This window comes from Coleofasciculus sp. F4-SAH-05, from assembly GCF_040222985.1.
GTDB lineage: Bacteria > Cyanobacteriota > Cyanobacteriia > Cyanobacteriales > Coleofasciculaceae > Coleofasciculus > Coleofasciculus chthonoplastes.
On the sequence record NZ_JAVKBY010000063.1, the window covers coordinates 1 to 57,671 of the forward strand.

51 protein-coding genes and 1 tRNA gene (1 of these 52 running past the window's edge) are annotated in these 57,671 nt (G+C 44.3%); 30 read left to right on the forward strand and 22 right to left on the reverse strand.

What is annotated here, in order from left to right; translation table 11 throughout:
- The coding region (locus RIG27_RS07515; protein ID WP_446343868.1) for a CHAT domain-containing protein at positions 1 to 2,459 on the forward strand (2,459 nt) is incomplete at its 5' end.
- Between the two features lie 77 nt (positions 2,460 to 2,536).
- On the opposite strand, the gene RIG27_RS07520 is transcribed toward RIG27_RS07515, so the two are convergent.
- Positions 2,537 to 4,996 (reverse strand): sensor histidine kinase, encoded by a 2,460-nt coding sequence (locus tag RIG27_RS07520; protein WP_446343870.1) that lies wholly within the window; start codon positions 4,994 to 4,996, stop codon positions 2,537 to 2,539.
- A gap of 271 nt (positions 4,997 to 5,267) precedes the next feature.
- Here RIG27_RS07520 and RIG27_RS07525 point away from each other — a divergent pair, with 271 nt between their 5' ends.
- The 4 genes from RIG27_RS07525 to RIG27_RS07540 all read left to right on the forward strand — a co-directional run bounded on the left by RIG27_RS07525 (position 5,268) and on the right by RIG27_RS07540 (position 13,770).
- Entirely contained in the window at positions 5,268 to 5,948 is a 681-nt protein-coding gene (locus tag RIG27_RS07525) for a response regulator transcription factor (RefSeq protein ID WP_446343872.1), read from the forward strand.
- 444 nt (positions 5,949 to 6,392) lie between these two features.
- The gene (locus RIG27_RS07530; protein ID WP_446343874.1) at positions 6,393 to 7,637 is read left to right on the forward strand and encodes a restriction endonuclease-related protein; all 1,245 of its coding nucleotides are present in this window, start codon (positions 6,393 to 6,395) and stop codon (positions 7,635 to 7,637) included.
- Positions 7,634 to 10,837: a pPIWI_RE_Z domain-containing protein gene (locus tag RIG27_RS07535; protein ID WP_446343876.1), complete on the forward strand. Its 3,204-nt coding sequence runs from the start codon at positions 7,634 to 7,636 to the stop codon at positions 10,835 to 10,837. The genes RIG27_RS07530 and RIG27_RS07535 overlap by 4 nt, the downstream gene beginning before the upstream one ends.
- Positions 10,838 to 10,863: 26 nt before the next feature.
- Positions 10,864 to 13,770 (forward strand): pPIWI_RE module domain-containing protein, encoded by a 2,907-nt coding sequence (locus RIG27_RS07540; RefSeq protein ID WP_446343878.1) that lies wholly within the window; start codon positions 10,864 to 10,866, stop codon positions 13,768 to 13,770.
- A 283-nt stretch (positions 13,771 to 14,053) separates the two neighbouring features.
- Here the strand turns inward: RIG27_RS07540 and RIG27_RS07545 are convergent, their stop codons facing one another.
- Both RIG27_RS07545 and RIG27_RS07550 read right to left on the reverse strand, forming a co-directional pair.
- Positions 14,054 to 14,305, reverse strand: a complete 252-nt coding sequence (locus RIG27_RS07545) for a hypothetical protein (protein WP_446342482.1) — start codon at positions 14,303 to 14,305, stop codon at positions 14,054 to 14,056.
- A gap of 158 nt (positions 14,306 to 14,463) precedes the next feature.
- Entirely contained in the window at positions 14,464 to 16,086 is a 1,623-nt protein-coding gene (locus tag RIG27_RS07550) for a TM0106 family RecB-like putative nuclease (protein WP_446343996.1), read from the reverse strand.
- 693 nt (positions 16,087 to 16,779) lie between these two features.
- Between RIG27_RS07550 and RIG27_RS07555 the strand changes: the two genes are divergently transcribed.
- Positions 16,780 to 17,355 carry a hypothetical protein gene (locus tag RIG27_RS07555; RefSeq protein WP_446343880.1) on the forward strand — a complete coding sequence of 192 codons (576 nt, stop codon included), beginning with the start codon at positions 16,780 to 16,782 and terminating at the stop codon, positions 17,353 to 17,355.
- A gap of 38 nt (positions 17,356 to 17,393) precedes the next feature.
- Here the strand turns inward: RIG27_RS07555 and RIG27_RS07560 are convergent, their stop codons facing one another.
- Entirely contained in the window at positions 17,394 to 18,101 is a 708-nt protein-coding gene (locus tag RIG27_RS07560) for a diacylglycerol/polyprenol kinase family protein (RefSeq protein ID WP_446343882.1), read from the reverse strand.
- Positions 18,102 to 18,148: 47 nt separating this feature from the next.
- Here RIG27_RS07560 and yidD point away from each other — a divergent pair, with 47 nt between their 5' ends.
- The 8 genes from yidD (at position 18,149) to RIG27_RS07600 (ending at position 25,201) form a co-directional block, all read left to right on the forward strand.
- The gene (gene yidD / locus RIG27_RS07565) at positions 18,149 to 18,484 is read left to right on the forward strand and encodes a membrane protein insertion efficiency factor YidD (protein WP_446343998.1); all 336 of its coding nucleotides are present in this window, start codon (positions 18,149 to 18,151) and stop codon (positions 18,482 to 18,484) included.
- 575 nt (positions 18,485 to 19,059) lie between these two features.
- Complete coding sequence (locus RIG27_RS07570; RefSeq protein ID WP_446343884.1) at positions 19,060 to 19,764, forward strand: M15 family metallopeptidase; 705 nt, start codon at positions 19,060 to 19,062, stop codon at positions 19,762 to 19,764.
- A gap of 140 nt (positions 19,765 to 19,904) precedes the next feature.
- A complete protein-coding gene (locus RIG27_RS07575) occupies positions 19,905 to 20,279 on the forward strand; it encodes a DUF3110 domain-containing protein (protein WP_446342474.1) in 375 nt (124 codons plus the stop codon).
- A complete protein-coding gene (gene murQ, locus RIG27_RS07580) occupies positions 20,279 to 21,193 on the forward strand; it encodes an N-acetylmuramic acid 6-phosphate etherase (RefSeq protein WP_446343886.1) in 915 nt (304 codons plus the stop codon). The genes RIG27_RS07575 and murQ overlap by 1 nt, the downstream gene beginning before the upstream one ends.
- A 90-nt stretch (positions 21,194 to 21,283) precedes the next feature.
- Positions 21,284 to 22,819 (forward strand): site-2 protease family protein, encoded by a 1,536-nt coding sequence (locus tag RIG27_RS07585; RefSeq protein WP_446343888.1) that lies wholly within the window; start codon positions 21,284 to 21,286, stop codon positions 22,817 to 22,819.
- 198 nt (positions 22,820 to 23,017) lie between these two features.
- Entirely contained in the window at positions 23,018 to 23,551 is a 534-nt protein-coding gene (locus RIG27_RS07590; protein ID WP_446343890.1) for a Uma2 family endonuclease, read from the forward strand.
- A gap of 694 nt (positions 23,552 to 24,245) precedes the next feature.
- Positions 24,246 to 24,614 carry a tetratricopeptide repeat protein gene (locus RIG27_RS07595; protein ID WP_446343892.1) on the forward strand — a complete coding sequence of 123 codons (369 nt, stop codon included), beginning with the start codon at positions 24,246 to 24,248 and terminating at the stop codon, positions 24,612 to 24,614.
- A 104-nt stretch (positions 24,615 to 24,718) separates the two neighbouring features.
- A complete protein-coding gene (locus tag RIG27_RS07600; RefSeq protein ID WP_446343894.1) occupies positions 24,719 to 25,201 on the forward strand; it encodes a hypothetical protein in 483 nt (160 codons plus the stop codon).
- A 258-nt stretch (positions 25,202 to 25,459) separates the two neighbouring features.
- On the opposite strand, the gene RIG27_RS07605 is transcribed toward RIG27_RS07600, so the two are convergent.
- Both RIG27_RS07605 and RIG27_RS07610 read right to left on the reverse strand, forming a co-directional pair.
- A complete protein-coding gene (locus RIG27_RS07605; protein ID WP_446343896.1) occupies positions 25,460 to 25,879 on the reverse strand; it encodes a type II toxin-antitoxin system VapC family toxin in 420 nt (139 codons plus the stop codon).
- On the reverse strand, positions 25,854 to 26,111 hold the full coding sequence (locus RIG27_RS07610) for a type II toxin-antitoxin system Phd/YefM family antitoxin (protein WP_446343898.1): 258 nt from the start codon (positions 26,109 to 26,111) through the stop codon (positions 25,854 to 25,856). The genes RIG27_RS07605 and RIG27_RS07610 overlap by 26 nt, the downstream gene beginning before the upstream one ends.
- A 349-nt stretch (positions 26,112 to 26,460) precedes the next feature.
- On the opposite strand from RIG27_RS07610, the gene RIG27_RS07615 reads away from it, so the two are divergent.
- Complete coding sequence (locus tag RIG27_RS07615; protein WP_446343900.1) at positions 26,461 to 26,928, forward strand: CYTH domain-containing protein; 468 nt, start codon at positions 26,461 to 26,463, stop codon at positions 26,926 to 26,928.
- Between the two features lie 119 nt (positions 26,929 to 27,047).
- Here the strand turns inward: RIG27_RS07615 and RIG27_RS07620 are convergent, their stop codons facing one another.
- Complete coding sequence (locus RIG27_RS07620; protein WP_446343902.1) at positions 27,048 to 27,935, reverse strand: alpha/beta fold hydrolase; 888 nt, start codon at positions 27,933 to 27,935, stop codon at positions 27,048 to 27,050.
- A gap of 462 nt (positions 27,936 to 28,397) precedes the next feature.
- Between RIG27_RS07620 and RIG27_RS07625 the strand changes: the two genes are divergently transcribed.
- Both RIG27_RS07625 and RIG27_RS07630 read left to right on the forward strand, forming a co-directional pair.
- On the forward strand, positions 28,398 to 31,238 hold the full coding sequence (locus RIG27_RS07625) for a GAF domain-containing sensor histidine kinase (protein ID WP_446343904.1): 2,841 nt from the start codon (positions 28,398 to 28,400) through the stop codon (positions 31,236 to 31,238).
- Complete coding sequence (locus RIG27_RS07630; protein WP_446343906.1) at positions 31,235 to 31,384, forward strand: hypothetical protein; 150 nt, start codon at positions 31,235 to 31,237, stop codon at positions 31,382 to 31,384. The genes RIG27_RS07625 and RIG27_RS07630 overlap by 4 nt, the downstream gene beginning before the upstream one ends.
- On the opposite strand, the gene RIG27_RS07635 is transcribed toward RIG27_RS07630, so the two are convergent.
- Positions 31,364 to 31,849, reverse strand: coding sequence for a sterol desaturase family protein (locus tag RIG27_RS07635; RefSeq protein WP_446342455.1), 486 nt, complete (start codon positions 31,847 to 31,849; stop codon positions 31,364 to 31,366). The genes RIG27_RS07630 and RIG27_RS07635 overlap by 21 nt on opposite strands.
- A 42-nt stretch (positions 31,850 to 31,891) precedes the next feature.
- Between RIG27_RS07635 and RIG27_RS07640 the strand changes: the two genes are divergently transcribed.
- Positions 31,892 to 32,041, forward strand: coding sequence for a hypothetical protein (locus RIG27_RS07640; protein ID WP_446343908.1), 150 nt, complete (start codon positions 31,892 to 31,894; stop codon positions 32,039 to 32,041).
- A gap of 107 nt (positions 32,042 to 32,148) precedes the next feature.
- Here RIG27_RS07640 and RIG27_RS07645 read toward each other — a convergent pair whose 3' ends face one another.
- A complete protein-coding gene (locus RIG27_RS07645; RefSeq protein ID WP_446343910.1) occupies positions 32,149 to 33,489 on the reverse strand; it encodes an aromatic ring-hydroxylating dioxygenase subunit alpha in 1,341 nt (446 codons plus the stop codon).
- Positions 33,490 to 33,651: 162 nt separating this feature from the next.
- The gene (locus RIG27_RS07650) at positions 33,652 to 34,122 is read right to left on the reverse strand and encodes a DUF4079 domain-containing protein (protein WP_446343912.1); all 471 of its coding nucleotides are present in this window, start codon (positions 34,120 to 34,122) and stop codon (positions 33,652 to 33,654) included.
- A 129-nt stretch (positions 34,123 to 34,251) separates the two neighbouring features.
- Between RIG27_RS07650 and RIG27_RS07655 the strand changes: the two genes are divergently transcribed.
- The 3 genes from RIG27_RS07655 to RIG27_RS07665 all read left to right on the forward strand — a co-directional run bounded on the left by RIG27_RS07655 (position 34,252) and on the right by RIG27_RS07665 (position 38,228).
- Entirely contained in the window at positions 34,252 to 35,721 is a 1,470-nt protein-coding gene (locus RIG27_RS07655; protein ID WP_446343914.1) for an ankyrin repeat domain-containing protein, read from the forward strand.
- A gap of 508 nt (positions 35,722 to 36,229) precedes the next feature.
- Positions 36,230 to 37,405 (forward strand): DNA cytosine methyltransferase, encoded by a 1,176-nt coding sequence (locus RIG27_RS07660; RefSeq protein WP_446343916.1) that lies wholly within the window; start codon positions 36,230 to 36,232, stop codon positions 37,403 to 37,405.
- Positions 37,406 to 37,949: 544 nt separating this feature from the next.
- A complete protein-coding gene (locus RIG27_RS07665) occupies positions 37,950 to 38,228 on the forward strand; it encodes a hypothetical protein (protein ID WP_446343918.1) in 279 nt (92 codons plus the stop codon).
- A gap of 639 nt (positions 38,229 to 38,867) precedes the next feature.
- Here RIG27_RS07665 and RIG27_RS07670 read toward each other — a convergent pair.
- From RIG27_RS07670 to RIG27_RS07685, 4 genes are all read right to left on the reverse strand, one after another.
- A complete protein-coding gene (locus tag RIG27_RS07670) occupies positions 38,868 to 40,490 on the reverse strand; it encodes a mucoidy inhibitor MuiA family protein (protein ID WP_446343920.1) in 1,623 nt (540 codons plus the stop codon).
- Between the two features lie 213 nt (positions 40,491 to 40,703).
- A complete protein-coding gene (locus RIG27_RS07675) occupies positions 40,704 to 41,609 on the reverse strand; it encodes a methylenetetrahydrofolate reductase (protein ID WP_446343922.1) in 906 nt (301 codons plus the stop codon).
- Between the two features lie 154 nt (positions 41,610 to 41,763).
- Complete coding sequence (trpS, locus tag RIG27_RS07680; protein ID WP_446342441.1) at positions 41,764 to 42,774, reverse strand: tryptophan--tRNA ligase; 1,011 nt, start codon at positions 42,772 to 42,774, stop codon at positions 41,764 to 41,766.
- A gap of 9 nt (positions 42,775 to 42,783) precedes the next feature.
- On the reverse strand, positions 42,784 to 43,062 hold the full coding sequence (locus tag RIG27_RS07685; protein WP_446343924.1) for a hypothetical protein: 279 nt from the start codon (positions 43,060 to 43,062) through the stop codon (positions 42,784 to 42,786).
- A gap of 56 nt (positions 43,063 to 43,118) precedes the next feature.
- On the opposite strand from RIG27_RS07685, the gene psb28 reads away from it, so the two are divergent.
- The 3 genes from psb28 (at position 43,119) to RIG27_RS07700 (ending at position 44,234) form a co-directional block, all read left to right on the forward strand.
- Complete coding sequence (gene psb28 / locus RIG27_RS07690) at positions 43,119 to 43,454, forward strand: photosystem II reaction center protein Psb28 (RefSeq protein ID WP_446342439.1); 336 nt, start codon at positions 43,119 to 43,121, stop codon at positions 43,452 to 43,454.
- Positions 43,455 to 43,578: 124 nt separating this feature from the next.
- Complete coding sequence (locus tag RIG27_RS07695; RefSeq protein WP_446342437.1) at positions 43,579 to 44,082, forward strand: MogA/MoaB family molybdenum cofactor biosynthesis protein; 504 nt, start codon at positions 43,579 to 43,581, stop codon at positions 44,080 to 44,082.
- Between the two features lie 79 nt (positions 44,083 to 44,161).
- Positions 44,162 to 44,234: transfer RNA gene (locus RIG27_RS07700), tRNA-Glu, on the forward strand.
- 156 nt (positions 44,235 to 44,390) lie between these two features.
- Here RIG27_RS07700 and RIG27_RS07705 read toward each other — a convergent pair.
- Positions 44,391 to 46,283: a protein kinase domain-containing protein gene (locus RIG27_RS07705; RefSeq protein WP_446343927.1), complete on the reverse strand. Its 1,893-nt coding sequence runs from the start codon at positions 46,281 to 46,283 to the stop codon at positions 44,391 to 44,393.
- Between the two features lie 306 nt (positions 46,284 to 46,589).
- Here RIG27_RS07705 and RIG27_RS07710 point away from each other — a divergent pair, with 306 nt between their 5' ends.
- A complete protein-coding gene (locus tag RIG27_RS07710; RefSeq protein WP_446343929.1) occupies positions 46,590 to 46,901 on the forward strand; it encodes a nucleotidyltransferase family protein in 312 nt (103 codons plus the stop codon).
- A gap of 41 nt (positions 46,902 to 46,942) precedes the next feature.
- Here RIG27_RS07710 and RIG27_RS07715 read toward each other — a convergent pair whose 3' ends face one another.
- From RIG27_RS07715 to RIG27_RS07745, 7 genes are all read right to left on the reverse strand, one after another.
- Entirely contained in the window at positions 46,943 to 51,280 is a 4,338-nt protein-coding gene (locus tag RIG27_RS07715) for an NACHT domain-containing protein (protein ID WP_446343931.1), read from the reverse strand.
- 45 nt (positions 51,281 to 51,325) lie between these two features.
- Complete coding sequence (locus RIG27_RS07720) at positions 51,326 to 51,640, reverse strand: hypothetical protein (protein ID WP_446343933.1); 315 nt, start codon at positions 51,638 to 51,640, stop codon at positions 51,326 to 51,328.
- A gap of 89 nt (positions 51,641 to 51,729) precedes the next feature.
- A complete protein-coding gene (locus RIG27_RS07725) occupies positions 51,730 to 51,954 on the reverse strand; it encodes a type II toxin-antitoxin system MqsA family antitoxin (RefSeq protein WP_446343935.1) in 225 nt (74 codons plus the stop codon).
- Between the two features lie 4 nt (positions 51,955 to 51,958).
- Entirely contained in the window at positions 51,959 to 52,252 is a 294-nt protein-coding gene (locus RIG27_RS07730) for a DUF4258 domain-containing protein (protein WP_446343937.1), read from the reverse strand.
- Positions 52,230 to 52,814 (reverse strand): Uma2 family endonuclease, encoded by a 585-nt coding sequence (locus tag RIG27_RS07735; protein WP_446343939.1) that lies wholly within the window; start codon positions 52,812 to 52,814, stop codon positions 52,230 to 52,232. The genes RIG27_RS07730 and RIG27_RS07735 overlap by 23 nt, the downstream gene beginning before the upstream one ends.
- Before the next feature lie 10 nt (positions 52,815 to 52,824).
- Positions 52,825 to 53,025 (reverse strand): PDDEXK nuclease domain-containing protein, encoded by a 201-nt coding sequence (locus RIG27_RS07740; RefSeq protein ID WP_446343941.1) that lies wholly within the window; start codon positions 53,023 to 53,025, stop codon positions 52,825 to 52,827.
- Positions 53,026 to 53,048: 23 nt separating this feature from the next.
- Positions 53,049 to 53,264, reverse strand: a complete 216-nt coding sequence (locus RIG27_RS07745) for a hypothetical protein (protein WP_446343943.1) — start codon at positions 53,262 to 53,264, stop codon at positions 53,049 to 53,051.
- 145 nt (positions 53,265 to 53,409) lie between these two features.
- Here RIG27_RS07745 and RIG27_RS07750 point away from each other — a divergent pair, with 145 nt between their 5' ends.
- From RIG27_RS07750 to RIG27_RS07770, 5 genes are all read left to right on the forward strand, one after another.
- Positions 53,410 to 53,748, forward strand: coding sequence for a hypothetical protein (locus RIG27_RS07750; protein ID WP_446343945.1), 339 nt, complete (start codon positions 53,410 to 53,412; stop codon positions 53,746 to 53,748).
- 56 nt (positions 53,749 to 53,804) lie between these two features.
- Positions 53,805 to 54,083: a hypothetical protein gene (locus RIG27_RS07755; protein ID WP_446343947.1), complete on the forward strand. Its 279-nt coding sequence runs from the start codon at positions 53,805 to 53,807 to the stop codon at positions 54,081 to 54,083.
- 49 nt (positions 54,084 to 54,132) lie between these two features.
- Positions 54,133 to 56,340, forward strand: coding sequence for a hypothetical protein (locus RIG27_RS07760; RefSeq protein ID WP_446343948.1), 2,208 nt, complete (start codon positions 54,133 to 54,135; stop codon positions 56,338 to 56,340).
- A gap of 258 nt (positions 56,341 to 56,598) precedes the next feature.
- Positions 56,599 to 57,588, forward strand: coding sequence for a hypothetical protein (locus RIG27_RS07765; protein WP_446342425.1), 990 nt, complete (start codon positions 56,599 to 56,601; stop codon positions 57,586 to 57,588).
- Between the two features lie 58 nt (positions 57,589 to 57,646).
- Positions 57,647 to 57,671: the 5' portion of a hypothetical protein gene (locus RIG27_RS07770; RefSeq protein ID WP_446342423.1), read on the forward strand. Its footprint extends 776 nt past the window's final position; 25 of the gene's 801 nt are visible here — the first part of the coding sequence; the start codon lies at positions 57,647 to 57,649; its stop codon lies beyond the right edge, outside the window.

Consider the following 57,671-nt stretch of genomic DNA (forward strand, 5'->3'; position numbering starts at 1 on the left):
GTGTAATCGCCACGGAGGAAGATATCATATTCAATAGCCAAACTGGTTCTATCGATACGAGTCAAGGAACACTCACAGCCACTCAGGGTGACGTAAACCTCAGCGCAAACGAGGGTGATATTACCACAGCGGATATTGAAGCAACTGAAGGAGTGGTGGATGTAACCGCCAATCAGGGAAGCGTAACGACAGCTAATGTAGAAGCTCTAACAGTCAACTTCCTGGCAAATAATGACATCAACACTGCCAGTGTCACCGCTACAGAGGAAGATATCACGTTCAATAGCCAAACAGGTTCTATTGATACCAGTAACGGCACACTTACTGCAACTCAAGGTGACGTAAACCTAACCGCTAGCCAGGGTAATATTACGACAGGGGAAATGGAAGGAGAAACCGTCAACCTCCAAGCCGATAACGAAATTGCCACGGCTAATGTCTCTTCAACCAATGGCGGAATTACCTTTACCAGTCAGTCAGGCTCGATACAAAGCGGTGATTTAACCGCCAAGGGAGAGACAGAAGAGGCAGAGAATACCATAACGCTGAGTGCACCAGATAGTATAACCACGGGTAATATCGATACCTCTTCAGAAACAAGTATAGGGGGTGCGATCGCACTCACCAGCCAAACCGGAGATATTACAACACAGAATTTAAACTCATCGGGTCCATTGGGTGGGGGTTCTATTGATGTTTCCACCCTGGGTCAAATTACACTTGCAGAGGTTAACTCCAGTTCTACTGGGGGTTTCGCGGGTTTAATCACGCTCAATAACGGTCAACCCGAATTCCTCAGAGAAGCTCCTGGCATTGATTTGACGTTTATCAATGCTCAAGGTTTGCCAAGAAACCCAGCAGCCATCTTATTAAGTCCAACAGAAACAGAAGGAATTGAAATTACGATTAACATCACCACGGATGGTTATTTGAGAGCAACAGGTACATTCGTTTCCCAAACTGGCTTACAAGCTAGTCTTGCCACCATTGGTGATCCGATTGTGATTCGACATGGTGGTGGTACCGCCTTTGATCCCTTTGAAGTTGGAAATGCGACCCAAAATGGCACAATAGGTGCAATTACAAACGGCAATGGATTTACCGGAACAATCTTACCAGTTCAATCTTTTACTCGTCCTGTTCGACAAGAAAACATTGAAATTATTTCTCGGATACCCTCTCAAAACAATCTGCCATTAACAAGTCTCTATCCTAACCTTTCATTGACTAGTCAAGTAGCTGATGCCGACTTAGAAATTTCCACACTTGACAGCGTTCTCACTGATGCATTTTCGGGATACTTAGGACCAAAACCCAGTGTTAACAATCCCGCTGATGCACCTAAAATCCTGGCGCAAATTGAGAAACAAACGGGGGTAAAACCAGCATTTATGTATGCCACATTTGTTGGCGGACGCCTGGAACTGAGAATGGTTTCAGCTCAGAATAAAAAGATTGTCAGCCTTCCTGATGTAACCCAAGAAACAATTGTACAAACGGCGACAAAATTACGCCGCGAAATCACTAATCCCATTAAACGGGGAACTACCAGTTATTTAGAACCCGCTCAACAACTCTATAAATGGTTAATCGCTCCCTTAGAAGCTGAGTTAGAGGCGCAAGGCATTCAAAATCTGGTGTTTATCATGGATAATGGTTTGCGTTCATTACCTGTAGCGGCTCTCCATGATGGTCAAAACTTTTTAGTAGAAAAATATAGTGTAGGATTAATGCCGAGTCTTAGCATTACTGATACAAGTTATAAAAATATTCAGAATGCCCCCGTTTTGGCTATGGGAGTTGCCAGCGTCAGTGATCTGGCGAAGGAGTTGAATCTGAATCCTCTACCTGCTGTCCCCCTGGAACTTGAAACCATTGAAAGTATTCGCGATGGAGAAACATTCCTGAATGAAAAAGTTACCCTAGAAACGCTCAAATCACAAAGCCAAGATGCCACAATTATACATTTAGCCACCCACGGTGAATTTAAATCAGGTCCTCTGGAAAATTCCTATATCCTATTATGGAATGATTTACTGCGTTTGAACCAACTGCGAGAATTAGGCTGGAATGAGCGTCGCACCCCAATTGAGTTGTTAATCCTATCAGCCTGTCGTACAGCCGTGGGTGACGAAAAAGCCGAGTTAGGGTTTGCCGGATTAGCGGTGCAAGCGGGTGCCAAGTCAGCACTGTCGAGTTTGTGGTACGTCAGTGATGAAGGCACTTCTGGATTGATGACGGAGTTCTATCGGAAGTTGCAAACCGCTCCGATTAAATCTGAAGCTTTACGACAAGCACAGTTAGCGATGCTCAAGGGTGAGGTGCGCTTAGAAGGCGGACAATTACGAGGAAGTGGACAACCTGTTCCTTTACCATCAACATTAGAAAGTCAAGGTGATCAGTCTCTCTCACATCCCTATTATTGGGCAGCATTTACTATGATTGGAAGTCCTTGGTAAGTATAGCGCTACGCGCCAGGGAATAGGCAATAGGCCAGAAAGCTCGCTACTAATACCCAATTTAAATGCATGACAGCTTATGTCGATGGCAAGGGTATCGTGATTGTCATCGTTGTACCGACTCCCACTTCACTATTGACCGAAATCGTACCCCCTTGTATATCTAGGCATTTCTTGACCACAGCTAATCCTAATCCGGTGCCGGGAATATTGCCAATATTCGTACCGCGATGAAATATACTAAACAATTTTTTTTGATCCTCTATAGGAATCCCAATCCCTGAATCTTTAATTTGAAACGTCGCTGTGGATTGACTACAGGTGACGATTAAATCTATTTGCCCCCCTGCCGGAGAATATTTAATCGCATTAGACAGTAAGTTGATTAAAACAGAACGTAATAACTTCTCATCTAAGCAAACAATAGTCAATTCATGTTGACTCAGTAAGTTAATCAAATAATCAGAGCCAGCATTTAATTGCATCTCTTCAACTAACTGGCGGCAAAAAATATCTAATTTTATCGGGTGAGTAGTAAACTCTAACTTACCAGTTTCTGCTCGGCTAATTGTTAAGATATCGCCCAATAGCTGCGTCATGGTTTTAGCGGTTTTCTCGATCCGATCAATGTTGCGAATAATTTTATTATTTAATTCTTCTGAATAGTAATATTTCAGTAATTGAACACTTGCTAAAATTGTACTCAATGGCGTGCGAAATTCATGAGATGCCATAGCAAAGAAATTAAGCTGGAGTTGTCTCAGTTCCTGCTCTTGTGCAAGTGCCAGACGGATTAATTCTGCTTGTTTGTGTTCGGTAATATCTTGGGCAGTACCGAGAATTTGTTGGGGTAAACCATCCGCTGTGCGAGTGAACACCATTTCGCGACTATACAGCCAACGCCATTCCCCGGATTTATGTTGGATGCGATAGTCTGTCTCAATAATTTCTCCTTCTTTGGCGGTAGCAAATCGTTGAATAGTAGTAATCAGTTTGACTTGATCATCGGGGTGAATTAGATTTTGCGGAAATGTCGGTGCCATGGCTTGAATTTCTTCCGGGGAGTAGCCGATAAATTGAGTAATTTGTTGATTGCTGTAAATATTTCGCTTTTCAACTAAGTCATAAAGATACAAAGCAGTTGGCATCGCATGAGCAATGCGTTGAATAAACCGTTCACTTTCCCGAAGTGCTTGTTCCCGAATCCGAATTTCAGTAATGTTGGTGGCGGCACAGGTAATACCAATAACGTCTTTGGCGTGGTTTCGTAACGGTTCTACAGTTAAATCGTAGTACCGAACGTTGCCATCTACGATAATCGATATTTCTTGACGCTCAGCGACTCCTGTGGTTAAGACGCGATGTTTAATCGGAATGAGCTTTTGGGCATTTTCTGGGGCAAACATTTCTGATTCTAGTTTACCGATGAGTAAGTCAGTATTAATCCGACTTGCCGGATTATAAACCCAGGTGTAGCGCAGATTTCTGTCTTGATTAAATACTGTGATAGGTGAGTTATTCAAGGCTACGCGAAATCGTTCTTCGCTAATTCTTAAGGCGGCTTCGACTTCTTGGCGTTCATGAATTTGCGTCTGGAGATCTGCGTTCGTCTGCATCAGTTCCGCCGTCCGTTCTTGAACTCGAATTTCTAGTTGATCACGGGCTTGACGCAGTTGATTTTCAATCGATTGGCGTTCAATTAATTCTGTCTGAAGCTGTTGATAGAGTTGGGCTTGGTGAATAGCAATGGTAACTTGTATGGCGAGTTGATAGAGTAAGTCAATCTCTAAAGAGTGCCATTGTCTGGGTTGAGAACAGTGATGGGCAATCAGCAGTCCCCAGAGCTTTTCTTGTTGTAGAATAGGTACGACGAGTTTAGATTTTACGCCTAAGTGCTGGAGGAATTCCACTAAGCAGGGTGTCACGTCATCGGTTTCTGGATTAACGACAGTGCGAATTCGTCCTTGACAGTACAATTGATGCATCTGTTCGGGAAATACTTCCGCCGGAAATGTTTGTCCTAGAATGGGAGAGATATCAGAAGAGACAGATTCTGCTACGGTACTTCCTGTACCATCAGACCAAATCCGATAGATTAACACTCGATCAACGCCTAGAAATTCTCGGACTTCGGTGACTGTGGTGTCGAGAATGGTTTCTAAATCCAGGGTTTGGCGGATACGTTGAGCGCTACTGAGGATCAGTTGTTCGCGTTGTGCTATATGTTCTGGGGTAGTCTGTGACTGTTGGCGATCGCAAATTCGTTCTATTTCTGCTTTCAATCGAGAATGCTGCTTCAGAAGCAAACCGCACAACACGATTAGTATGGCTAGGCTGCTACTATGCCCCAAAATCATACTCAATTGGGTTCTCTGCATCTGAGTGACTACAGCCGCTAACTGTTCCTGTGACTTGTCACTATAAAGTTCCATCAGTTGAGTCAGGTGGCTATAGGCAATAACGCTAGTACCTATAAAAATAAGTAATGCCAGACAAACACCTCCGATAATGCTTTTGACACCGATAGATTTTGGCATTTGAGTTCTCCTAAGAGATAACAACAGCTAGTGCATCGCAGCAGCAAATAAGCTGTTCAGCATTTAGATTAGGATACCTAAATTTTTTAAGGAAACAGAGAATTATTTACCTAAAACGGGAGTTAACAGCTCCCAGACGTTCCACCGGAACGTCTCTACACCCTCGGCTCCCTCGCTCCCCTTCATCGAATAATATCGTTTATTCTCTTGATGCCATTTATTTTGAGGCTACCTCATGATAAATTCATAAAAGGGAATAGTATGTTTATACGTGAGAATTATTCTAGTCGAAGATGATATCTACCTGGCTGAAGCGCTGGCTGAAGCGCTGGCTATACAACGGTATGCCGTTGATACCGTTTCCGATGGAGAGTCGGCTTGGATACAAGTGAATACCCTTGATTACGACCTCATTTTACTCGACATGATGCTGCCGAAGTTGGATGGGATTCATTTGTGCAAACGCTTGCGTTCCCAGGGTTATCAGATGCCAATATTGATGATCACGGCTCGCGATACCAGTACGGATAAAGTTATCGGTTTGGATGCAGGCGCCGATGACTATATGGTTAAACCTCTGGATATTCCGGAGTTACTGGCTCGAATTCGAGCGCTACTGCGACGAGGGCAAACAGTTTCACCCCCGATTTTAGAATGGGGACAATTGCGTTTAGATCCAGCTACCTATGAAGTCTGCTACGGCGATCAAACTTTACGCTTGACTCCCAAAGAATATAGTCTTTTAGAATTACTTATCCGCAATGGACGGCAAATCATGAGTCGGAGTGCCATTATTGAGCATGTTTGGTCACTAGAGAATCCTCCGAAAGAAGATACGATTAAGGTTCATATTAAAAGCCTGCGCTCCAAACTTCGAGCCGTAGGCGCTCCAGACGATGTAATTGAAACGGTACACGGTTTAGGTTATCGTCTAAAATCTCTTTCTGAATAACTGCAACTCAGTTGAATACACTTTACGCCCATATGACCCAGTATCATAAATGTTAGCTGTACTCTACCCAGTCGTAAGCCGCTATATCCAAACCGATTAGATCCCATAGTTACTTTACGCGATCGCGATAATTATTTCAATCCTTAGCCCTGTTGGAACTTACCAGTAAACCGCAATCAGACGACGTTGGGAAAAAAGAGCGATCGCGGTCACTATCCGTTCTAGGAGTCTTTTTCACAAATGTACCCATTCGCCAGAGGTTCAAAAAATGGCTCTATACCGCACCAACTAAGCATTCCGTTATTTTGTACAGGGGGAACCGTCGATTAATACCTGCAGCGCATTGCGATTTCGCTGCCCAAATTTAACAAAAATATCTATGCAAATCTAGAAATGCGGCTATAGTAGAGGAATCGAATTGAGGAAAAGCCCATTCCAGAGTTTGTGAGTCCAAAAGAAGCATCACAGCGCATAGGGGTTAGCGTGGATACCCTCAGGCGCTGGGAGGCGACAGGAAAGATTAAGGCAATGAGGACGCCAACAGGACACAGAAGGTACGACATGACGTCATTAGTTACGGGTAGCGAGGAAGTCAAAGAGCCTGATCGGGTGAATCCTCTCGGAGAGGGTACGCTCCAACAGATAGCTAAGGGTCTATGTGAGTATGAATACCAAATCCCCAAACGCCTCTCAGCATATCCGGCTGTCTTGCAATTAGGGGTAAACAGGCTGGCACTTGCTTGTTTAATAGCCCGAGTGCATCAACCGATACAAGGGGTTCCTGATTTTGTGTCCAGATGGGCGCAGCGCCCCTTAAAAGATTGGGATATAGAAATTGATTGCCCTGAAGAATGGCTCGATAAGCGACTGATAGAAGACCAAAAGCCGAGTGGGTTTTGTATTGAAACCGCAGGGGAATACTTCGATGAATGGGGGAATTTCCAAAAGAAAGTGATTAATGAGGTAATGACTAAAGCCGCACCAAACCCGGAACTCTATACTAGGTTTAGAAAGTATCTTATAGAAAATCCTGTAGTAACAAAGGGTCAACTTTATGTTGACAGCGCTGTAGATTTTAAGCTCGTGCCAGACCTTCTGATACATAGCTACGAAAAAGCGCCAGAATCTTATAAGTTAGGTGAAAAATTTTACGGCTGCGGTCATTGTGGCGGTCTCATGTATGTAACAAAAGATAATAAGTTGAAATGTGAGAACAAACATTGTGCTAAAGAAAAAAAGAATCCTGTCCCTTTAGCCGATCATCAGTCTGATGAAATCTTTTGGCTGAAGAAGGATTTACGATATTTTATTCATCGTCCAGGGAAAGCAGAACTGCGACTAGAAGGAAGATTGAAACAGTTAAACAGATTAGAAGTTAAGCTATATCCAGAACTCGACCAATATGACTTACATTTAGTTTTTCCAGATGGAACAGTCTGGGCAGTTGATGTAAAGTTTTGGGAATCGGCATATAACTTAGCCAAAAAAGTCAATCAGCCTATTCGTCAACTCAAGCATCAGCCTTACCATAAATCCTTTTTTGTCTTTCCTGATGAACTGGAAAGTTATGGTCAGGAGTACATCCAAGAATTCCGAGGTTACTGTCCCGTATCGGTCAAAAAATCTCAGGTAATGTTTGAAAGTTCATTTGTCAAGAAAGTTATTAAAAAACTAGGAAGTGAAAAATGAGAAATACGACGAAATGGTATGCACCTCTTAAGAACGATTTAGATAAAGAGTTATGTGAGATCGAGTTAGGACTTTACCTGTTGAGCCTCTTGCTTCCTGGCGCTACAGCGAATAGTCTTTGGGTGCTACTGACTGGTTATCCCATCTCGCATCCAGAATGCCAAAATTGGACGGAAAATCAGTATCGAATGTTGGCGATCGCTCGTCATCTCTTGCCACACTTCGATAGTCCATTTATCTGGAAAGAAGCCCTACAGCGTTATCGAGATTTTCCGTCAGATAGTCGTGGGTATGAAGTAGGGGAATCTTGGCAATATCGAAGGCGAACTAATATTACAGTTGCCAATCACCGATTCCAGATTTATAACGATACCTTAAATAAGTCAGTAGAGTTATCGCAAAGAAAGGCGCTGGCTTGGGCTAAAGCTGGAAATTATAAGTGCGAGGTAAAAGGGAAAAAGGAAACCGTTGCGATATCGCCTCTGATTGCTAATTTCCAACGTCCACAAAATCACAATATAGCTGGTGTGTCGTTGAGGAATCCACTGCAACTATCTTGGGCTGAACTTAGGGAAACAGCCGCATGGATGGATGAGCAAAGAAATAATAGGGGACTAAACTCAAAATGGGTAAGTCTTTTTAGTAAAATCCAACTACAAGTATTTAACGATACCCAAGAATTAGTTGATGCTGAGACTTTAACCATCAATATAATCCAGCATTTAGTCGGGATGGTGTCATCCGGCAAGTCCAACTTGATGAAAGTTTTGGCAGTCTGTGCGTGGCGTAAGAAATTGCACGTTACTCTAGTTGTAGCGGATGTGCTACAAATTTTTGAGTTGACTAAAATGTTTGCCGAAGTGGGAATTACTGACGTGGCTCCTATCTTGGGGAATTCCAACAAAGCCAGCCACTTAAATAGATTACATAAAGCCGTTTACAACTCTAATCCAAATGAAGCGTTTAACCAAGACCATCCGGCGTTCCAGTGGCTGAGTAATACTTGCCTATTGACCCCTTCAGTTAAGCCGGAGATGGAAATACCGTTTGAAATTGGTATGCAGCCATGTTTGAACTTGGAACCTATAGAGACAAGCAACGAAGACGAATCAAAACCATTATCTAAGCACAAAGCTTGTCCAGCTTACGGTGTATGTCCCTCTCATAAAAAAGACTGCGATCTAGTTAATGCTTCTATCTGGATTGCCACACCAGGAAGCTTAATTTATAGCAGGGTTCCACGAGTAATAAACCGAGAGAGTATCCTGTATTTTGAATTGGTTTGTAGGCGCAGTGATTTGGTCATTGTGGATGAAGTTGACCAACACCAAGCCTATCTGGATAAAGCATTTAGCCCTGATAAGACATTGTGCAGACCTGCTAGAGATGCTTGGTTGAACAAGCTCCACGATTATGTTGAAGACAAATTAAAGCAGAAAAAGTCAAGACTGCTTGAGAATGATATTGTCTCAGATTGGTGGGACGCTTGCCGTATAGCTAACGGCACAGCCGATAAAATCTACCACCTATTGAGCAATGAAAATGACTTAGCTAAATGGCGAGACTCTAAGCATTATTTCACGGACTGGCTATTGTTGCGAGAGGTGTCTACGTTACTAACAAGGACAGACCCGGATAATGTAGAACAATCTCAACAATGCGATGCCTTAATGAAGGGTACGTTTGAGCGATATATCGAAAATTTAGACGACGAGCGTAATCCCTTGTTTACCTTGGCTAAAAAAGACAAAAAACGTGCAGCTATTCGGACATGGGTTGAGCAAACTACAACGGTTCCCTTGTCTTCGGAAAAAATCAATGAAATTTCCGTCAAACTAGAGTTTGCCTTGCTAGTCTGTGTTCTGCAAAGTAAGCTCTCCTTTATGATGATCAAATGGCGACAGGTGCAAGGAATCCTAAATCTGGATACATCAGATTCAATGTGGTTTGATGCTCCCCCACCAGATTTTAATGCGGTTATTCCAGCAATGCCAATGGGAAATCAACTGGCATTTCAGTACCACAAATCCTACAGAGACTCATTAGGTAGCTTACAGTTTTTTCGCTGCACGGGTGTTGGACGTTGGTTGTTACTGCATTTTGATGAATTATTCAAAGCCGATAATATTGCCAGTCCCCACCTATTGTTGATGTCGGGAACAAGTTGGGCGGGAAAATCACCTGCCTATCATGTTGATGTACCTGTTTATGGAGTGCTTGTACCAGATACATCAAAGGAAATGGTCATAACTTCAACGTTTTTACCCTTCTTCGATAAGCATCAAAACGCTATCTCTGTGTCGGGAGCAGGAGATAATAAGCGTCGTAACCTAGAACAAATTGTTACTAAGTTAGTAGAAGAAGACTATCTAACTGACAAACTCAAAGCCTTGAACGGGAGAAAAATATCATTAATGGTTAACAGCTATGAACAAGTTAGGTGGGTTTATGAATGCTTAAAAAATTTAGAATGGGAACATAAGATCGTAGCTCTTTCTCCGGATGATGAAGACTCGGAGAATTGGAACGACAACCCGGAGAATTATAAGTTGTTGCAACGGGGGCGTTCGCCAGATTTTACTACAAGACCTGAACCAATTCTGATCAGTCCAATTAAAGCATTTGAGCGAGGGCATAATATTGTCTATGAGAATGGAATTGCGGTAATTGGAGCGGCTTACTTTCTAGTTTTACCTCACCCTGTTCCTGACGATTTATCTTATGCCATTTACTCCATCAACCGTTGGGCAATTGACAATCATAAAACAGCTACAGGGGAAACCTTGAGGGGATTAGGCGATAATTTTCGTGATACGGCGTATCATCAATGGCTTCACCTGCTGCACCTCTCACTCAAATTAAGGACGCTACCTGTAGACGATCGCGAGGCTGTGCAGTGGGATATTCTTGTTTCTCTTTGGCAAGTAATAGGGCGTCTAATTCGTGGTAATGCCAATGCACAAGTTTTTTGGTGCGACGCTAAATTTGGGATAAATACGGCTAGAAACCAAGATGGAAAAGAAGATATTGCTGCTACCAGTGTCCTTGTCGGGATTGTAAATTTACTGCGTCCTTATTTTGAAAATGACCCACAAATTCCTCTACGCGATCGCTTGGTCGTGCAATCTCTCTATCGCCCTTTTTATTGTGCGATCGCTAAAACTAGAAAGCTTTCTGGTTTACCCCCAGTCAATCTCTAATTACTTATACTGATAGGTTATTACTCATGGTCTACCCAAAAATCCGTTTATGTGCTTTCCGCTTAAAATCTGACTTGCCACCTCAAGAGTTTTTTGGATTAAAGTTTCCCGATGATGCCAAGCAACAAATAAGACGACTTACTGCCAAGCGGGATAATAAAGCGATTGAACAAGCCAGCCTTCCCGTGAAGTCTCTCAATAGAGCATTAAGACTAGCTCCTGGTTTAATTTACATTGGCAAACTGTCGCCGAAACCAGGGGAGTTTTGGTTATACAGTCCTCACCAACTCCCCAAAAAACCTTTGTCAGCTATTTTGTCTTATTGGATAGATACAGAATTTCCCGAAGAACCAAGTAATAAAAGGAAAGTTGGCATAACTGCTCAAGAACGACAATTGGCGATGAGTTATCTGTCTGCCGAAAAATTGGTTTGGGAAAGGAGAGAGGTATCCTATACAAAGCAGTTTACAACTTATCCAAATGGAACGGCTAAACTCTCTGGCAGTGATTTTATTTTGTTGCCTCACATCCTAGCGAAAGAACTAACCAAACCCGGACTAAAGTTTGAAGTGGATGGCGAAAAACTTCAGTTTTACCGAACGATACCATCAAGTGGGCAAGGAGCAGAGTTAATATCTTGGCAGCCGTTAAATTACACAGAAGACGGACAAACTTACTATTACTCAATAGTTTTAACAGTGAGGATGGTGCAGGAACCTGATTTGCATTATCCCCGATTAGATGTTAAGCCAAGCATTAGGCGCTGGCTCAGTGTAAACGATTCTAAATTGTCAAAAAATCACGGTAGTAACGCCTGCATTCGCGCCCAACTGAATTGGGGACAAGCACTAAATCCTGAGCAGTGGACAGACTATTTCCTCTCTTGCCGGATGGTATTAAAGAAAGGTGTAGCCGATTGGGATGAAAACCTAGCTATATTGTTGAAAAAATTAGACATTCTTTCAGTGACTCCGCAACAACTATTAGCTAATCCATCAGACGCTTTAAGCGGTAATCCTAACATTGGCATTGCCTATAAAGAAGGGATGAAACCCAAGCATAAAGTAGCGAAAGGATTACCTACAACTAATACTCACGAACTCTTAAGACAAATAGCTGATGTCTTAAAGGACTGTTGGCAACCGATAGATTGTCAACGGGAAAAATATCAGACAGACAAGCAGTCAAGTCAGTTCTTTGACTTGAAAAAGCCAAAAAAAAGTTTTGATGAGCCTATTATTAGAAAAAAAGCCGAAAGCGAAAAGCAATTTGCCGTCCGAAAAAAAAGACTGTTACGTAAACATGAAACCGAACTGAATAAATGTACCAAGAAAAAAAGAGAATCTGAATCAGATTACCAATTGCGCTGCCAAGAACTCTTAAAAAAACAGGAGTCAGAGCGTCTTAGCTGGAAACCAGAACCAGAAGAGACGCAAGCAGATTTTAAGGTGCGGCTTGAGCAGTTTTATCAAGAACGTCGTGGTGAACAAGCAACATTGCGGCGTGCAATTCGTTCATCCATTGGCGAACATTTAACCATTTGGATTTGGTACATCAACGAAGAAAATCTGGTAGAACGCCTCAAAGCCATACAGTATTGCTTAGGGTTGCCAAATGCAGAACCCGGAAGTAGGGACACGATATTATCGTGCCCCTACTCGTTCCCGGAAGGTTTAACAGTGACTATCTGTGTGGATGAAGTGGCTGGTTTAGCCCAACGCTTAGATTTATCTCCTGAATTTAAACCGAAGAGTACAGAGCGAGAAAAAGCGATAAATAAGCGAAGGGGTGAAGTCGCGGATCTTGTGCAGCATAGTCAATCAAAACTACGGGGTAAAGTGGGGGTTTGGTTTGAACTTTATGATAAAAAACATTGGAAGTTTGTCGAAAGAAATAACGAAGGTAAAGAAAATGAAACTAAATATAAGTTAGCCCCTTGGGGAGACCCAAAACGTGCTATTCGTCTCGGTTTTGCAGATCAGGGACTTGTCAGCCAGTTTATTACTCCCAAACCAAAAAGTTATTGTCAAAAAGCTATCTGTAGCTTGATCGACCTATTGCGCTCTCTAGGAGTGCGGATGGCTCCATCTGACATAACACTTCCCCATGTAGACCCAGATACCCCTATCAATGAAGTAGGGCTATGGTTGGTCAATCGAACGTCCGAAACTAGCGCTGATGCCAAACCCAAAACAATTCCCGTCATTGTCAAAATGTCTTCTCGGACGGCTGAAATCACTGCTATTTTTCCCGGTTTAGAATCGTGGATACCCTATGATGAAGCCTTGACCCGCATAAATAAGGAGGGAAAAGGCTTTACCAATGATGTTAAAAGTAAAGCTAAAATTAGAACATTTATTCAGCAGACTCTCAACAAAAAAGAGTTAAGAGGCAAGCCGACATTACTTTACTGTTTAGCTCAGAATATCCGTCAGCAATGGACGTGGCTACAGGATAGACAAATTTCCGTCGAGGGATTATCGTTTGCCGAGCGAGACCAACCTGTTTTTGAGAAATTTCCTGGACTGCGGGTTATCCGATTACGCTCTGGGGATGAAACATCAGAGTGGTTTGGTATGGATGGGAAATCTGGATTTATTACTGGTCTATTCAGGAATTTAGACAATGACCGTGTATTTTTTAGTCTTGGTAATAAATCTTCAACAATGAGTAGCATACCCAACAATTTATCAAGGATAGAGCAACCCGAAAAACCTTGGGTACACCCTTCTCTGGTTGAGATTACCATAGGTTACTATCAAGACGATGACAAGGACAACTTACTCGACTTAGCCGCGATCGCTCACGAATCCCGTCATGGAGTTTTGCAATACGAAGACTTCTTAGAAGTGCCTAGAGTTCTTCATTACGCTAAACAGATGGCTGATTATGTCCTCATGCTAGATGACGATTACGAGCTATCTGATGACTAGCGCTGTACCCTAGCACGTCCCATGGAAACACAGGAGCGAAAACCCTGTAGAGACGTTGCATGCAACGTCTCTACAATCTGGATATAACAGGGTTATGTATGCCGAATTGAGTATAGTACATTTGCACTGGGGGGAAGTTCCGATCAAAATACCCCAGCGGTGAAGCTGGGGCATTCATTCATTCATTCATTCATTCATTTATTAACTTTTTTCTGTTATAGATTGGGGGAGTAGACTATCTGGCTGAATGAATGATAGTCTGGAGTAGACCTCAACAAACAAGTCATCGTCTTTTAGTAGGAGAGAGAGTAACCAATTCAGCGGCTGTTTTCCGGAAAGGATATAACCGTTCGATGCCCAAAAGCGACAGAACAATCAAAACCTGAATAACCCACGGTGCCATAGCAAACCCAAAGATTAAGCAAAATATGGCGCTACCTATAGCTAAAACTCGGGAAACTTCGTGAGAGGCACGTAAAGACAGCCAGAGACTTGCAATGGCGCTGAGCAAAAGAATCAGGAAGATAGGAAGCATAGCGATCACCTCTTAAAAGTTCCTAGAGGGCTTCCATCCGATTCAACGACTGCGAAACCCTCAATGTTATCTACGCTAACATTGATTGATTAGAGAAAATTGTAATATTAATAACCAGTTCAGTTTTTTTCAGAAATCTTTGCATAACTTCGTATTCTTCAGGCAGAGGTGGAAGCATTTGCCTGCAAAAATCCGCATAACCAGTCCTTCAAGTGATAAGTAGCACGGCAATCATCTTCATTGTAGCGTTGAATAATCTCCAGTACCGTGCGATCGCCTGTTGTCAGCCACTGTTCATAGAGACAAACGCATTGAGAACCTGTTACCGCCGCATCGCGCCACTCAAAGCCTAACCACCGAGCTAAATGTTTGAGTGAATAGCTTTCCACGGGTAGGGTAACAGTACTCATAACTTGTTGATGAACATCGACAAAGCGTGACAGTAAGGGCTGTAGGTGGGTGAAGGGGGTTTTGTAAAGTTTAGCTAAGCGCTTGACGGTTTCGACTTCATAATCAGAAAAATGAAAGATGGGAGCATCGGGGTAGAGCCACACCAACTCTAAAAATTGCTGCCAGATGAAGCCTTCGTCGTCGGGATGTTCTGCCAAGAAGGGATGAAATGTCTCGGTATTGGTGGAGCGATCAATCACCAAGATACCTAGTAAATAGTCCAGGTTTAAGTCGGGTTGAGCCTCGATATCAAAGAAGAGTTCGACAGAGGCTTGGGGTAATCGATCCATATATCTCATGGAAGGCTGAAACTCTGAGTAAGAATTAACTCCAGCACCATTTGCATTGTTATCCGATTCTGTCAACCTGTCAAATGGTGGAGTCTCCCTAGCTGGATCAACTCTTTGACGCAGAATCACCCGATTGTGCTGAATCGATTGAGCCTGTTGCACTAAATTTAATCCCACTTCGCTGCCAAACTCAGATGCCAAGGTGCTAATCTCAGCTTGGGCAAGGGATTCTACCGTCGTTATCCCTAACTCCTGTAAACTCTGGTAGCGCTTTGGCGTAACACCGGGTATCAAAGAAATATGCTTTTGAGATTGCGCGATCGCATAACAGCTACTATGCCAATGGCAAAGCCCGCATTTTTGCCGTGAGATAAAGACTTCCGGCGCTTGAGGTTGTTGCAGAGTTTGAGTACAGTCTGCCAACTCCGCCTGCATCAGGGGTAGCCATTTATCCAGAGTCACCGAGTAGGCATTTTGACGACGTAAAATTAACCAAGCCTGACTGGGCAAACTTCCCTGTATTTCAGCCAAAAGATGGGCATGAAACGCGGCGATGATTTGATAATCTGCCTTAGCCCGCCTGCCGAATTTAATCGAGACGGGAACATACATCCAATCCCCAAAAATCGAGTATCCTGGCTGTTTAATCAATAAATCAGCAGAACCTAGCAGCGTGACTCCCTCAACCGTTTGCCGGAGCAAAACTCCCTTAGCAATACAATCGACGCCTTGCTGCATCAACTCCCACGTCGCCTGCGCTCCCGCTTGCCAATCATCTCGCCCATAGTTAGGGGTTTGTATCGGTGTTAGGTTTGCTCCAGTCGGTAATAAGGATAGGAGTGGACTTTCTCCGGCAGAACCATAGCTTCCCTCGTATTCTGCGCTTTTGAGGATAGCTTGCCGATGCGCCGAACTATCTTGGCGCAGTTTCAGTAGAAAATCTTGGGGCGGATCTTTTTGACTCGGATCACCATAATAATCGAGAAACGCTCGACGCCGACAGCGTTTGTAATAGAGGAGCAATTCATCCGTCAGCAGCATAGCTTCATTGGGGATGGGGGATTGGTGATTGCTCATATTCGCGAAGCGCCAAGCACGCTCCGTCATTTTTCGTAGCACAGGGAACAAGGACTTTAAATTCATAATTCAAAACTCATAACTTAAAACTCGGTTAGGGTGGGTTGTGAATAAACGTTATCATTAATAGCTTGTGCGAAAATTCATAAACCAGCCCCTACACAATTAAAACTCAACATGAATTGCGGGAATCCCCGTCCTCCACGCGCCATCACGGGGAGGGATAGCGGGGCAACGTAGGTACGGAGTCGCTAGTGCAGCGTGGCAGAAATACAAGAGCCGCTCATCTTAGGTTAGAATGGAAGGATGAATCCAAAAAACTGGATGACCCAATCAAATCTTACCTTGCAACAACTGAGCTATGCCTGACCCCTGTCCCCTCCCCGGATACGGCTGGTCATTAACTGAGGGATCAGACCCCTTCCCTTTCCCCCTCCCCGAACCTCTCCCTAGCCCTCTCCTACAAGGAGAGGGCAGCGGAATATATTTTTTTATTTGGAGGGGCTTAGATGCTCCCCCTTCCGTGCAAAAAAAGCGAAGCATCCGCTGTCTTCCCCCCTCTTGTAGCAGCAGGGGGGAACGAGGGGGGTAGGGAAGGGGGCTGGGGGTTTAGGTTTTTCGACTGTCCTCAAAACTTAAAACTTTTTTCCACACAGGATGCAACTTTTCGCAGTTATTATTAATGGTCACTGGCAACCCGGAATCGGTGATCCTACGTTTATGGGCTGGTTTACAGTCGTGGCGTATTTTATCACAGCGTTATTGTGCCTGATCAATGCCTTACCTCATCCGCTCGTCTTCCCTCTACAGCGAGTGAGTCAAATTCGTTGGCTATGGGGATTATTCGCCATTCTTTTATTATTGCTGGGTATTAATAAGCAATTAGATCTACAGTCTTTGGTGACTGTAGTCGGCAAGGAATTAGCGCTATCTCAGGGTTGGTATCAGCAGCGTCGGATGGTTCAGACGCAATTTATTGTAGGAATTGTGGTTGCTGCGTTAGTTTTAGTTTCGGTAATTGGACGCGCCATTTATGCTGAACGGCGAACCTATCGGTTAGCGCTTTTAGGTTTAATTTTCCTTTCTTGTTTTATTGTCATTCGCGCCTCATCCTTTCATCATATTGATGCCTTGATCGGTTGGCAAGTGGTCGGATTGAGGATGAACTGGATATTAGAAATAGGGGGTATCGCTTGTATCGCTATTGCCGCAATCAGGACTATTTTCAAGTGAATGTCACTGACTTAAACCCGCCCCTACACACTCAAAACTCAGACGAAGAGAAATAGTTGATGAAGGTAAAACGCTAAAGCAGCACTGGCGACAGGTACGGTAAGATTATCCATGCCCCACTTCGAGAACATTTCTAAACCGGTAGCCCCTAACGCCACAGCGATAGGGAGTAACCACGTTTGCCAAATATTACCCTGAACCCCAAGTAGAATTAAACAACTGACCCCATAGCTGATGAGAGTCATTGTCAAAGAACCTTCCCAGCTTTTTGTCATCCCCCAGATTTGGTACTTATGCTGCCCAAATCGCTGACCAATTAATCCCGCTAGTCCATCTCCCCAAGTCATGACTAAAATGCCAATAGCAGCATAGTGGAATTGATGGGGGGACCAAAACCAAGCGATGAGGATGCCCATACTCATGGCATAGAAAAATGTACCAAAACTTCTACGTCCCACACTGTTGATACCGGGCAGAAATGGCACATAATACGACAAAAGTGCGATCGCGCTAGCGATGATAGATGCGGCTATACCCACCCAGGCGGGAATTTGTAACCACCAAGCCACCAAAATCACATTACCCGTACCGATGTGAACGACTTTGCGGGCTAATTCTGAACTCGTAGAAGTCCGGCGATGGAGTGTCTCAGCAGAGAACACAATCAGACTTAGCCCCAGCGCCACAATACTAATGTGGAGCCATAACGCCGGAATTGATTCTAAGAACGCTATTGAGTCAAACAAGAGTTAACACGAATAACAGAGGAGTGCCAATAACACTCTATTACATGATGAAAATTTTATTACTCTGGCTGATTCGAGCCTACAGAACCTTAATTTCTCCTATCTTTGGGCCAACCTGTCGATTTCATCCAACCTGTTCAACCTATGCCCTACAAGCCATTGAACGCTTTGGTTCGTGGCGTGGAAGTATCCTCGCACTGCGGCGCATCCTACGCTGTCATCCATTTCATCCGGGGGGTTATGATCCGATTCCGGACGCAACTCCCAAGGATGAGAGGGGAGCTGGGGGAGCTGGGGGAGCTGGGGGAGCAGGGGGAGCTGGGGGAGCTGGGGAAGCTGGGGGAGCTGGGGGAGCTGGGGAAGCTGGGGGAGCCGATCTGTAGGGTGTAGGGGCGGGTTTTACAGATAACGTTTTGGCACACACTGATAACTTATAGCAGTAGACACATCGATTAGGACTTTCGGCAGCATTGTAGAGGTGAGTTTTACAGATTTCGCCAAGAGAGATAAATCCGCTAAATCGCGTATTAAGATTCATTACTATTGCTGAGGAAATTACGTAAGTAGAAATACACAATAGTAGTTAAGCACATACGACTTATCAAGGACTTACGCCATTGAGTTATCTAAGCAGTATCTCCGTGTCTAAACGTAAGTCCTTTTTTCTTGCGGGTCTTACCGTGAAAGTCCGCCATCTTTAATTAATTTAATATTTCTTTATAAAAAGATACAATACTCTCCGTGTTTCTACGGTAATACAAACGAACTAGCCAGCAAATTTCCGGAAATATACGGATTATTTCGCTCTTTGAGTTGGATATGTTCTAAGAGGAAACACTGTATTCTTTAGCCCCTGAACGCTTGTTCTGACGGTCAGGGGATTTTTTGTACCTGTCTTGAGTCATTAGTCTGATGGCGGTGCTAGAAAACAAAGGACTAATGATCATGGATAAGAACAATGAAACCCTATTACCAGATTCCGATTCGAGACTGTGGAGAACCCCTAGTTCCCATACCCTTGGAGCGGTTCGCGGTGGAATCCCTTCATCCTTATGAAAAACTGGGCGCTCCTTACGGGAAGACGTCTCCCTACCATTTGCGCCAGACGGTGTTAGAGGCACTAATGACAGCTCAAAATGACCTGCAACAGCGATGTCCGGGCTGGCGTATCCTGATTTTTGATGCCTATCGTCCTGTCGCGGTTCAGGAATTTATGGTTAACCATACATTTGCTGAAGTTGTGCGATCGCAAAACCTAAACCCAGCGATTCTATCGGAATCAGAACGCCAGAAAATATGGCAGCAAGTGTATAAAATCTGGGCATTACCGAGTCTTGATCCATTGACCCCGCCGCCTCATAGTACGGGTTCCGCCGTGGATATTACTCTGGTCAATGAGACAGGTGAGACGATTGACATGGGATCGGAGATTGACGAACTCTCACCCCGATCTCATCCCGATTATTATGCCCACGCATTGCATCTCCCTTATCATGCCCATCGGCAATTGTTACGGGATATCATGCAAAAGGCAGGATTTCAGCGTCATCCGGGGGAGTGGTGGCACTTCTGCTGTGGCGATCAGATGTGGGCGTGGTTGTGCCATCAACAGCACCCCAGCCAGAGGTTTATCGCTCGTTATGGTCGAGTGGCTGGTGAGTGAGGATAAGACAGAAGGCTCCAAGGCAGAGAGTTCCCAGGAAAAAGTAACCAAACGATAAAGGGGGTAACAAAAGCGGATTTGGTATTAATCTGAGTAAAGACGATTTTTTTGTCTGTCGATCACTCCCATCTGAATAGGTTATGGTTGCACCGAAACAAGTCTATGTTCTCTTATTCAATACTCGTAGCGAAAACGAGGGGATTCACACCCTGCAAATCAGCGATCGCAATGTGGTGTTGATGTTTGAGTCAGAGGATGACGCCATCCGTTTTGGCGGGATGCTGGAAGCCCAGGATTTCCCCAATCCTTCTGTGGAAGCGCTGGAGGTTGAGGAAATTGAAGAATTCTGCCAAAGTGCCGGCTATGAGTGCCAACTCGTTGAAACCGGGATGTTGGCATTACCGCCGGAAACAAATGTGGAAAAAACAGACTGGCAACCTAATGGGACGCCAAATCAAGAACCAGAGATGTCTGATCTGGATCGAATTCGCCGTCAGCTAGAGGGATTGTTGTAATGAAAAAGTTGGAGGAACGGGGTTATCTGCTAACGGAACAGGTAAACCCTCAAAGTCAAAATCTCGACCAGCTAACCTCGCTAGAGTTAGTGGATTTGTTTAATCGCGAGGATGAGGAAACGATTCGTGCGATCGCGGCCGTTAGAACTCAACTAGCACAAGCCATTGATCGCACGGCAAAAGCCCTGAAACAAGGGGGGCGTCTCTTTTATGTCGGTGCAGGGACTAGCGGACGCTTAGGAGTATTGGATGCGGCTGAATGTCCTCCCACCTTTTGTACACCTCCCGAACTGGTACAAGGCGTTATCGCTGGCGGCGCCGGGGCGTTAATCCGAAGTTCAGAAAACTTGGAAGATAGGGAAGAAGATGGCAGTGACGCGATCGCGCACCGTCAGGTGACGGAATTAGATGTCGTGGTTGGCATTACCGCAGGTGGGACAACACCCTATGTACGCGGGGCATTGCAAGCGGCAAGACAACGAGGCGCCACGACAATTTTGCTCGCCTGTGTCCCCCCTGAACAAGTCAGTTATGAGGTGGATTTAGATATTCGCTTACTTGTTGGTCCAGAAATTCTTGCCGGTTCGACACGCTTAAAAGCCGGAACCGTGACCAAAATGGTATTGAATATCCTGTCTACAGGTGTAATGGTGCAACTGGGTAAAGTTTACGGTAATCGCATGGTCGATGTCGCGGTTACCAATAAAAAACTCCATGACCGTGCCTTACGAATTCTACAAGACCTGACTGACCTGAGTCGAGACGAAGCCGGATTTTTACTCGAACGCAGCGGACGCCGGGTGAAACTGGCACTGTTGATGCACTGGACAGGAGAAGATGTCCCAGTCTGCGATCGCCTGTTGAGTCAACAGCAAGGAAATCTCAGACAAGCGTTACTCAGTTACCAGCAGTAGTGAGTGATTCATCAACAGCGACTTTCCGCAGCTTCCCGTACTCAGCTACAGTAGAACTATTGGCTTTTGCTGCTACAAGTTTCATTAAACATGTTCAACGGATCAGAGACGACTGCAACAGTTTTACTTCTCCTTGTCGCCCTTGGTGTCATCGGTTGGGGATATAGGCGTGCCAGAACTTACGGCAAACTCGGCATCCTCGCCTGGTTGCAGTCCCTCGTGTTAACGGTTCCCTGGCTGATATTTTTTGTCCTATTAGCTGCCGGAATTTATCTGAATATTGTTGGTATCTTATTGTTATTGGTGGTTTCAACCGGGATCTATATTTTCCTCGGTAAACGGTTGCGGGAAGAAGGTCAAGATGCCGTCTTGCAGAAGCGTGCCAACCAGTTACTCCATGAGAAATCTGATCCCAACGACAGTCAAAATGCATCACCGCAAGAAGACACCTCAGCAACCGCCCCATCACCAGAGAGTAGTAGTCCCGCCGGAACTGAAGTTATACCCATTTCGCCAGACGATCTGAAGACTATCCAGGGAATTTTTGGTATTGATACATTCTTTGCCACAGAAACCATTCCCTACCAGGAAGGGGTGATATTTAAGGGGAATCTGCGTGGCGGTGAGCCTGAGGCGGTGCATTCCCGTTTATCTGCCAGTTTAGAACAACGGTTGGATGATCGCTACCGACTCTTTTTAGTTGAAGATCCCGAAGGAAAACCTGTGGTGATTGTTCTACCCAGTAGCAATGATCCGCAACCGCTAACGATTCCCCAGAAGATTTTGGCAGGAGTGTTGCTGGTGGCTACCATTGTTACTAGCTTAGAAGCGGCTGGATTTTTGCTCAATTTTGATTTGTTTACCGCACCTGAACGGGTGAATGAAACCTTGCCCTTAGGTTTGGGGATTTGCACAGTTTTGGCAGTTCACGAACTCGGTCATTTGTGGGCAGCACGGCGTCATCAGGTTCGCTTGAGTTTCCCATTTTTTATTCCCAGTTTACAAATTGGTTCTTTTGGGGCGATTACCCGCTTTGAATCATTGGTTCCTAACCGTAAAGCTTTATTTGACATTGCCTTAGCTGGACCGGCGGCGGGTGGGATTGCGTCTGTTTTCCTACTGCTGTTGGGCTTGGTTTTGTCTGATCAAGGCAGTACCTTTCAGGTTCCGGCTCAATTTTTCCAAGGTTCGGTTTTGGTTGGTGGGTTAGCCCGGATTATTTTGGGAAATTCTCTGCAAGCACCCCTTGTTGATGTTCATCCCTTAACGATTATGGGTTGGCTGGGGTTAGTGATTAGTGCGTTGAATTTAATGCCAGCCGGACAGTTAGATGGGGGGCGGGTTGTGCAAGCTATCTATGGACGCAAAACAGCTCGCCGCACGACGATTGCGACGTTGGTTATCTTGGGTATTGTGGCATTAGCGAATCCCTCTAATCCATTGATTTTGTATTGGGCAATTATCATTTTGTTTTTGCAGCGTTCTTTGGAGCGTCCGAGTCTCAATGAAATTACGGAACCAGATGATACGAGAGCTATTTTAGGCTTAGTGGCGCTGTTTTTAATGGTGGCAACGTTGATTCCCTTCACGCCAGCGTTAGCGGTACGTTTGGGTATTGGTAGCTAAGGTAGGGGGAGTTTTGACCCTTCACAACCGTCAGGAAACCTGGTTTGTAGGGGCGGGTAATCGGATTTTCTTTTCACTATTGATAGTAACCTTTGTACAAAACCCGCTTTGATATCATGTCCGCCGAAATAACCGTAATATCCTTCTTCCTTGCAACAAAAGCTCCTTTCCTTGGAGCCCTTTGCCTTTTTCTATATCATGAGTCCAGTAATCACTACCCCACTCGCTGAGTTTCTGTCTCAACCCAATATCGAGTCTTCTCCGGCTTGGGAGTTCCTAAATGGGTGTGCTATCCAAAAGCCAATGCCGACTCTGTTTCACTCGCGCCTACAACGCAATCTGGTTAATTACATCAACCGCCATACTGACGAGTTTGAAGCGGTTCAAGAGTTACGCTGTTTAGTTCCTCCCTACTCACCCGTGCCGGATATTTCCATTATTGCGATCGCGCGTCTTCCTGATCAGGATGGACCATTCGATGGCACACCAGACTGGCTGATTGAAATTCGCTCTCCTGACCAAAGTACCCTAGACTTACAGAAGAAGATTCTCCATTGTCTGAGCAACGGCACACAATTAGCTTGGTTAATTGACCCCACCCGTCAACAGATATGGGTTTGGCAGGGGGATGATCTGCCGCTGGTATGCTCAGGATCGGACAAGTTACCAGCTTTGGGTAATTTGCCTGAACTCACCGTCAATGCGGTAATGGCAATGACTCGCCGACAGTGAGGAACCCCAGGCATAAATGCCGGGGCTTGAACAGTTGTCGAGCGCAGTCCCCAACTAAAATCTCCGATTTAGTTGGGGTTAGCGAGACGCAGCCGCTTTGATATAATACTAATAGGTACGGCGGCAGTTTGTTAACTTGTTCTGATAATATTACTATTTTTTTTCTGATCATTGCTGCAATTTTAAATAACTAACTAATATACAGCGCTTTTCAAGCAAGTGAGGTACACAGACAGATCCCCGACTTCTTGAAGAAGTCGGGGATCTTGCTTAGAGGCTGTACCTCATCAACCTGAAATCTGCTGTATTGTTTCTTGGATCTGACCTATTCCTCTTGAATTTATAAGTCGGCACCATTGTAGAGACGCGCCATGGCGCGTCTCTACATAAATGATGTGTCCTAACAGCTATGGCGGTTGCTATAACTTTGTTTTCCGATTGGGTAGACAAGGAGTTAACTTTGTGGTATATTTTTTTTGTTAGGGTGATATAGCAATACTGGTATACATAAATACATCAGTTTATACCAATAGACAATTCTTAACAGGCAACAGTAAAGAATTGTCTAACCTGCATTAGTATTGCTATACAAAAGTTTTGAATGATTTGACCATAAATACTTAATTCTCTGTCGGGGATAAAACTACAGCCCCACTTAGCTGATGCTTGGTTGCGTCATGGGCGGGTGTTGGCTTTGGCGAACAAACATCGGGAAGCGGTGGAGGTGTTGGAGAAAGGATGGCAGCTTTTGCCAGTAGGGGGTTTACAATCTGTATCTGCGGCGGTGTGGTTGGGGGAGAGTTACCGAGTACTGGGGGATGCTGAGGCTAGTCAGCGGTGGTGGGAAGTGGCTGGTGAGGGATGTCAGGAATTGAGGGCGTTTAACCGGGCGGCGGCTGATTACTGGTTAGGGAGAGCGTTGGTGGGGTTGGGGGATTGGTTGGGAGCAAGAAAGGCGTATGAAAGTGCGTTGAGTCAGCAGTTGTTGTATCCGGCGCGTGGGGAGGTTGAGCAGAGTTTGCGGCGGCTGAAAAGTAAGAGGAGGAAGGGTTTTAAGGGGTGAGGGTGGATTTTTGGGGAGAAAATTTGCCTGTAACTCGAAAAATTCACAAATTGGGGTGGGGGAACGTCATAAAAGTGTAAATAACTTGACTAGAGCATATTAATATGTCCTCTCTATACACAAACCTTCTGACTCACAACGAGGATTACAATCCCGATTATAGGCTTGACGGCGACCCTGTGGTGGGAATTAAGTTGGAAAGATCGTTTAAGCACTTCATAAAAGATGATGCAAGCCCCAGCTACACCTACACAAGCTACTTTTACGTCATCAACAAACTGCCAGTTTCTCTTCTTGATGTCTCAGTCTTTATATCCACTGGGGAAACTCCAGATCAGCCCAATGTTCAGACACAATTCCTGTCTTCTGATGGGCAGTGGCGTCCGTCAGCACAAATCGAAATCGGACACATAGAACCTCAGGCAACGAGTTTACGGCAAACGTTTACGATTCAGATCGTCCGAGTTTTACCAGCGGGTAGTCTAAACAATTTCCAATTGAACTACTACTATAACCCAACTTACAAGGTGGCTTATTCCAACAACCAAGATTTGTGGAATGCCCCATCTCAGGTAATAGTGCAATAGTGCGATCGCGCTTATCTTGTCGTGGCATGACCCAGCTAAAATGGTGCAATAGGAAATTAGCGTAAAGCATTGTCAGGTAAGGATTGTAGCATTTTTATAAAGTCACAATTAAGGTGGGTGATGTCAGTAGGGTGCGTTAGCTAAAAGCGTAACGCACCTTCTCAATTGCCGATGGGATGTCTACGAATCCCTAACCCCAAGAGCGATCGCATTTCGTTTGATTAGTGGCGATCGCTCCTTTTTCCCACAGAAAATAAACTACCATTCAAGTTTAACTGAGTAATTAGCAAAAACAGAATCACAACTAATCAGCACAGCATTTTCTATATTAGCTTGAGCAATCAATAACCGATCAAAAGGATCTTTGTGATGCATCGGCAAACTATCTAAAGCTAAAATATGATCAACAGTGATGGGTAATATTTCGATATAATTATTCTGTTGAAGAATTATAATTTCTGGCAAGGTTTTATTTAATTTTAGTTTACCTAACTGCTGTTTAATCTGTATTTCCCAGAGACTAACAACACTTAATAATCTAAGATTATCTTTATTCGTTAATAACTCTAAGGCTCTTGGAGAAAGTTTTGATGGCTGACTATCCCAGAAAATAAAGAACAGAAAATAAAGGTATGTGTATCTAACAGTAATTTCATGGATTTTGTAACCAAAATTCATCAGGTAAAGGTTGTTCAAAATCATCACTCATTACCATCGCTCCTAAATTTAATCCTGGCTGTGGTGTCTTTTCTGATTCCCAGATATTGGGTTCAGCAGAATTAAGTAGAGTTAATCTAGCAATGGGAGTATTACCTTTAGTAATTACTATTTCTTGGTCATCTTGAATCAAAGAGATTAATTCAAGAACAGTGATTTGTAATTTTTGAATATCCAGTGTTTTGGTTGACATAATTATTGCTTTGAACATTATACCTTCTGATTATACTGATATCTTGCACCTGTTTCAATAACCGCAGGGTGGACAGGGCTTTAAGCGTCACAATCCGATCCATAAGTCCAACATATTCTATATATGGAATATTAGCCAGGTTTTCTTAGCTGCGATCGCGCCTCTTTGTGATCAGGATAAACCCTTCGATGGCACACCCAACTGGCTGCCTAACCAAAGTCCCCTAAGTAGTAGGACAAAAGTAAAGCTGAGGGGGATTCTATATTAAACTGCAACTCGGTATTAAGTGCGATCGCGCCTGCCAAACTGATACTCTATTTTTTGTTCCCAAAGAGCTACAATTGCAGCCATGGCAATCGAAATTGAACGAAAATTTTTAGTTAAAGGCGATCAATGGCGCACCATTGGTCAAGGAATGCTCTATCGTCAAGGTTATATTGCTACTCATAACCTGACGACGGTGCGCGTGCGTTTAGTTGGAGATCAGGGCTATCTGACAATTAAAGGGAAAACCGAGAGTTTTTCCAGAGTCGAGTACGAGTATCCGATTCCCGGATCAGATGCTCAAGAGATGCTAGAGACATTGTGCGATCGCCCTTTGATTGAAAAAACGCGCTATAGGATAGAGTGTAAGGGTTTAGTCTGGGAAGTGGATGAGTTTATGGGTGAGAATGAAGGATTAATTTTTGCCGAAGTCGAACTAACTGATGAAAATCAAGATGTAGAGTTACCGGATTGGATTGGTCAAGAAGTAACTGGAGATCCTCACTATTACAATGCTAATTTAGTCCGGCATCCATTTAGTCAGTGGTCATAAATGTAGGGGCGGGTTTAGGGACTCAATTCACATATTCACCCATAAATTTACAACAAAACCCGCCCTGCCTCTCAAAATTGCCGTATGTCTCACCCATAAATTTACAACAAAACCCGTCCTTATTCATAAGTAAACTGCTGTATATATTCTGCTGTTATTTCCGGCTTTTCCAGGTGCGGGACATGACCACAGTCATCAATCCATATTAGTTGAGAATTAGAAATAGCCGCTTCAAACTTGTGAGCATATTTTGTTCCCAAAATTCGGTCATCTTTTCCCCATAAAATCAAAGTTGGCTGCTGAATTTTGCTCAGTTTTTGGGCAATGGGCGGATATCCTCCACTTTTAGTAAATGAAATTAATGCCCGATGCCATCCCGGCATTTCTAGATGAAGCGCAGCACAAAGTAAAGCATCAACAGAAACAAACCTGGGATCACAATAGGCGTTCTTACTAATATTTTCCCGCACCTGGGGACGCCGCAGAAACTCAACCGCCCAATAATCCAAGGGGGGAAACAACAATTTGCCAATGGGCGGGGGACTGGTGAAACCTGCACTATCCAGCAATACCAGCTTTTTCACGGCTTGGGGATAGGTTAAGGTAAAATCAATCGCCGCCGCCCCTCCCATCGACGCCCCAACCAGAATTACGGGGACTTCTATTTGGGTTTTCCAGAAATAATACAGATGAGTTGCGATCGCGCTGGCGCTAAACGTGATCCCAGATATCCGATCCGTAAAGCCAAATCCCAGTAAATCTACCGCCCATGTTTCCTGGTGTTCAGCTAATTTGGGAAACAGGCGGCGGAATTCAAAGATGGAACTATCAAAGCCATGTAATAACAGGATGGGTGTTCCCCCTTTTCCCTGGTGGACATAAGTGGTGGCAATGGGTTGGGGGTTCAGGGGTGTGAGAATATCTTGGCGTGCGATCGCCTGGGCTTGGGCAATTGAGGTAGACTCAGTAAGCTGCTGGATTTGGGCGGGAAGGAAATTGGCAAACATGAAGTGAAAGTGAGTTTCGACCCAACACTAGGCTTAAGGGGCGGGTTTGGGAACAAATATTAGAGATTATATCAAGTCTTGTTCAATTTTGCATTCATCGGTAGAAGCAACCTTCACTTAAATCATTTGATAACTCTAACAAAAGTAAAGTTTCCAATTTGTCAAGTATAAAGTTAAATTGGCTTACTAAAATCCCTTTAATTCAAATAAGTAGGTTGGTGGAAATAAGCTTAATTAGATTAGTTTTTGTAAGCACGCCTCAAACCCTTACATAAACGTAGATTGCTTCTTTTCGGGAAGCGAGTATTACAAATGACAATCCCCACCGCCCGCCTTTAATTGTTCCTACCTACTTACTCTGTTAGTCTGTCTGGTGCTAATGGCTACAGCAATCCTGAATACAAACTGACACTCTAGGGGATGTTAGTCTGAAGTAGGGTTTTGATTATCTATGCACCTCCTATGTATATTAGAACAATATACCACCTGATTGCCCAGGAGTTGAGGCAAACGTCCCTGGGAACCATCCTGATTATCCTCTTTGTTGTGCCAATTGCAGCAATGGTAGGGTCAGTGGGATATTTGACTTTCAGCAATGGACAAGCTGTCAATGAGGTAGCTGCTCAATTAGCTCACGAAATTAGCGATCGCGCTCAGCCCGGCAATTCCTCTAACCATTTAATTTTAGCTAAAACCAACAAATTTTTCCAGCCTAACGCTATTAACACGCGCATGACGATTATTTTATGTCTAGGACTATTCGTGAGCACGACATGGATGATCATTTTGATCACACGTTGGCTAAGAAAGTCAACCTCCCAGTCATTTAGCACAGTCCAAGACAATACTCGTGCTAAGGACTTATTTGAATCGATATTTAATGAATCGGCTGATGCCATTTTTATCGTCAATGCCAAAACTTTGGTGATTTCAGATTGCAATCACCGTGCGGTAGAACTCTTTGAAGCCCAAAGTAAGCAAGAATTACTCAATACCGAGGGGCATCTTCTCCAAAAAAAAAGATTTACGACCGGACAACTCCGTTCTATCGCCAATCAGGTTAAGCGCTATGGCTTTTGGCAGCAAGAGTTAGAATATGTCAGTAAAAAAGGTAACGTATTTTGGGGTAACTTGGCAATTCGGCAAATTGATGTGGCAGGTCAGCCAATGCATCTGGTACGGGTGACTGATATTACCCCACGCAAACAAGCCGAAGCAGCGCTACGGATTCGCCAACGCCAAGACGCCGCGATCGCACAACTGGGTAAAGAGGCATTAATTGAGGCAGATTTATCACTCTTAATGGATTGGACAGTCACTCTAGTTGCCCAAACGTTGAATCTAGACTATTGCCAAATTCTGCAACGTTTACCCAATGGTGAGGAATTGCTTCTTGTAGCCGGATTCGGTTGGCAAGCGGGATTAGTGGGTCAAGCTACAGTAAGTGCTGGAAAAGAATCCCAATTCGGTTATAGTTTGGTCTGTTGGGAACCGATTATTGTCACAGACTTACCCACAGAGAAACGGTTTCAGGGTTCACCTTTACTCCAGGAACATGGGATTGTCAGTGGGATGAGTACGAGAATTCCCGGTCAAAATCAACCCTTTGGCGTATTAGCGGTTCATACCACCCAAAAACGCCAATTCACCGATGATGATATTTACTTTTTGCAAGCCATTGCCAATATCATTGCCACAGCCATTGAACGCAAACGCACAGAGGAAGCCTTACGGGAGAGTGCAGTGCGGGAGAGGGCGATCGCGACAGTCTTGCAACGGATGCGTCAAACCCTGGATATTGACAAGATATTCACAGCGACAACAGAAGAATTGCGCCATGTCTTGAGGTGCGATCGCGTCGCCATCTATCGGTTCAATCCGGATTGGAGTGGCGAATTTGTCGCCGAGTCTGTGGCGGAGGGTTGGGTGACGTTAACCATTGAACAGCAAAATAACCCTGATCTCAAAGCCGATGCCCTAGAATCAGAAAATTGTACTATCAAAACCTTGGATGGCGCAGAAAATCTCTCTATTTCAAGTTTCCATCCCCAAATTTATCCGCCCTATTCTCATCCAAACGTTAAAATTACCAATCTCCAATCAGATAACTCGCTACAGGATACCTATCTCAAAGATACTCAAGGTGGTGCTTACAGCCAAGGTGCAAGTTATCGAGTTGTTGAAGATATTTATAACGCTGAATTTACTCCCTGTTATATCGAACTACTGGAACAATTTCAAGCCCGATCCTACATTATTGCTCCCATATTTTGTGGTAAAAAACTTTGGGGATTACTCGCCACCTATCAAAACTCCAGTCCTCGCGCTTGGCGAAAATCGGAAATCAGTGTCGTGGTGCAGATAGCCACTCAGTTTGGCGTCGCCGTACAGCAGGCTCAATTATTACAGAAGACTCAAGAACAAGCCCTAGATCTGAAACTCACTTTAAATCAACTCAAACGCACCCAAGCCCAATTGGTTCACAGCGAAAAAATGTCCAGTCTGGGGCAAATGGTTGCTGGTGTGGCACACGAAATTAACAATCCGGTTAGTTTTATTCATGGTAATTTGACTCCTGCGAAGGAATATGTTCAAGATTTAGTTCGTTTGATTCAAACTTATCAAAAGACCTATCCCACTCCCACAGCAGAACTTCAACAACTGATTGAAGACATTGATCTAGAATTTCTGCTCAAAGATTGGCAAAATTTGCTCAACTCCATGCAAATTGGCACCGATCGCATCCGTGCCATTGTTCTATCGTTAAGAAACTTCTCCCGCTTGGATGAAAAAGAAATCAAGAAAGTTGATATTCATGAAGGTATTGATAATACCCTTTTAATTTTACAGCATCGATTGAAAGCAGCAGGTAATGTCCAAAATATTCAGGTGGTTAAAAACTATGGTAAACTGCCATTAATAACCTGTTATGCCAGTCAGTTGAATCAGGTGTTTATGAATATCCTGAATAATGCGATCGATGCTTTGGAGGATCAACCGTCACCACGATTAATTACTATCTCTACTGAAATCGATACGGATAAAAAACAACAGTCAATGGATAATGCAAAATTGACAAGAGACTGTATTGTTATCCGAATCATTGACAATGGTTCGGGTATAAATAAAGAAAATATGCCAAAAATATTCGATCCATTTTTTACCACAAAACCTGTCGGTAGTGGTACAGGGTTAGGATTATCGATTAGCCATCAGATTGTCGTCGAAAAACACAAAGGGCAAATCTATTGCACTTCAACTCTTGGGCAAGGAACCGAATTTATCGTAAAAATTCCATTGTGATTGGTCATTTGTCATTTGTCATTTGTCATTATCTCCCCCAGCTTCCCTATCTCCCCCAGCTTCCCCAGCTTCCAGACGTAGCATGCTACGTCTCTACATTGCTTCCCCAGCTTCCCCTGCACCTTTTACCGCCAGCGCAATTGTAAATAGCCGCGTTCAGGTTGTTTCAATTCCTCATCGGTGAGCCAATCCACAGGCTTATACGTTCCAAAAACTCGATCCCACCAATCGATAGCTAAACCAAAATTGTGATGCCACATTTGATATTTGTGGTGAACATAGTGAACCGGCATTTTCATCCAGAAACACTTTGTTGGATTTTCGTGCTGTAGCTGATGAGCATAAGCAGAAAAGGCAGCATAAACCAGTCCGCCTAGGAACCAACCCAGTCCAACTTGCCAGGAATAGAAAAATAAGAGGCACATAACAATAAAGCTACCCCGCACATAATCCCGGAACTCCCACAGCACCCCCTGTCCTTCATTGCGGCGGTGATGATCCCGGTGACGTTCACCAATGCGGGCATTCGCGTGCATCAAGCGATGCATCCAGTACTCCACGAAGGAAGCGAGGACAAATGCCAGAACAAAACAGATGATTGGGCTAATCAACTCTTTTTCCTCACACGTTCGACTAATTCATTAAGCGACAATTTGCTTATCAGTATATTATCGGTCATTTGTCATTTGTCATTCGTCATTTATCATTTATCATTTGTCATTTGTCATTTGTATTTTGTCTTTTGTTATACTCGCTTCCCGAAAAGCACTCTAATCGGGGCGGGTTTAGTTATATCAGGGTGACAAGCAAATGTTAATGGTAAAACCCGCCCCTACAAAAGACGTTCCACCGGAACGTCTCTACAATTTCTCCCCCATCTCCCCTATCTCCCCTATCTCCCCTATCTTCCCTACCCCTGTGCTAAATTCCGGGGTGGAATCGTTCGCCCTTCGTAGAATCGCCGTTCCAGCAGACTCAATCCGAACCAGCCGAAGCCAGAAATTAATGCCACTCCACTGGAGACAATAGCGGCTACCGTTGCCGTTTTGTCAAAAAATAGTGCTAGTAATGGGATAATCGCCCAAGCCATTGCCCCCACAACGGCAACACCTCTACGAATCTGGCGAATTCTAGCTAAGGCGGTGCTGCAACTCTTACACTTAACCGTATGAGAGTGATAGCGATCCAGTAAAGTCTCCTGTGATAATCGGGGAGGTAAGGGTTGGTCTGGGAATGGATCTGCATTGTACTGATTCACCCACTGGCGCAACTCCAACACAAACCGATCAGCTTTAGTGGGTAAGTAAAACGCTTTGCTGAAATTGGCACTCCCGCCTTTGGACTCTAGATAGCGTTCCTGATAATGGAGAAAAATTTGGTCATCTTCCAAAACCCCATTCTGCCCAATGTGAGAATACCAGCGAGGCGTGAGTTTAATAAAGAAACCGGGGAGTTTAGACGCAAATTTAAAAGGAAAGCGAGCAAATAGGCGACATTCTCCCTTGCGAATCGGCGTCGCATACACCACCGTCATGGTTCTGCCAAACTGTTTCGAGGTGAGGTCATGCCACATTAATGTGGGAGCAATAAAGGTGGTGTCTTGGCGTCCTAGGGTTCCTTTACGGGGTCCTTGTTCCCAAACCCCTTTAAACCCCTGTTTGCCGGATTCGGTGACTTCTAGCTCAACCGGACTGGCATAGGCGCGATCGCTCACCGAGCGATGATGGGTAAAGGGAACGTGGCTTACATCTAGCACGTTTTCCAGCAATGTTAAGGCATCATAGGGTAAGTCCCGAAACGTATCGATACAAACCCATTCCTCTGGGGAATCGTTTAAGGGTTCGACGATAGGAACCTTGACATTGGGCGCGTTTTCTGGGTTGCCGGGATAAACAAATAATAGCCCTTGACATTCAGTCGTGGGTAAGGCGGTAACGCAGGCGCGTTGAGAGGTTTGGGCGCTACTGTCTTCGGTTTTTTGCGGAATGCGATCGCACTTTCCTTCTCCGGTGAATGCCCAACCATGATAGGGACATTCCAGCAGTCCATCTTCAGCAATCCTACCTTGTGAAAGGGGAGCAAGTCGATGAGGGCATTGATCATCAAAGACACGCCAGCGATCGGTAACCTTGTCCCACCAGATGACTAAATCTCGATCCAGGAGTGTGAATTGAGTAGGTTGAGACTGATCTAAATCCTTAAGGTAATGAACAGGATACCAGGCTTCTGTGTGATCGAAGGAATGGGTCATGGGTTAGGCAACAGGGTATTCTCAAAGGTTCCTTGTTTGATCATAAAAAATATAGTCCCCTTCCCTCTTGCAGGGGAGGGCTAGGGAGGGGTCATATCATCTCCCCCTCAAGAGTTATCATTTCCTTGTTCCGTCTCTTCGGCGCTGGAGCCTTCTGCGATATTACATTTTGCTGATAATCTTCTGCACAATCTGCATTCCCGTCACCGCTTGCCAGCCAAACAGTCCTAAAAGCCCTGCATTTAGGGCAATATGGCTATAACGTGCCCAATTATGCCCTTTTTGCATGAAGGGTGTCAGAGACGCTGAGGTGGCAATCATGGCGGTCATTCCCAAGCCAACCAGTAAGTGGGAACCGAAAAATAATTTGCCGTTGTTGATGTAAGTGACTGCCATTCCTCCGACGGTGCCAATCACCATAAAGGCTAACAGGGCTGAACCAATTTGATGGTGTTTGATGTTGTATTTGCCCTTGACTAGCTCTTTGCGGAGTTCACCTTCTGCCGTTCTCGTCTGTTGAATTTTGATCCCCAAATACAGGGCATAAATAGCAGTTGCCAGCAGCAGCCACATCACTATAGGGTGAAAGAATTGGGAGTAAACTTTAATCGGTTCTGGGATGTCGAAGTTCATAGCTTCTTGGAGCAATTTTAATATAGTGACAAAAGTTAACATAGCATAGCTGCGGTTTCGTCTAAAGTCTGATCACGAAACTGGCTTCCCTCCCAAGAGGTAGATTTCCCCTGCAATTAGACAACAGCGATGATCCAAAACACTGATGGCTTACTGCTGAAAGCCGCCCAAAGTGGTAACTTGACCCAAATCAAAGCCCTACTGAGTCAGGGGGTGAATATCGATTTAACCGATGGCGATGGTACAACGGCATTGATGATCGCGGCTCAACGGGGGTATACAGAAATTGTGCGATCGCTCATTGCCGCAGGTGCTAAGGTTAACCTGCCGCGAAAACGATACCATTTAACCGCACTCATGCTAGCCGTTGCCGCCAATCAGGTGGATGCAGTGGAAACGCTAATTGCGGCAGGTGCTGATGTTAACGCCAAGAATGAAGATGGTAGCACCGCGCTGATGGTAGCGGCACATAAAGGTCATCTCACACTGGTGCAACGCTTACTACAAGCAGATGCCGATGTCAATATCCAAGATAAAGATAACGATAACGCCCTGAAGCTAGCGGCGGAAAGTGGTCATCTTCAAATTGTCAACATCTTACTTGAAGCCGGGGCAGATGGCACACTCAGTTCAGAGGCATTGCTGCTGGCGGCGAGTGAGGGTCATACTCAGATGGTGAACCGATTGCTGGAGGGTGGGTTTGATGCCAATACTCGCAACATTGATGGCAGAACCGCACTCATCCAGGCGGCGGAGTTAGGTTATTTATCGATTATTCAGTCATTGTTGGCGCATGGTGCTGATGTCAATTTGCAAGATGAGGATGGTGAAACGGCGCTGACGTTAGCAGGGGATCAAGGGCATACGTTAGTGGTTCAAGCTTTAGTCGCGGCGGGTGCGGATGTGAATCACCACAATCCCAGGGGGGGAACGGCACTAATGGCGGCAGCAGCCGGGGGTCATTGTGACATTGTGAAAGTATTACTGGATGCAGGCGCAGAGATTAATCTCCAGGATGCGGATGGGGAGACAGCCTTACATTTAGCCTCGGTAGAAGGGCATAGGGCGGTTGTGGAGGCGTTACTCCCGCGTAATGCTAACGTAGACCTGAAAAATAAGCTCGGTGACACCCCACTGATGCTAGCCGCTTTACATGGTCACACAGAGATTGCGATCGCGCTAGTGCACCATGGTGCTGACGTAAATACCACCAACCAAGGCGAAACCCCACTTACCCTTGCCCTATTTCAGGGATACCCCGAAACGGTAACAGTATTGCTCAAAGCGGGGGCAAATGCCAATCTGACCGATATAAAAGGGAAAACCCTGTTAATGAAGGTGGCTGATCAAGGGGATAGTGAACTGATACGCTCATTATTAGCAGCCGGGGTTGATGTGAATCAGCGAGATAGTGCCGGGGCGACAGCCTTAATGTGGGCAGCCCATCGAGGTTATATCCCTGCTGTGAAATGTTTATTAGACGCGGGTGCGGATGTCACCCTCAAAAATCGGGGGGGCTATACGGCGATGATGATTGCTGAATTTAATGGGTATCCGGAAGTCGTGGGTATCATGAAAGCTGCAGGGGCGGCTGAGTAGTCGCACAAAGCCTCCGCACAAGCTAGATGAAACGAATCATACAGTCCAAAACCAACCCCCTCCAATTGTTGCGATCGCAGATCAATATTTTCGTTAATTTCCTGCGTCACTGTTGCTAATTCCAAGAATTATAATATATAGGCTTTTTTCTCCAGATTCCGCATTTTTTCCAGTTCCACTGCGATAAGTGGGTGGACACAATAAAAGCTAACGGTGGAGATCGTCATTTGTCATTCGTCATTTGTCCTTTGTAAGGGTTTGAGGACTATTTACAAAACTTAGTACAATGCCGTTTTCTTTTGTCTGACTACTTAGCTTCACTTTCAATTAGTTGCCACTGCCTTGCACGGATTCGCTCTATAATACTTAATATAATATCATGTCCGGTCAAACTTCCCTGAATAAAAACATCTGAAACCATTACGATACAATAATTACAACGACAAAGCGCCCAGGGAGACTATAAGGCGTAAAACAAGAAGGGTAATTTAGCGTAGGAGTGACAGCCGTGATAGATGGCAAAGCTATTTCTATTTCTCTGTTTTCAGGGGCTTTTGGTTTAGACCTAGGTTTAGAGTTAGCCGGATTTCATACCGTAAGCGTGGTTGAGAAAGACCGGGATTCGGTAAAAACCATAGCCCTTAACCGACCCTATCTTCATGAAAGTGCTATCCCCAGAGCAATTGAAACAATCAGTACCCAAGATTTACTTTTAGAAGGGAGTCGAGTTTTAGGGAAGGGGAGAGCATTACGCCCGAATGAGGTGGACTTGGTGGTGGGTGGCGCACCTTGTCAGCCTTTTAGTACAGCAGGAAAAAGGGCTTCAGTCTTGGACCCTCGTGGCAGTTTATTTATGGAGTTTGTCCGCGTTGTTCGAGACATTCAACCCCGATTTTTCGTTATGGAGAATGTGAAAGGATTACTTTCTGCTGCTATTCGTCACCGACCCATTAACCAACGAGGCGCAGATTATCCACCTTTAGAACCGGACGAAATGAGAGGTGCAGCCCTTAATGTGGTACTAGCAGAAATGCACGAACTAGGATACAACTTGGTGTACAACCTTTTAGAAGCTGCCGATTATGGGGTTCCTCAAAATAGAGAGCGGGTTGTGTTTATTGGTTCCAGAGACGGTGAATCTGTTACATTTCCTTTGGCTACCCATTCTCAAGGCGGTAGAGATTTACCCAAGTGGCGTACTTTACGAGATGCTTTAACCAATTTAGTTGAACAAAATCCAGAGTTTACACCTTACTCAGAAAAGCGCTTAAAGTATTTGATACTCCTCAAATCAGGACAAAACTGGAGATATTTACCCGAAAATTTGAAAGAAGAGGCAATGGGAGGTGCTTACAAGTCAGGGGGTGGTAAAGTTGGATTTTACAGGCGATTGTCCTGGGATAAGCCTTCACCTAATGTGACGACAAGTCCACAGCAAAAAGCCACAGATATGTGTCACCCTGTCGAACTGCGTCCCTTGACTGTGCGAGAATGTGCTAGAATCCAAACCTTTCCTGACGACTGGATTTTTCAGGGTTCAATAACGTCTAAATATAAACAAATTGGTAATGCTGTACCTGTTGGATTGGCAAAAGCCATTGGCACTTATCTTTACAGTTTGATTCAAGGAGATAAACCGCGAGGGAAAGAACTCGTTGAACAACTCTCACTTTTCCCTTTATAAAATTTATGCCATTTCATTTACAGAGCAGTGATTAAAAAAGGCTAATACAAAGTTGCGTTCTATCATGTCATTGGAGAGCGAAGCGAAGAATCTGGACAGATGCTTCGCTTCACTCCGTTTCACTGCGTTATGCTCAGCATGACAGATTCTACCTTAGACTGCAACTTGGTATAAGATTAGCTTTTGTCTCAGCTAATTGCACTGATTAATCAAGTTAAGAATTATTTGAAGTTTCGCTGGCAGCCAATTGAGAGAAAGCCTTGTCAATTTTTGAGAATGAGGAAATAATTTTCCCTAACTTGTAGGCTTTACGCAACTTTTCATCGCTTATGTGAGTCGCATCAATGAAAGAGGCGTGTTCTAAAATTAGTGCTTTCCGCTCCTTGACAGAAGGTCGCTAGGCGTGTATTTACAACTCCCGTACCTGAAGCTGAGTCCAGATGAGAGGTTCGTACAAACAAAGTGTAACTCTACCTGCGCGAAGCGCTATTATAGTGTATGATAATTGAGACTGTTACACGCTCTTTTCAAGAGGAAGTTAAATGTGTCGGATATAGAACAGGATGCTAGTCAGTGGATGCTCAATGAAATGTTAGGGATAAAAACTATCCCAGCAACTGAAGACTATGAAGGGTTTATTAAAGCCGTCCTCATTTGCGCTAAAGGAGATGGAATCCTAGCACCAGAAGAAAGAAGCTGGCTAGCTGGTTGCGTTGCTGCCTATCGCAATCCCAGATATGAACTAGCCAAAACCTATGAACCCAATGAGGATTTGCAGGAGGTTTTGAGTCAGACACCAGTTCTAGTAGCGTTCCGCGCCTAATTATTTATTTTGCCATTCATGCTTGTTCTGCTGATAGAGAATATCATGCCGAGGAAAAAGCTGCTGTTCGCAAACTTGCCAAATATATTGGGATTGAAGAAGATGTAGTTAGTCAAATAGAAGAATTTTGCCTGGAGGAAGCCAAGATCCGAAAAAAACGGATTGAGCTATTGTATCCCAATGGGATACCTTCCTACTGGAGTTTAGACTAAGATGTTGTTGATGAAGTGTGGCGTCAGTAATCGAACTAGCTTCTAGAGATACCCTTATCCTCTTCATTTCCAGGTATAGTAGGGGCGACCCGCCTGCATCAATTAACAACTAAAATCCACTTAAATTGATCGGGTCGCCCTCTGCTCAAACCGTTGTTAATCTAAGCTTAGCCTTTCGTTTTCTTGCGCCGCTGAGAATGCTTGGGTCTTCCGGACAAGCGTGTGCTAAACTATCAGTTTAAATAAACCATGAATCTTGCCACATAAGGACTGTAGCTTTTAAGCGTCTGAAAATGACTTGAAATCCGGGTAAAAATGGTTAAAGCTATTGCTGTCCAACATTACGGCAAACCAAACTAACAATTTAGCACACTAACTACGGAAGACCCAGAGTGCCATCGAGTGATTAAGTGGCTGACAAACATTGCTAAACATCCAACCCGATAACCCTAAATTCTGGCAAATACTCCACCGTAAACTGATAGGACAATTCCTGACAAGAAAGAGAAGGCAAAGTTAGTAACCATTCCAACACACCCAACTCACCGATTTCCATAGAGGGATTAGCATCAGTCAGCCGAACTTTCAGTTGAGAATGACAACTCACCGGCAGTTGTTCCATCACCTTAACCTGTGCATCTTGCTCCCGTAAATTTGCCACCGTTAACCGATACCCATACGTCGCTACTTCCCGCTGTTGATTGCCAATCAGCTTCTTATCTATTTGTCGTTCCACCAGATACCGCTCAATTTTCAACCCATCGTCCACACCCAAATCCATTTGAAACTCTTGACCTGGGGCAATATTCGGGATTTCGCTGATGCCAATAAACCTATTATCGCGAAAGATACTGATCTGTCCTGGTAATAAAGTAACGCCATTCAACGGATTCCTAACCGCGGCTTTCAGGTAAGCAAAATTAAGTTGGCGCGACATCGCCACATACTCAGCCCTACAGGGATAATCATCTCTGTGGAAAATAGAGACCTTATGGCTCACCCCGTCACTGGGAATCGTTGCTTTACTGTCAAGAGTAAAGGTAACAATACCCTTTTGTCCCGGCTGTTCCCCCAGTTTCTTTTGGGCTCTCAACCGCTCTAACTCGTCATCTATCGTCGGTTCAGGTTCTGGCGCTATCCCCGCAAAGGGCATATTCACCAATGTGGGGCGAGGTGCGTTATGCTCCTTTGGGTTGGTTGTTGTCCGATTCGCCAAAGCGCTAGGCTGTTGCAAATCAATATACCAAGGCGTAATTGGGGGAATTTGCCGCCCTACCCCCGGTTGAGCGGTGGAAAGAGTAAGCGCTACACCCAACCAATCCTCACCGGTGTTTTGGGTAATTTGAGCCAGGTAACTGAGTCGGGCGGTTTGCTGGCTATCTTGCCAATGGACATCATAGACGGGTTGCCAACTTGCTCCCTTAACTCGGTAAGAAACTAAGAGCGCCAATTCACCCGCCCCCGCTGGTTCTAGGGTGACAATGATATTAAAGCTGTCATGAATCTGGGGAGTAGAGAGCTGCTGAAACTGCCCTCGCACCGCTTGTAACTGAGTGTTGACCTGTTTTTGATCCTGATCCTGTTGCGCGATCGCACCCGATAAATTCTGCCACCGTTCTCCGACAAAATCCAGCAATTCCCCGATTTGAGTCAAGTTCAACGGTTCAGGATTTTGGGATTTTGTCAAGCGTTCCAGATACTGATTGCCTAAATTTTTGATAAAATTCCGCTGTAAATTCAGCAACGTCAGCATATCTTGTCCCTGACGTCTTTGATCTTCTAACTGACCAATTTCTTCAGACAGTTGGCTAACTTTGGGATGAGTCCCTTCACGAGTGCTGGTTTTTTCCGTCCGTACCTCCAATAATCGCCCCCCTGCATGACCCGTACTCGACACCTGAACGGACTCACTCAGAAGCGTTACGGGCAAATTAGCAATCACCAGTTCCCGTTCCTCACCCGTTAGCTGTACAATCCCTCGGCGCGTGACTAGCGCCTGGTTATCATACACTGTAACGTTACAAATTTCGGTATCTACCGTCTTATTCATCCGTCCTTCTTTGTCCTCAAATCAAGCCCCCTACATTCATGTCGGAACCTGAATATAAACCCAAAAATTACACGCCAAAATACTTAATGTTCAAAACATGATTTTTGCTACACCTGATTTATCCTCATTCCCAGTCGGTCAATCAGGACATTGCCTGGCACATCTGGAACATTGCGATCGCAACCGAAAACATTTCGGTCTATGAAATTCATTTTACCGATTTAGGGGTGCGATTCCCGCTAAATCCAGAATCTGGGGAATCAAATCTTCTCGCTTAATCACCATAATATGCACACCCTGACATAATTGTCTCGCGAGTTGGATTTGTTCAGCGGCAATTTTCATCCCTTCTTGCAGTGGATCGGCGGCTTCTGCCAGTCGATCAATAATTGATTGGGGAATATTAACACCGGGAACGTATTTATTCAGAAATCGAGCATTTTTCGCCGATTTAATCAAAAATATCCCCGCTAAAATCGGCTTATCGGTGTCAGCCGCAATTTTATCCATAAACATTTCCAGCCGCTGGAAATCAGCAATCAGTTGACTCTGGAAAAACTGGGCACCCGCTTCTAGTTTACGCTCAAACCGACGTTGTAATCCAGACCAACTTTTTAACTGAGGGTCAACGGCGGCTCCAGCAAATAACTCTGTCTTTCCATCGGACAATGGCTTGTCATTAGCATCGAAACCGTTATTGAGTTTACTGATTAGCTGGAGCAAACGTACTGATTCTAGATCAAAAACGGGCTTGGCGTCAGGATGATCACCGACTTTTACCGGATCACCGGTGAGGGCAAGAATGTTACGAATGCCCAAAGCCTGCGCTCCCATCAGATCTGCCTGTAACCCCAATCGATTGCGATCGCGGCAAGCGATCTGACAGATCGGTTCTATCCCATGTTGGACTAAAATAGCGGCGGCGGCTAAGGACGACATCCGCAACACTGCCCTAGAGCCATCGGTAAGATTAACGGCATGAACGCGATTCTTTAGCGGTTTTGCCAAGTTAATCATCTGGCTAGCGTCACCTCCCTTGGGGGGGCTAACCTCTGCCGTAATTAAGAATTCCCCTGATTTAACCGCGTCTCGGAACGAGGGTTGAGTAAGGCTTGTCATTTCTTATTTGTTATTTGTCATTTGTTATTTCTTATTTGTCATTTGTCATTCGTCATTTGTAATCCGCTCCCCCTGCTCCCCCTGCTTCCCCTGCTTCCCCTGCTTCCCCTGCTCCCCCTGCTTCCCCTGCTCCCAGACGTGCCATGGCACGTCTCTACAGGGGTGTAGAATACCCCATAGCTGCCTTGACTCGGGAGAGGGTTGAGAGCGCGATCGCTTCTGCTTTCTCCCGCCCTTGACGTAAGACTGACTCTAGATAACCCTTATCTTCCATCACGGCTTGATAGTTTTGCTGAATGGGTTTAAGGGCTTCAATTGTTGCCTCACTTAACACCGTTTTGAACTGTCCCCACCCCATATCCTGACATTCGGCGGCGACAGCTTCCTGGGTTTTCCCCGACAGTAGGGTATAAAGCGAGAGCAAGTTATGACACTCTGGACGTTCGGGATTGTCAAATTCTAGCCCCTTAATCGGATCAGTTTTACAGCGCTTAATTTTCTTTTGTATCTCCTCTGGAGAATCCAGCAGATTAATCCGACTCATCGGGGAGGGGTCAGATTTGGACATTTTTTTCGTGCCATCGGTGAGACTCATCACCCGCGCTCCTTCTTTGCGGATTAAGGGTTCGGGCAATTTCAGCACGGGCTTTTTCTTGCTGCCATACTGGTCATTAATCCGAATCACAATATCACGAGTCAGTTCGATATGTTGCTTTTGGTCTTCTCCTACGGGTACTAAATCCGCATCATAGAGCAAAATATCGGCTGCCATCAGCACCGGGTAGTCTAGTAAACCTGTACTAACATTTTCGCCCTGCTTCACCGCCTTTTCTTTAAACTGAATCATCCGTTCTAGCCAATTTATAGGCGTGACGCAGTTAAACAGCCAGGTGAGTTCACAATGAGCGGGGATGTGAGATTGGACAAAGATGGTGGAATCGTTCAAATCAACCCCACAGGCTAGATATAACGCCGCGATGGTGTAGGTATCAGCGGCTAGAGTTGCTGGATTATGGGGCACCGTAATCGCGTGTAAATCGACGACGCAAAAGAAATTTTCATACTGACTCTGGGCTTCTACCCAATTACGGATTGCTCCGAGATAGTTACCCAGGTGAAGATTTCCAGTTGGTTGAACTCCAGAGAGAACCCGCTTTTTGCCCATTGATATTGGTTAAGGATGATGATCTGCTCTATCAATTTTGCCATTACCTCGGTCGTTATGGCAGGAAAACGGTATTTTTTTGTTAATTGTAAAGTTTTTGCTAAAATCACTATGAAATCTAAACGCCAAAATCGCTTGCTGTTCCCAGGTAGGACTAGATGGGCGGAGATTAAACAATCGGTGATCAGTGTCTGGATGCTCAAGACGCAGCAGTTCCTCGGGGTTGGACGTAGAACTGAATTCACACCTTGAGGAAATTTCCAACTCCAGTCCTTGTGCAAATGGCAAGCACGGCTGATCATTACAATTGGTGATAACCTTCTTAAATTTTGATTGAACGGCTCATGGCTAAAATTCAATTTATTAGAGGCATTGACGAAGAAGTTGTACCTGATGTGCGCCTGACTCGCTCTCGTGATGGCAGCAATGGTACGGCAACATTTTATTTTGATAATCCCAAGGCGCTTAATGGCAACTATGGTGAAGAAATAACAGGTATATACCTGATGGATGAAGAAGGAGATCTGGTCAGCCGAGAGGTTAAAGGCAAATTTGTCAATGGACAACCGACGGCATTAGAAGCAATTGTGATCATGAAATCGCAAGAAGAATGGGATCGTTTTATGCGTTTCATGGAGCGCTATGCTGAGGAGAATGGTTTAGGATTCAGTAAATCTTGATTCTCCAGTAGCCACGACAGAAGTTTTCCACCCGTTTTTTCGGGGCGGGTTTCACCGATAACACTGGGGGAAAAACTGATAACTGTACTAAACCCGTCCCTCTAGGGAAAATAGAGGATATGATATGACTCATCAGCCTCATCCCAATATAGGCTCAAGATCGATCGCGACTGCTGTGGTGACAGTCAGTGATACGCGATCGCAGAACTCTGATCGCAGTGGTTCGTGCATCCAGCAATTGCTGCGTGATGCAGGTCATGCGGTTGTCGCTTACGAAATTCTCAAGGATGAACCGAACCAGATTCAGACGTATCTGCAAGCCCTCGCCCAGCGTTCGGATATTCAGGCTGTCGTGGTTAACGGGGGTACGGGGATTGCGGCGCGAGATACCACCTATGATGCCTTAGCGAGTTTATTAGAGAAGACCTTACCCGGATTTGGTGAGGTCTTTCGTTGGCTCAGTTACCAAGAGATTGGCTCACGCGCGATCGCTTCACGGGCTGTCGCTGGAGTGTATCGCCGTAAGCTAGTTTTCTCCCTTCCTGGTTCTACGGGAGCGGTCACACTCGCCATGGAGAAGCTCATTTTACCAGAGTTGATTCATCTAGTCACTCAGTTGGAGAAATAAATTTTCCCGATTAATTTGTTGGCTCAGGAGTTGACAAGCCCGAAAATGTTCGTTATATTTATTAACGTCTGAGAAACAAGCCCCCATCGTCTAGAGGCCTAGGACACCTCCCTTTCACGGAGGCGACAGGGATTCGAATTCCCTTGGGGGTATCAAAATATTAAAGGTAGAGGTGTTACAGGTAACGTCTCTACTATTCTTTTGTGTACTATTTTGGGCGTTGTGGCTTGGAACTGGAGTTTATACCAAGTTTGTAGTCCAAATAGACTGACTCGATTTGGTTTTAGATGGTTTGCCGCAGTGCTACCCTACGATCCTGGTGTCTCTGGCGTTTCCGGTATCTCTGGCGTTTCCGGTATCTCTGGCGTTTCCGGTATCTCTGGCGTTTCCGGTATCTCTGGCGTTTCCGGTATTTCCGGTATCTCTGGCGTTTCCGGTATCTCTGGCGTTTCCGGTATTTCCTGTGTCTCTGGTGTTTCCGGTGTCTCTGGTGTTTCTGGTGTTTCCGGTGTTTCCGGGTTCTCTAGCTGACTGGATATGGTTTGAAACCGCTCAGGCGAACCCAGGGAGTAATCCTCTAGGCGAAAATCCCCAAAGGGTGTCTTTTCCAAGCGCGATCGCAAGGCTTCATCGACAATCACACCAGGGGTTTTATCTTTCACGCCGATAATAATAATACTACGTTGGTAAGATGTAGCATCTTGATCCGGCTGACAATTGTCTCCGTTAAATTGACCCAAATTTAATAGGCGATAATTTTCGACTGAGGCTACATCCCGAAATAACTTTTTGGCTAACAGTTGGATTTGTTCGGCACGTTGAAAGGCTCGCCGTTCTTCTCCCACGGGCGTTCCTTCACAAGAAGCGGTTCCCACAGAAATAATTTCACTGGGATTTTCCATCAAACTTTGTATCCCTTCATCCTCTAAATTTGACCGTAACGCATCAATAGGGATCATCTGCTGATTATAGTTAACTTGAAACGTACTCCCCAGTTTCCATTTATATTCCCGTGAAAGTACCGCCACACTAAATTCAGCGGTTCTCCCTTCACTATCGGCACCTTCAACATAAGGAAAATAATCCACATCTCCCTTTCTTTGCGGCGCTTGCGCTGGGGTAAATATCCAAACCCATTGGGAATTTAACCCGCCTGAACCGATAATCCCAATCCCTAAAATGACCAGTATCGCTAACACTAAAATTAGCACTTGCCAGCGCCCAGAGTGGCGTTCTGGGGCGGGTTCGGGTTGAGGGAGGGGAGCGACTCCCACTTTCAGGGTTTCCGTCAATGTGGCGGGTTGATGCTCTAAGGTATCTAGGCGTTGTAAAATAGCTTGGGCAGTTGGCGGGCGATCGCGAACCTGTCGTGCCATTAATTCATCGATAAATTGCAATAAGTTTGGGGAAATCCCGGTGGTGTGATTCCGCCAGTTTAATTCATCGGTTTGAGCATCATACAACTGGCTGGGATGATGTCCGGTTAACAAAAAGACGAAAGTACGTCCCAAGGCAAAGAAATCCGATTGTCTTACCGCTTCCCCATTCATTTGTTCGGGGGCGGTATACCCGGATGAAATAACGGCTGTAATCCCGCCACCTGCGCCCACTTTAGCTAGATAGGTGCGGGTGACTTCTCTGGCTGTACCAAAATCAATTAACACCAACTGCCCATCAGGGCGGAGCATAATATTAGAGGGTTTAATATCCCGATGCAGATACTGCTGATCATGAATAAGCTGTAGAATAATCGCAAGCTGTTTTAACCACGCGATCGCTTGCGCCTCAGAAATGGGTCGATTGTGCTGTTGTTCTAACCACTGCTCTAAAGTGGGTCCCTCTATCTTTTCCATCACCAAGCAGTGCAAGCCTAACCCATTGCGCGTCTGATAGAGGAACGAACTATCCACTTGCGGAATACCCGGATGGTTCAGTCGCCCTAACACCACCGCCTCTTGTTCAAACAGTTCCACCGCCTTGGCGTCACTGTTGAGGTGATCCTTGAGAACTTTGAGGATTTTCGGCGTACTCCCTTCATAGACGTCATAGATATTACCAAAGCCACTCTTATCACTAATCAGGCGCATCACCCGATAACGCCCATTCAGCAGCAACTCTGAGCCGCAGCTTTGACAGAAGCGCTGATGCTCATTCTCGGAGGTGTCAGGTTTTGGGCAAGTGGGGTTAATGCAAAGGGGCATAGGTGGCGATAGAATAGCGACAGTCTACCTATCTCACTATAAATGAATCGGGTTAAACCGCTTCACCGTTTACAGCTCAACAGCCAGGGGAACCCGCCACTATCTGTCCCACATCACCCATTCGCATCAGCCCACGGCGTACTGGCGTGGCACACCTTAATTGGTGGATTAGCATTGTAGGGGCGCAAGGCTTGCGCCCGGTTTAAACGTCAAATCTAGTCCACAATTTTAGCTGTGTTAGTCCAGTACCATTGGTGTAGGGGTACGGCATTGCCGTACCCTTACAGATTACGATAAAGAGTCAATATGGGCTGCTCAACCGCAATCCGAACGATTCAAAACTTACGAGAACGCCGGGATGAATTACTTGCCATTTTCACCAAACATGGCGCTCACAGTATTCGAGTATTTGGCTCTGTCGCACGAGGAGAAGCAACCGAACAGAGCGATATTGATTTTTTGATTGATTATGATCGAAACTGCACAAGTGCTTGGTTTCCTGGAGGATTGATCAATGATTTAGAGTCTTTCTTGAACAGTAAGGTGGACATTACGACGGTTCGGGGTTTAAGTCCACTAATTGCTGAGAATGTACTCCAAGAGGCGATCGAATTATAAATCAGAATGTAAAACATGAGTAGAGCCGTCAACCCTATTATCTACATTCGCAACGCTGTATTGAGGACAAAAGCTTTAACTCTCACGCCGGAATTAGATAATTCTGCGGCTTGCTGCTCAAATTTTTCTTTGGCTTCCTCAATACTGATTTTTGGTGCTTGGCGCTTTCTAGAATCGCTATCATCCCACTGTTCACAATTAAACCAGGCGATGAGGTAAAGACCATGCTGACAGCGATTATCCTTGAGATAGCGATTGACAAGTTGTTCTTCCATTGCAGTATCTAACTCTTTTTTATTCCAGCAGCCTTTCGCTTCAATGATGACAGTTATAGAATCATAAACCTCTCCATTTCGATTCTTGATCACAGCATCAACTTGAATATCTGTTCGTTCACCTCGACGAATTTCAACTTCCCGGTTGATAATGACGCCTTTTGACTTGAGACAATCTAAGTATCGCGCTACATAGTCAGAAAACGGATTCTCATCTTTGGGAATATAGGTACTACCTTTAACCTTTTTCCAATCTACTTTACCCCAAACATCAATTTTATCAAGATTGAACGGCTTAACTAAGGAATCAGCTAACCTTCTAACTTGAGTCCATTTGATTTCGTTCCATAAATCTATAACAGCAGGATTCTGATCATGAAGTTTTTTCTGCAAACTTTCTAGCGATTCTATTAACACCGCTAACAGTTCATTCCCATCCTTAACCAGACGTTTTTCGGAGTCATTAAAAAGTTGCAGTATTTGATCAGGATTGGGTGGAGTCCAAGTTTTACGCCGCCTGATATTTTGAGCCTCTCGCAACGTCCATTTTAATTTCGTCTCTTCAGGAAATGCTTGAGCAATACGCTGAATCTCAGCACAGGCTTGAGGTGTTCCTTTTTCTTTCAGTTGAGTCAGTATACGATTTCTAAAACCAACAATACGTTGTCTATTATTTACACGGTATTGATTAATTAATTCAGTTAAAGTTTGTCCATTGTCTACAACGTAAGTAGGTGTATTCATACCCTTTTCACCGGAATCACTCTGGGGCTTATAGTTTTCATTTTCAGGATATTGCTGAACTAACCATATATAAAGGTCAGCCATTTGTTCCTCTGTGATGTTTAAATTCATGCCATGTGAGGAACTGTAAGTTTCTAATTCAAATATCTCTCGTCCAAAGTTCGGGTCTTGCTGAATAACTGACCAAACCTTTGACCAGCTATTAGGTTCAGCGTTTTCCAGCAACACTATAGCTGCAACAATAGTTCGTTCGCGTTCTTCTGGATGTGGGGGGAGTGGAAAAGTAATCAGTGATTGTGCAAATTCCCTCGCCTCATTGAAGTCATGATGCAGAAGTTCATCTAGTAACCTTCCCATCCATTTAGGATTCAGCGCTTTATCTTTTGCTTTTTGAAAACAAGCAGATTTTAATCGCTCGTCCCAACATTTTTTAAGTTTTTGGGTAATGTATGGATAGTTATATCCTTCCCTTTTTTTATCTATAAGTAAGAATAGTGTATCAATCACTTTATCGGGAGCATTAGAATAAGATAGTTTAACTAACTCCAGATAGTTCTGATTACTAGCAGGAAAAGCAATGATAACAGGTGTCCACTTCTGCCATATTTCGGAAGAAAGAGTATCTAGGCAATCTGAAGATTCTTTTAAAAGTAACTGCAAAGCCCTACATCCAGCGAATGCTGGTCGATTATAGTTATTTGTCCCTATCCAGTCGTCAGCTACTTCGTTTTGCTCATGAATGTACTTATTAGCCCCCTGAATAATTCTGCGTCTAGTATCTAACTCTGCTTTTTTCCATCCAGGAAATTTAGTTAAATCTGATTCAAAGTCATAGCCGTAAGCTTGGAGAGTCATCTCCAAGTTGAGTCGCCACCAAGCATCCATGTTTCCAGCCTCTAGCTGTTCTAGTAATAAAATAATTCTTTCTTTCAGAGATGGCTCGAAAGAAGTCGGCTTTTGTTCAGGATTTTCCCATTTTTTATCTTCTAGATACTCAGCCTTCATTCTATTGGCATCAACTGAGTCTAACTGAATAGCTTCCACATAGTAGATCAACTCTTCACGCAAAATGTTATTCGTTTCAGTCTCTGTAAGAATAGCATCTATTTCTCGACCATACTTAAAGTTATCTTGTGAAGTTATAAAATTACGAGAAATGCGCTTAATCAATTTTGCCCAAGTTTTTTGCGTAGACTCGGACGTAGACTGGTGGAGCTTATCAAGCATCCATAGAATCTCTTTCTCCAACCAAAGATTCTCTTGGGCCAAGCTTAGTAAATAAGGTGACTCATCTTTTAATTCAGCAAGAAGCAGAACTACTTGCTCTATCAATTTGTGCCGTTTACCATCTTCATTAGATAGAAGTGATTTATCATAACTGCTTGATGTTATAAATGGCTGATACTCTTGCCACTGGATCAGGGCTATATTAGCAAAACTTTCTACAACTCCAGGACTATCAAAATTATCCCAAGCTTTTAAAAGGATAGAATTTGTCAATTCTTCAAAGGGATGTCCAAAATGCCTCACCTCTTGCTTGGCAACCCAATTGAGAGCGATTAATAAATCAGTTGACTCAAGCTTTGGCACAAGTTTAGATTCGAGAAAATCTTGATAACAACCAAAAATGTTTCTAGTTTTAGGAGGAGTTATAACTCTAAATAATTCCTCTGCTGTCAAATGTTCCGACCAAACTGCCATCAGAGATACACCTTTAAGTTCATCATTTTCATCTTCGGCAATTTCACTAACAGCTAAAGGTTTCAACTTTAATTTTGTATCTGCACCACCAATTGAACCGATAGCTATTGCTGCCTTTACTCTGAGTCTTATAGGTTGAGATGAATCAAGTGCTAAGTTTACTAAATCTTCCTGAAGTTCAGATATCTCACAAACTTCAGCAATCTCTATCGCCTCATGCCTAGCATGAAACTGCTTACTTGAATCCTGAATATAAGGACGCAGTTGTTCAGCTAATCCAGAATGCTTAAGTTTTTTGTCTCTTATAAAATTATCTAAACTTGGAAATATTTTTCCTTCATTGTATTGCTTCAGTAAGTTATCAATAATAACCTTCTTACTTGCATCTGTGGATATGTCACTTCGTAGTATCACCTCAGGATCAGTCCTGACAATTTCTTGAAAAATGTCATCCCTCATACTGGCTAACCATGCAGCGGTTTCATGAAGTTGAGGGACTAATTTGTGTTCAGGATCATCGGAAGACACAATCAGACTCATAACCTGGACTAAAGGAATGTTACGCTCAACCAAGTACCAAGCGGCTAGAAATTCAGCATAAGTTTGGTGAGCAAAACCGATGCGATTTGTTCCTCGTCCCGAAAATAAACCTGTAACAGATAGTACATCTTGAATGCAAACTTTATCAATATCAAACTTTTGCTGATTGATGTTTTCTTGACCGCCACATAAATCCCCAATGGCTATATCCGAATCTGGCATATCTTCAGTTTCTGGACTTGTCCAAATAGCGGCTCGATTCGCTAAGATTGTTAACGCCGCGATACGACCTGCTACAATTAGGCGTTGATTTTCATCAAGTTGACCTGTGAAACCAGCCTCGAACCGATCTGGGTTCACTTCCTGACACAGTTTTAAACACCCCTGCTTATACAATTCTTTCTGAGAATCAGGAAATTGTTGATTTTTTTGATAGATGCTCAGTAAGAATTTTAACGTAATTGGTTTAATTGCCAATGGAACGGCTTCTCGCTGAATAACCTCCTGGATGAATTCATCAGAATTTATGTTTTGCTGTTTTGCGGCTTCAATAACATCACTTCGGCGCAAGGGAGCAAGTTGATATATCCCGACATTTTCTTCTCCCCATTTCTGTTTAAGCTTTTGTTCTAAACTATCCGACCAATCAGCGGTTCTACAGGTAATCCGTAGGTAAAGACGCTCACAAGGAAGGTTCTCAATCTCACGCTTCAAAATTCTAACCAGTATTTTTATTGAGAGTAGTCCCTCATCTAAACTATCGAGGAATAGATAGAGTTTATTACTTCCCTTGCGCCACGTTTGCACTGTCTGGTTCTCGAAAATTTTCTGACACAATCTTGTATCTGTTTCATATTCACCCAGTTCAAACCACAGACACTCATCGTCAGAATCACGAACTTGCTCTAACCTTTGTGTGTACTCTTGCTTGGCTGCTGTTGTTTTCCCGATACCCGCCTCACCCAGCAACACTAAACAGGGAATATGGGATATATCTGTGAAGGGAACTACATCTGGATCCGTTATATATCCATAATCTTCGGGATCAGCTAAAAATCCTAAATGATCAAACTTTAGCTTACCCGTAATTGGACACCAAAAGCGTTTCCAGTTGTACATACTTTTTTACTGAATCACTCGACTTATCTATACAAGAACATCCCATCAACGCGAAAAGCATTGGTTATGCACGGCTGATACCTCAATACTAGCTATATTAGCAACTTGCCCAGCCACGCGATCGCACGCACATTGACGCCAGCCTATCTCACCATAAACTAGCGGTTTTGTCCTCCACGCGATCGCACAATCCTCTAGAGTGGTATAACGCCTCCGTAGTGAGTCAGTCTCCCGGTTTGATAGCAACAGAAGCATCGTTTCCCTCAATTGTGCGATCGCGCTACTATGTATGGATAGCCTTACACCCAGATCTTGCCAAGGAAATCGCGACGCCAAACTTGCCTTGCGCCTGCTTGACAAAATAAAGAGAAAAACTAGGGGTGTGGAAACCCGCGCAGGCGGGTTTTGTTTGTGTAGCTGCGGTTTTAACCGCCCAGCGATTTCTCTTTTTATGCTGCATAGCGGATAATTTCTACCTCTATCCCATTATTCACAGCCACCTCTGCTCGTTGTAGTACCTGCTCTGTAATCAAATCACTCAGATAATACTCCCCACAATTATCACAAACCTCTGCTGGTACCTGCTTGATAATCACAATACTTTCGTCTCGTTCTAGAGTCACAGTCACCAAACCAGCTTGTGTTTCGCCATGCTTACAAATTACACACCTCATTTTTTTATCTCCGAGTTCTAAAATTATTTGTCCAAAGATTCGGATCAGGACGATAAGCCGTTACCACATATCCTGTATCCGTAGATTCATCATAGGAAAATACAACATGAATGGGTTTACCTTCGACAAAATACAATAAAAGATAACTAGGAAACGGCGTATCATCTAGATTTTCTTCTATCACTTCTCCATAAGCAACAACAGTTTTTACATCACCTTTACTAATCCGGCGCAGAAACATCTGTTGGATAGCAATACGCGAATCTGTTCTTCCCTCACTCCCAACTCGGCTCCGCACGTCTCCTGAGCAAATCCTCCACCGACACCTGACAATCAGGAAACGCCAAAGGTGCGATTAAATCCGACTCAGCCAACACAACGAAATTAGCATAACCCTCCACCCCTGGCTCCCGATACACATATAATTGACGAGCATTAACATCCAAAATCCAATACTCCCTAATCCCAGAACGCCCATAAGCCGGAGCCTTTAAATCCCTATCCCGCTTCAATGTCCGATCAGAAACCTCAATCAATAGATAAATTTCCGCTGGCGTGGGATGATGGTCTTCATAGTCCAACGGGTCAGGTCGCACCACCGCCACATCCGGCTCAGGCTCTGAATCATCACTTAACCGCACCGGGTCTTGAAACCGCAGCAACACCCGATTTCCTAACCGTGTCTCCAGCAACCGTTTTATCCGAGTAATTGCCGCACTATGAAACGTCCCCTTCGCCGCCATCTGATAAAGCTGTCCTTCAATTAACTCCACCCGCTCATCCGGTGCCAGAATCCCAGCCTCTACCATTCGATGGTAATCTTGCACACTCAAGCGCCGAATTTCTACTGCAACCGTCATCGTTTTTATCTCATTCCTCCTGAGCAATTTCTACAGACACCGCCTCTAACTGCACTTCCAACTGCTCAATCGTTGGTAAACTTCCCTGCAACTGATCCGGTAAAGCATCCCGCAATTTATAAGTCGAAACCCCAATCGGTTTATTCACATCTCGCAGCGCATATTCGACAAGTGTCTGATTTTTCGTTTTACATAAAATGGGGTGTGGCACGCTTGGTAATCCTCAACTTAGGTCTATTTAAATGCAATTTGTTGTTTAATTAATCGTAAATTTATTGTTATTTTAGCATACTTAAAACGGAGGAAGATCATTTCCTTAATACTAGGCATATTACCAACTTGCCCAGCCACGCGATCGCACGCACATTGACGCCAGCCTATCTCACCATAAACTAGCGGTTTTGTCCTCCACGCGATCGCACAATCCTCTATAGTGGTATAATTCCTCATGATCAGTCAGTCCCTGGCGTGGTAGGAACCGAAGTATCATTAACAGTCCTATCGGAAAATCTTAATAGGAGTAGCAACTCCAGTAGACTCTGAACAGGCTTAATCAGTATCCTACAAGCCGAACGGTGCAGTTAGTTGATATTCTATGCCTACTTCATATAACTTTGCTGATACTCAGCAATTGCTAATCAAACCATTCGAGAGACTCAAATTTGTCATTATTTTTATACTGATTACAGCCTTGAGTCATGTTGTCGCTTATTTCGTTTACTCTCAGCCAGCATTTGACCTTCTCTGGGAAGAAAGTCCAATTCAATATGGAGTTGTGATTGGGATCATGCAAGGTACGCTGACAGGAGCGGCTCAATGGTTTATTCTTCGCAAGTATATATCAGATTTGAAATGGATTTTAGTTGTGGCTGCTACGACGACATTTATCACCTGTATCCTAACAGCTTTGAATATGTGGCATAGGATAAATTAGAGTTAATGTAGCAAATGCCAAAGCTTGTACTAAGCAGTTTGTAGATGGGGCTTGTTATGTCGATTAACTCAAATGCAACTGTTACTTTACCACGCGATCGCACAATCCTCTATAGTGGTATAATGCCTCATGCTGAGTCAATCCCTGGCGTAGTGGAAACAGAAGCACCATTTCATCGAGCTGTGCGATCGCGCTACTATGTATGGATAGTCAACTTAAGTCCTGTTGAAAAGGAAATCACGGCTAAACACAGTCCGCCTACGCGGACTAATGTGTGTGTGGAAACCCGCGCAGGCGGGTTTTGTTTGTGTAGCTGCGGTTTCAACCGCTATTAACTAATAAACCCTATTCCCTATTCCCTATTCCCTATTCCTTATTCCTATCATGTCCAATCGCGCCGAAACCCTAGCTAAAATTATAGAACAACGCCAACCCTTAGTTCAGAGCATCGCTGATGTCGAGGAACATCTGAGAAATCTGACCAACTTGCTCCGCTCCCTAGATCAACGGCGTCATATCTTAAAGGATAAACTAGACCAACCCGAATTGTGCGATCGCCTCACCACCATCGACTTTTCTCCATTGCGCTTACAGATTAGCACCCAACTGGAGCAGTTGCATCAACTTCGCGATCGCTTCTCCCGCCCTACCTTAAATATTGGCGTCGTTGGACTCATGGGTCAAGGGAAAAGTACCTTCCTCCAGAGTATCAGTGGACTCTCCGATGACGAAATCCCCGCCCTTAGAGGTGGTGCTTGTACCGCCGTTCGCAGCACCATTTATCATCAACCGGGAGAACCCTACGCCGAGGTAACGGTTCATTCTGAACAAACCTTTTTACCAGAAGTCATTCAACCCTACTATCAGGAATTAGACTTAGGCAATCCCCCCAACACCATAGATGAATTTGCCGGAACCTTGCCAGAATTTTCGGGAACCGATGCAACCAAAAAGTCCATGTATGAGCATCTCAAAGAAGATTATCATAAACACTTACCCATGTACAGACATTTACTCCTGTCTGGCGCCCCCCGAAAACTTCCCCCCATTCCCAAAGAACGGATTCATGAATATGTCGCCCAACGCCGCTTTCCCCAAGGTGAATTAATCACCTTTGACCATTTAGCCGTTCGCGAAGTTAAAATCTTCTGTCCATTCAAAAATTCCGACGTCGGTAAAATTGCCCTAGTCGATGTACCCGGTTTAGGAGATACTCGTTTAGGCGATGAGAAACTAATCCTAGAAACCATTGGACAAGAGGTAGATTTAGTAATTTTTATTCGCCGCCCCGATAGACTCCGCTACGGATGGGAAAAACGAGATACAGACTTATATAATACCGCAGCCGAAGCCTTAAACAATCTAGAGAATCGCTCGTTTATGATTCTTAACCATGTCACCGGAACCGATGATAACCTAGAAGCCTGTCAGAAACATCAAACCAGTATCCACGATAAACATATTGATGTCATCCGCTGCAAAATTGCCGATTGTTCTAATCCAGAGGAAACCAATGCGATACTCGACTTAGTTCTCAACTATCTGGCAAATAACATCACCTACTTAGACGAACAACACGCCCGCGTTTACCAGAAAAAACTTAAAGAACTGCAAATCTTAATTAATGCGGAACTAGAGAAAGCCCGTCTGGTTTGGTCAGGTGGCTTAATTGTTGATGATATCAATGAACAAGGCAAATTTTTGCGCCTATTCAATAAACTATGGGCAAATCTAACGCGGGGACTAGAAGAATTATTAGATCAGCTAGATATCGCCAAGGATCGCGATGAACAAGATATCTTTAAACAACAGGTTGAATCCATTATCCAAACCTGCAAAAGTGATACAGGCATCCCCACCGAGGAACCCATAAACGAAATCATTGCCCGACGGTTTGAAGAAGGAGATTGGCAAACCACTTATGCCAAATATCTCCATGAAATCCGCAATCATCTCACTCGCCATTTTCACGCTATGGACATGGGACTAAAAGAGTACGTGAAACAGGCAAAATCTCAAGTTACAGAGGTACTGGTAAATCAAGGAAATTTCGGAGAACTCACCCCAGCCAGAGGATCAGAATTTCTTAAAGCCATGGCAGAAATCATTCCTGATAATTTAGTCCGACTCAAGCACGCTTTCCAAACCCTATCAAATTTTGAAATGTCCTATAAAGCCAACTTTCATTATCGGATTCGTCCTCATTTAGATAATCTTAATCCCGATAAAACCAATCTCCGTTTGTCGGCATCAAATGCCATGGAGTCGCGAGAGATTAAGGCAAAGGAAATCTTAACCTATTTGGAAACCTTACAAGAAGAAGCCTTGTTTAAATGTCAACACGCCTTAGAAGATTTTTACGGTGAACCGGGTCAAGCTGCGTTTGCTGAAGTTGAAGAATTTGTTGATCAGGTACTGCGAGCAAAAGATGTCAAGAATGAATGGCAAATCTTTCTATTCCAAGAAAAAGCTCAGGTTTGGTCGAAGGAATTTGGCGATAATCAAGAAGGTGATGATCGTCAACAATGGTTATCATTAGTGGATCAATCAATAGCCGCTAACTCCCTAAAACAACTCCAGTTTTTGAATTAATTTAGACTTGGCGCGATCAATTCGCTCGTAGTGAGCGCTTTAGCGCCGTTCGTAGTGAGCGCTTTAGCGCTCTTTCATAAGAACTGGATTTCAGCGACTCACCCCTACATCCTACATGAGATACACAGACTTGTTCTAGAATTATATTAAAATTAAAGGCAGGTTTTGTATAAAAGTTAAAAAAACAATCAATAGTAATCCCTAAACCCGCCCCTACAGACGTGTTATGGCGCGTCTCTACCCAAAGGATGGAGAAAGATGCCTAAAGAACTCAATATAACCCTGCTTGGTGCGAGTGGTGTCGGAAAGACGACATTATTAACCTCAATGTATGAACAATTTGAAGCAACCAGTCGTCAAGCCAATCTACACTTAAAACCCGATATCGAAACAGCAGCTATCCTAGAACGGTATCTGGCTCAACTCAAAAGTTTAACCTACGAATTTAAGGCTGATGAACGCACCAAAGGGATTCGCGGCACCCTAGCCGTCGCTGGACCCGAATCCTTACCCTCTTACCGTTTTGATTTAGGCTTAAATGACAAAAAAGATGACCTGCGGCTACAGTTTCGAGATTATCCCGGCGGCTATATTTTACCCAGTGATGTAGCGGGAAGGCGATTTGTGCAGAAGATGTTGCGGGAATGTGCCGCAGTTATCGTGGCAATTGATACGCCAGCATTGATGGAACTGAATGGCAGATGGCATGAAGTGAGAAATAAGCCCGATGAGATTATGGCATTGTTTAAAACAGCCTACCAAAAGTTAGACGAACCCAAGTTGGTCATTTTGGCTCCTGTAAAGTGTGAAACCTATATGCAAGATGAAGTATCTGCCAACAATCTGATCAAACAGATTCAAGAAAAATATGCACCGTTACTGAAATTTTTTCAAGAGCCAAGACGAGCCGATAAAATTGCCGTCGTCACAACTCCGGTACAAACTGTTGGCTGTGTAGTATTCCTCAAAATCGAGGTCGAAAATTTGAATCAACCCCGCTTTTATTTTCGCAAGACGAGTTTTGATGCCAAATATAGTCCCCAAGATAGCGAACAGTTGCTGCGGTATTTATTGCGATTTTTGTTAAAAGTCTATATTCAAAATCGAAATTGGTCAATGTTTAACGTCGTGCGGGAATTGTTCAACCCTGATGCTCAACTCAAGCAAGCGGTAGAGCAGTTTGCTCAAGGGTGCAAAACAAACGGAGGATTTGCTGTTCTCCAAGGTAAATCACTATTAACACTGTAATATTCGTCATTTGTCTATATAAATAAATCAAAACTATTTTACAAATAGGGATTAACTGATGGATATCTATATCCAGAGTCGCG

Coding starts and splice junctions, on each gene's coding strand:
- RIG27_RS07600 (WP_446343894.1), top strand. CDS start 24,719: ATGTCCTCTCTATACACAAACCTTCTGACTCACAACGAGGATTACAAT.
- RIG27_RS07725 (WP_446343935.1), bottom strand. CDS start 51,954: ATGAGGTGTGTAATTTGTAAGCATGGCGAAACACAAGCTGGTTTGGTG.
- RIG27_RS07670 (WP_446343920.1), bottom strand. CDS start 40,490: ATGAATAAGACGGTAGATACCGAAATTTGTAACGTTACAGTGTATGAT.
- RIG27_RS07550 (WP_446343996.1), bottom strand. CDS start 16,086: ATGCTGCTGACGGATGAATTGCTCCTCTATTACAAACGCTGTCGGCGT.
- yidD (WP_446343998.1), top strand. CDS start 18,149: ATGAAAATTTTATTACTCTGGCTGATTCGAGCCTACAGAACCTTAATT.
- RIG27_RS07715 (WP_446343931.1), bottom strand. CDS start 51,280: ATGTACAACTGGAAACGCTTTTGGTGTCCAATTACGGGTAAGCTAAAG.
- RIG27_RS07610 (WP_446343898.1), bottom strand. CDS start 26,111: ATGTCAACCAAAACACTGGATATTCAAAAATTACAAATCACTGTTCTT.
- RIG27_RS07735 (WP_446343939.1), bottom strand. CDS start 52,814: ATGACGGTTGCAGTAGAAATTCGGCGCTTGAGTGTGCAAGATTACCAT.
- RIG27_RS07555 (WP_446343880.1), top strand. CDS start 16,780: ATGCAACTTTTCGCAGTTATTATTAATGGTCACTGGCAACCCGGAATC.
- RIG27_RS07540 (WP_446343878.1), top strand. CDS start 10,864: ATGGTCTACCCAAAAATCCGTTTATGTGCTTTCCGCTTAAAATCTGAC.
- RIG27_RS07625 (WP_446343904.1), top strand. CDS start 28,398: ATGTATATTAGAACAATATACCACCTGATTGCCCAGGAGTTGAGGCAA.
- trpS (WP_446342441.1), bottom strand. CDS start 42,774: ATGGGCAAAAAGCGGGTTCTCTCTGGAGTTCAACCAACTGGAAATCTT.
- RIG27_RS07655 (WP_446343914.1), top strand. CDS start 34,252: ATGATCCAAAACACTGATGGCTTACTGCTGAAAGCCGCCCAAAGTGGT.
- RIG27_RS07605 (WP_446343896.1), bottom strand. CDS start 25,879: ATGAATTTTGGTTACAAAATCCATGAAATTACTGTTAGATACACATAC.
- RIG27_RS07760 (WP_446343948.1), top strand. CDS start 54,133: ATGTCCAATCGCGCCGAAACCCTAGCTAAAATTATAGAACAACGCCAA.
- RIG27_RS07645 (WP_446343910.1), bottom strand. CDS start 33,489: ATGACCCATTCCTTCGATCACACAGAAGCCTGGTATCCTGTTCATTAC.
- RIG27_RS07765 (WP_446342425.1), top strand. CDS start 56,599: ATGCCTAAAGAACTCAATATAACCCTGCTTGGTGCGAGTGGTGTCGGA.
- RIG27_RS07750 (WP_446343945.1), top strand. CDS start 53,410: ATGCCTACTTCATATAACTTTGCTGATACTCAGCAATTGCTAATCAAA.
- RIG27_RS07710 (WP_446343929.1), top strand. CDS start 46,590: ATGGGCTGCTCAACCGCAATCCGAACGATTCAAAACTTACGAGAACGC.
- RIG27_RS07545 (WP_446342482.1), bottom strand. CDS start 14,305: ATGCTTCCTATCTTCCTGATTCTTTTGCTCAGCGCCATTGCAAGTCTC.
- murQ (WP_446343886.1), top strand. CDS start 20,279: ATGAAAAAGTTGGAGGAACGGGGTTATCTGCTAACGGAACAGGTAAAC.
- psb28 (WP_446342439.1), top strand. CDS start 43,119: ATGGCTAAAATTCAATTTATTAGAGGCATTGACGAAGAAGTTGTACCT.
- RIG27_RS07620 (WP_446343902.1), bottom strand. CDS start 27,935: ATGTTTGCCAATTTCCTTCCCGCCCAAATCCAGCAGCTTACTGAGTCT.
- RIG27_RS07615 (WP_446343900.1), top strand. CDS start 26,461: ATGGCAATCGAAATTGAACGAAAATTTTTAGTTAAAGGCGATCAATGG.
- RIG27_RS07585 (WP_446343888.1), top strand. CDS start 21,284: ATGTTCAACGGATCAGAGACGACTGCAACAGTTTTACTTCTCCTTGTC.
- RIG27_RS07590 (WP_446343890.1), top strand. CDS start 23,018: ATGAGTCCAGTAATCACTACCCCACTCGCTGAGTTTCTGTCTCAACCC.
- RIG27_RS07575 (WP_446342474.1), top strand. CDS start 19,905: ATGGTTGCACCGAAACAAGTCTATGTTCTCTTATTCAATACTCGTAGC.
- RIG27_RS07535 (WP_446343876.1), top strand. CDS start 7,634: ATGAGAAATACGACGAAATGGTATGCACCTCTTAAGAACGATTTAGAT.
- RIG27_RS07520 (WP_446343870.1), bottom strand. CDS start 4,996: ATGCCAAAATCTATCGGTGTCAAAAGCATTATCGGAGGTGTTTGTCTG.
- RIG27_RS07695 (WP_446342437.1), top strand. CDS start 43,579: ATGACTCATCAGCCTCATCCCAATATAGGCTCAAGATCGATCGCGACT.
- RIG27_RS07650 (WP_446343912.1), bottom strand. CDS start 34,122: ATGAACTTCGACATCCCAGAACCGATTAAAGTTTACTCCCAATTCTTT.
- RIG27_RS07675 (WP_446343922.1), bottom strand. CDS start 41,609: ATGACAAGCCTTACTCAACCCTCGTTCCGAGACGCGGTTAAATCAGGG.
- RIG27_RS07755 (WP_446343947.1), top strand. CDS start 53,805: ATGTCGATTAACTCAAATGCAACTGTTACTTTACCACGCGATCGCACA.
- RIG27_RS07745 (WP_446343943.1), bottom strand. CDS start 53,264: ATGAGGAATTATACCACTATAGAGGATTGTGCGATCGCGTGGAGGACA.
- RIG27_RS07570 (WP_446343884.1), top strand. CDS start 19,060: ATGAAACCCTATTACCAGATTCCGATTCGAGACTGTGGAGAACCCCTA.
- RIG27_RS07705 (WP_446343927.1), bottom strand. CDS start 46,283: ATGCCCCTTTGCATTAACCCCACTTGCCCAAAACCTGACACCTCCGAG.